The sequence below is a fragment of the Pseudomonas sp. SDO5591_S426 genome, assembly GCF_054070755.1.
Genome location: NZ_JBSVXD010000032.1, coordinates 1 through 42,835 on the forward strand (window position 1 = coordinate 1; position 42,835 = coordinate 42,835).

General features: G+C 58.8%; 43 protein-coding genes. 28 read left to right on the top strand and 15 right to left on the bottom strand.

Going from position 1 to position 42,835, the window contains the following annotated elements:
• The first annotated feature begins 88 nt into the window (after positions 1–88).
• The 6 genes from tilS (at position 89) to ispD (ending at position 6,764) form a co-directional block, all read left to right on the top strand.
• Positions 89–1,417 carry a tRNA lysidine(34) synthetase TilS gene (gene tilS / locus ACW9JC_RS09545; protein ID WP_457454839.1) on the top strand — a complete coding sequence of 443 codons (1,329 nt, stop codon included), beginning with the start codon at positions 89–91 and terminating at the stop codon, positions 1,415–1,417.
• Between the two features lie 274 nt (positions 1,418–1,691).
• The gene (locus ACW9JC_RS09550; RefSeq protein ID WP_416128083.1) at positions 1,692–3,323 is read left to right on the top strand and encodes a CTP synthase; all 1,632 of its coding nucleotides are present in this window, start codon (positions 1,692–1,694) and stop codon (positions 3,321–3,323) included.
• A gap of 5 nt (positions 3,324–3,328) precedes the next feature.
• Positions 3,329–4,174 (top strand): 3-deoxy-8-phosphooctulonate synthase, encoded by an 846-nt coding sequence (gene kdsA, locus ACW9JC_RS09555; protein WP_084322286.1) that lies wholly within the window; start codon positions 3,329–3,331, stop codon positions 4,172–4,174.
• Positions 4,175–4,330: 156 nt separating this feature from the next.
• Complete coding sequence (gene eno, locus ACW9JC_RS09560; RefSeq protein WP_046041152.1) at positions 4,331–5,620, top strand: phosphopyruvate hydratase; 1,290 nt, start codon at positions 4,331–4,333, stop codon at positions 5,618–5,620.
• Positions 5,621–5,781: 161 nt separating this feature from the next.
• On the top strand, positions 5,782–6,060 hold the full coding sequence (gene ftsB, locus ACW9JC_RS09565; RefSeq protein ID WP_338585047.1) for a cell division protein FtsB: 279 nt from the start codon (positions 5,782–5,784) through the stop codon (positions 6,058–6,060).
• Complete coding sequence (ispD, locus tag ACW9JC_RS09570; protein WP_457454841.1) at positions 6,057–6,764, top strand: 2-C-methyl-D-erythritol 4-phosphate cytidylyltransferase; 708 nt, start codon at positions 6,057–6,059, stop codon at positions 6,762–6,764. The genes ftsB and ispD overlap by 4 nt, the downstream gene beginning before the upstream one ends.
• A 96-nt stretch (positions 6,765–6,860) precedes the next feature.
• On the opposite strand, the gene ACW9JC_RS09575 is transcribed toward ispD, so the two are convergent.
• Positions 6,861–7,757, bottom strand: coding sequence for a LysR substrate-binding domain-containing protein (locus tag ACW9JC_RS09575; RefSeq protein ID WP_457454843.1), 897 nt, complete (start codon positions 7,755–7,757; stop codon positions 6,861–6,863).
• A 107-nt stretch (positions 7,758–7,864) separates the two neighbouring features.
• Here ACW9JC_RS09575 and ACW9JC_RS09580 point away from each other — a divergent pair, with 107 nt between their 5' ends.
• The 8 genes from ACW9JC_RS09580 (at position 7,865) to rpoS (ending at position 14,999) form a co-directional block, all read left to right on the top strand.
• Entirely contained in the window at positions 7,865–8,977 is a 1,113-nt protein-coding gene (locus ACW9JC_RS09580) for an S-(hydroxymethyl)glutathione dehydrogenase/class III alcohol dehydrogenase (protein WP_457454844.1), read from the top strand.
• Between the two features lie 8 nt (positions 8,978–8,985).
• Positions 8,986–9,834, top strand: a complete 849-nt coding sequence (gene fghA / locus ACW9JC_RS09585) for an S-formylglutathione hydrolase (protein ID WP_457454846.1) — start codon at positions 8,986–8,988, stop codon at positions 9,832–9,834.
• Positions 9,835–9,875: 41 nt separating this feature from the next.
• Positions 9,876–10,349, top strand: coding sequence for a 2-C-methyl-D-erythritol 2,4-cyclodiphosphate synthase (gene ispF, locus ACW9JC_RS09590; protein ID WP_034149878.1), 474 nt, complete (start codon positions 9,876–9,878; stop codon positions 10,347–10,349).
• Entirely contained in the window at positions 10,346–11,404 is a 1,059-nt protein-coding gene (gene truD / locus ACW9JC_RS09595; protein ID WP_457454847.1) for a tRNA pseudouridine(13) synthase TruD, read from the top strand. The genes ispF and truD overlap by 4 nt, the downstream gene beginning before the upstream one ends.
• Positions 11,392–12,141: a 5'/3'-nucleotidase SurE gene (gene surE, locus ACW9JC_RS09600; protein ID WP_457454849.1), complete on the top strand. Its 750-nt coding sequence runs from the start codon at positions 11,392–11,394 to the stop codon at positions 12,139–12,141. The genes truD and surE overlap by 13 nt, the downstream gene beginning before the upstream one ends.
• A 41-nt stretch (positions 12,142–12,182) precedes the next feature.
• Positions 12,183–12,818 carry a protein-L-isoaspartate(D-aspartate) O-methyltransferase gene (locus ACW9JC_RS09605; protein WP_338586465.1) on the top strand — a complete coding sequence of 212 codons (636 nt, stop codon included), beginning with the start codon at positions 12,183–12,185 and terminating at the stop codon, positions 12,816–12,818.
• 211 nt (positions 12,819–13,029) lie between these two features.
• A complete protein-coding gene (locus ACW9JC_RS09610) occupies positions 13,030–13,887 on the top strand; it encodes a peptidoglycan DD-metalloendopeptidase family protein (protein WP_338585053.1) in 858 nt (285 codons plus the stop codon).
• Positions 13,888–13,991: 104 nt separating this feature from the next.
• Positions 13,992–14,999 (top strand): RNA polymerase sigma factor RpoS, encoded by a 1,008-nt coding sequence (gene rpoS, locus ACW9JC_RS09615; RefSeq protein WP_059407844.1) that lies wholly within the window; start codon positions 13,992–13,994, stop codon positions 14,997–14,999.
• A 486-nt stretch (positions 15,000–15,485) separates the two neighbouring features.
• Here the strand turns inward: rpoS and fdxA are convergent, their stop codons facing one another.
• Together fdxA and mutS are read right to left on the bottom strand one after the other, a co-directional pair.
• Positions 15,486–15,827, bottom strand: a complete 342-nt coding sequence (gene fdxA, locus ACW9JC_RS09620) for a ferredoxin FdxA (protein ID WP_338585054.1) — start codon at positions 15,825–15,827, stop codon at positions 15,486–15,488.
• Between the two features lie 141 nt (positions 15,828–15,968).
• A complete protein-coding gene (gene mutS / locus ACW9JC_RS09625; protein WP_457454874.1) occupies positions 15,969–18,536 on the bottom strand; it encodes a DNA mismatch repair protein MutS in 2,568 nt (855 codons plus the stop codon).
• Positions 18,537–18,747: 211 nt separating this feature from the next.
• On the opposite strand from mutS, the gene ACW9JC_RS09630 reads away from it, so the two are divergent.
• The 8 genes from ACW9JC_RS09630 to recX all read left to right on the top strand — a co-directional run bounded on the left by ACW9JC_RS09630 (position 18,748) and on the right by recX (position 24,639).
• Positions 18,748–19,482: a LexA family transcriptional regulator gene (locus ACW9JC_RS09630; protein WP_448109870.1), complete on the top strand. Its 735-nt coding sequence runs from the start codon at positions 18,748–18,750 to the stop codon at positions 19,480–19,482.
• 505 nt (positions 19,483–19,987) lie between these two features.
• Positions 19,988–20,338 (top strand): phage holin family protein, encoded by a 351-nt coding sequence (locus ACW9JC_RS09635; RefSeq protein WP_457454851.1) that lies wholly within the window; start codon positions 19,988–19,990, stop codon positions 20,336–20,338.
• 240 nt (positions 20,339–20,578) lie between these two features.
• Positions 20,579–21,142, top strand: coding sequence for a tail fiber assembly protein (locus tag ACW9JC_RS09640; protein WP_457454852.1), 564 nt, complete (start codon positions 20,579–20,581; stop codon positions 21,140–21,142).
• Positions 21,143–21,376: 234 nt separating this feature from the next.
• Positions 21,377–21,940 (top strand): glycoside hydrolase family 19 protein, encoded by a 564-nt coding sequence (locus tag ACW9JC_RS09645; protein ID WP_457454854.1) that lies wholly within the window; start codon positions 21,377–21,379, stop codon positions 21,938–21,940.
• Positions 21,922–22,440, top strand: coding sequence for a lysis system i-spanin subunit Rz (locus ACW9JC_RS09650; protein WP_457454856.1), 519 nt, complete (start codon positions 21,922–21,924; stop codon positions 22,438–22,440). The genes ACW9JC_RS09645 and ACW9JC_RS09650 overlap by 19 nt, the downstream gene beginning before the upstream one ends.
• Before the next feature lie 80 nt (positions 22,441–22,520).
• Positions 22,521–23,021: a CinA family protein gene (locus ACW9JC_RS09655; RefSeq protein ID WP_338585072.1), complete on the top strand. Its 501-nt coding sequence runs from the start codon at positions 22,521–22,523 to the stop codon at positions 23,019–23,021.
• Between the two features lie 83 nt (positions 23,022–23,104).
• A complete protein-coding gene (gene recA / locus ACW9JC_RS09660; RefSeq protein WP_060541059.1) occupies positions 23,105–24,163 on the top strand; it encodes a recombinase RecA in 1,059 nt (352 codons plus the stop codon).
• A gap of 8 nt (positions 24,164–24,171) precedes the next feature.
• Positions 24,172–24,639: a recombination regulator RecX gene (gene recX, locus ACW9JC_RS09665; RefSeq protein ID WP_416128058.1), complete on the top strand. Its 468-nt coding sequence runs from the start codon at positions 24,172–24,174 to the stop codon at positions 24,637–24,639.
• Between the two features lie 44 nt (positions 24,640–24,683).
• Here the strand turns inward: recX and ACW9JC_RS09670 are convergent, their stop codons facing one another.
• Complete coding sequence (locus ACW9JC_RS09670) at positions 24,684–25,802, bottom strand: LOG family protein (RefSeq protein WP_338585074.1); 1,119 nt, start codon at positions 25,800–25,802, stop codon at positions 24,684–24,686.
• 485 nt (positions 25,803–26,287) lie between these two features.
• Between ACW9JC_RS09670 and ACW9JC_RS09675 the strand changes: the two genes are divergently transcribed.
• A complete protein-coding gene (locus tag ACW9JC_RS09675; RefSeq protein WP_338585075.1) occupies positions 26,288–26,482 on the top strand; it encodes a hypothetical protein in 195 nt (64 codons plus the stop codon).
• Here ACW9JC_RS09675 and ACW9JC_RS09680 read toward each other — a convergent pair whose 3' ends face one another.
• On the bottom strand, positions 26,483–26,905 hold the full coding sequence (locus ACW9JC_RS09680) for a PA3611 family quorum-sensing-regulated virulence factor (RefSeq protein ID WP_338585076.1): 423 nt from the start codon (positions 26,903–26,905) through the stop codon (positions 26,483–26,485). It abuts the gene before it with no gap.
• A 189-nt stretch (positions 26,906–27,094) separates the two neighbouring features.
• On the opposite strand from ACW9JC_RS09680, the gene ACW9JC_RS09685 reads away from it, so the two are divergent.
• The 3 genes from ACW9JC_RS09685 (at position 27,095) to ACW9JC_RS09695 (ending at position 29,147) form a co-directional block, all read left to right on the top strand.
• A complete protein-coding gene (locus tag ACW9JC_RS09685) occupies positions 27,095–27,838 on the top strand; it encodes a tRNA-uridine aminocarboxypropyltransferase (RefSeq protein ID WP_457454859.1) in 744 nt (247 codons plus the stop codon).
• Positions 27,839–28,057: 219 nt separating this feature from the next.
• Positions 28,058–28,708, top strand: a complete 651-nt coding sequence (gene erdR, locus ACW9JC_RS09690; protein ID WP_175389034.1) for a response regulator transcription factor ErdR — start codon at positions 28,058–28,060, stop codon at positions 28,706–28,708.
• A gap of 76 nt (positions 28,709–28,784) precedes the next feature.
• Entirely contained in the window at positions 28,785–29,147 is a 363-nt protein-coding gene (locus tag ACW9JC_RS09695) for a diacylglycerol kinase (protein WP_338585078.1), read from the top strand.
• Here the strand turns inward: ACW9JC_RS09695 and ACW9JC_RS09700 are convergent.
• Positions 29,144–30,070 carry a LysR family transcriptional regulator gene (locus tag ACW9JC_RS09700; protein WP_033047456.1) on the bottom strand — a complete coding sequence of 309 codons (927 nt, stop codon included), beginning with the start codon at positions 30,068–30,070 and terminating at the stop codon, positions 29,144–29,146. The genes ACW9JC_RS09695 and ACW9JC_RS09700 overlap by 4 nt on opposite strands.
• Before the next feature lie 133 nt (positions 30,071–30,203).
• On the opposite strand from ACW9JC_RS09700, the gene fpr reads away from it, so the two are divergent.
• A complete protein-coding gene (gene fpr / locus ACW9JC_RS09705) occupies positions 30,204–30,983 on the top strand; it encodes a ferredoxin-NADP reductase (protein WP_008054100.1) in 780 nt (259 codons plus the stop codon).
• A 158-nt stretch (positions 30,984–31,141) separates the two neighbouring features.
• On the opposite strand, the gene tsaA is transcribed toward fpr, so the two are convergent.
• The 6 genes from tsaA to rimO form a co-directional block, all read right to left on the bottom strand.
• Positions 31,142–31,843, bottom strand: coding sequence for a tRNA (N6-threonylcarbamoyladenosine(37)-N6)-methyltransferase TrmO (tsaA, locus tag ACW9JC_RS09710; RefSeq protein WP_457454863.1), 702 nt, complete (start codon positions 31,841–31,843; stop codon positions 31,142–31,144).
• A 121-nt stretch (positions 31,844–31,964) separates the two neighbouring features.
• Positions 31,965–32,735, bottom strand: coding sequence for an SDR family oxidoreductase (locus ACW9JC_RS09715; RefSeq protein WP_457454865.1), 771 nt, complete (start codon positions 32,733–32,735; stop codon positions 31,965–31,967).
• A gap of 137 nt (positions 32,736–32,872) precedes the next feature.
• A complete protein-coding gene (locus tag ACW9JC_RS09720) occupies positions 32,873–33,343 on the bottom strand; it encodes a YehS family protein (RefSeq protein WP_338585081.1) in 471 nt (156 codons plus the stop codon).
• Between the two features lie 75 nt (positions 33,344–33,418).
• Entirely contained in the window at positions 33,419–34,129 is a 711-nt protein-coding gene (locus ACW9JC_RS09725; protein WP_457454866.1) for an rRNA pseudouridine synthase, read from the bottom strand.
• 189 nt (positions 34,130–34,318) lie between these two features.
• Positions 34,319–34,792: a GNAT family N-acetyltransferase gene (locus tag ACW9JC_RS09730; RefSeq protein WP_457454868.1), complete on the bottom strand. Its 474-nt coding sequence runs from the start codon at positions 34,790–34,792 to the stop codon at positions 34,319–34,321.
• 215 nt (positions 34,793–35,007) lie between these two features.
• On the bottom strand, positions 35,008–36,345 hold the full coding sequence (gene rimO, locus ACW9JC_RS09735) for a 30S ribosomal protein S12 methylthiotransferase RimO (protein ID WP_338585084.1): 1,338 nt from the start codon (positions 36,343–36,345) through the stop codon (positions 35,008–35,010).
• 291 nt (positions 36,346–36,636) lie between these two features.
• On the opposite strand from rimO, the gene ACW9JC_RS09740 reads away from it, so the two are divergent.
• A complete protein-coding gene (locus ACW9JC_RS09740; RefSeq protein ID WP_448106592.1) occupies positions 36,637–38,538 on the top strand; it encodes a potassium transporter Kup in 1,902 nt (633 codons plus the stop codon).
• A gap of 63 nt (positions 38,539–38,601) precedes the next feature.
• Here ACW9JC_RS09740 and ACW9JC_RS09745 read toward each other — a convergent pair whose 3' ends face one another.
• The 3 genes from ACW9JC_RS09745 to ACW9JC_RS09755 all read right to left on the bottom strand — a co-directional run.
• Positions 38,602–39,900, bottom strand: a complete 1,299-nt coding sequence (locus ACW9JC_RS09745) for an AcvB/VirJ family lysyl-phosphatidylglycerol hydrolase (RefSeq protein WP_457454870.1) — start codon at positions 39,898–39,900, stop codon at positions 38,602–38,604.
• Positions 39,900–42,542: a bifunctional lysylphosphatidylglycerol flippase/synthetase MprF gene (mprF, locus tag ACW9JC_RS09750; RefSeq protein ID WP_457454871.1), complete on the bottom strand. Its 2,643-nt coding sequence runs from the start codon at positions 42,540–42,542 to the stop codon at positions 39,900–39,902. The genes ACW9JC_RS09745 and mprF overlap by 1 nt, the downstream gene beginning before the upstream one ends.
• Before the next feature lie 83 nt (positions 42,543–42,625).
• Positions 42,626–42,835, bottom strand: a 210-nt coding sequence (locus tag ACW9JC_RS09755) for a hypothetical protein (protein ID WP_457454872.1), incomplete at its 5' end; no start/stop codon positions are given.

Genomic DNA, 42,835 nt, shown 5'->3' on the forward strand with positions numbered 1-42,835 from the left:
CTTTTGATCTTGTTTTTTTAGAATCAAAGTCAAAAGATCGCAGCCTTCGGCAGCTCCTACAGGGATCTATGAGAAGCGATCAATCTCTATGAATTCTTCGAAGAGTGATCTGCCTTCCCGGCTTCTGCTCAGTCTGAAGCCTTGGCGCAACGCCTCCGCTTGGCACATCGCTTTCTCCGGCGGACTCGACTCAACCGTCCTGCTGCACCTTCTTGCTCACCTCGCAAAATCCCAATCCCTGCCGGCGCTGAGCGCCATTCATGTCCATCACGGTCTTCAGGCTGTGGCTGACGCGTGGCCAGAGCATTGTCGATTGCAGTGTGAGGCGCTGGGCATTCCGCTGCGGGTGGTTCGCGTGCAGGTCCAGCCCGGCGCCAGCCTTGAGCGTGCGGCCCGGGAGGCGCGCTATGCCGCCTTCAATCAGGTCACTCAAACCAATGAAGTGCTGCTGACCGCGCAACACCGCGACGATCAGGCGGAAACGTTGCTGTTTCGTCTGTTGCGCGGGGCCGGAGTGAGAGGGCTGTCGGGAATGCCGCGCCAGCGTCGGTTGGGCGGAGGGTATCTACTGCGGCCATTGCTCGATGTCACACGGGTCGAACTGGAAGCCTATGCCAGCGAAAATCATTTGAGCTGGATCGAGGACCCTTCCAATCAGGATCGACAGTACTCGCGCAACTACCTGCGTCATCAGGTGTTCCCGGTGCTGTGCGAGCGCTGGCCACAGGCGATGGCGACGATGGCGCGCAGCGCCGGGCATCTGAGCGAAGCGCAGGGATTGCTCGGTGATCTTGCGCAAATCGACTTGAACCAGGCGAGCACGCCAAGTGATTTCGATTGGCTGGGCTTGCCGTCCCTGGAAATGGCAACGCTGGAAAAGCTTTCCGCCGCACGCCAACGTAATGCGCTCAGCCACTGGCTTGAGGGGAGAACTCGACTACCGGACACTGACCACTGGTCGGGTTGGGAAGATTTGCGCGATGCCACCGGCGATGCGCGACCGATCTGGCGCTTGGCGGATGGCGAATTGCATCGGGCGGGTGGGCGTATCTGGTGGTTGTCCGGTGGCTGGTTGAAGCCCTTGCCCATCGCAGGAACATGGCCCGACCCCGCGCTACCTCTGGCGTTGCCCGATAACGGCGTTGTCACGCTGACCGGGCAAATCCCCGATGGTCCCTTGCAGATCCGCTATCGTGAAGGAGGCGAGGCGATGGAATTGCCGGGTCGTGGTCATCGTGACTTGAAGCGTTTGCTCAACGAACGTGGTGTGCCGCAATTCGTGCGCGGCAGATTGCCGCTGCTGTTCAAAGGCGAGCAATTACTGGCGGTGCCGAACCTTCAGGGGCTGGATGGCGGTGCGGCGGGTGACTGGAATCTGCATTGGCAGCCACTGAACGAAGATCAAGGTTTGAGCTGAAAGGGGCTTTCCGGTAGACTACGCTCCCTTCTTGATACAACTTCTGTGGATTCGCCTGAATTGCAGGAGTTGCCGATTACCAAGCAGTCTTTGCTGGGCGATTCCAAAAAATGTGTAGCGAGCAACGTACCGGTGTTTCATCTTCCGGTCTGTCCCAACGCGGCGGTTTTTTTGAAAGGTGCACTGTGATTAATGCAGGTGATCGGGGGCTTCGGCCTTCCTTCGCTTTCCCCGGCGGCTCGGACCGCTTTAACGCAGACTTCTAGGGTTTTTCATGACGCGCTACATATTCGTCACGGGCGGTGTTGTTTCTTCATTGGGGAAAGGCATTGCATCGGCATCATTGGCGGCCATCCTGGAGGCGCGGGGACTTAAGGTCACCATGCTGAAGCTGGACCCGTACATCAACGTCGACCCGGGCACCATGAGCCCGTTCCAGCACGGTGAAGTGTTCGTCACCCACGACGGCGCCGAGACCGACCTGGACCTGGGCCACTACGAGCGGTTCATCCGCACGACTATGACCCAGAACAACAACTTCACTACCGGCCGTGTCTACGAGCACGTGCTGCGCAAAGAGCGCCGTGGTGACTACCTGGGTGCAACCATCCAGGTGATTCCGCACATCACCGATGAAATCAAGCGCCGCATCATCAAGGGTGCAGGCGATGCCGACGTGGCAATGGTCGAAATCGGTGGCACCGTAGGTGACATCGAGTCGCAACCGTTCCTCGAAGCCATCCGCCAGTTGCGTTTCGAAGTCGGCGCCAAGCGCGCGATGCTGATGCACCTGACATTGGTGCCGTACATCGCCACTGCCGGCGAAACCAAAACCAAGCCAACCCAGCATTCGGTCAAGGAACTGCGTTCAATCGGCCTGCAGCCAGATGTGCTGGTATGCCGCTCCGATCACCCGATCGATGTGTCGTCGCGTCGCAAGATCGCGCAATTCACCAACGTTGAAGAACGTGCGGTGATCGCGCTGGAAGACGCCGACACCATCTACAAGATCCCGGGCATCCTGCACTCCCAGGGCCTGGACGATTTCGTCGTCGAGCGTTTCGGCCTGCAATGCGGCGGTGCCGATCTGTCCGAGTGGGAAGCCGTGGTCGACGCCAAGCTCAACCCTGAGCACGAAGTCACCATCGCCATGGTCGGCAAGTACATGGAACTGCTGGACGCCTACAAGTCGCTGATCGAAGCGATGAGTCACGCCGGCATCAGCAACCGCACCAAGGTCAACCTGCGCTACATCGATTCCGAAGACATCGAAAACCAGGGCACTGCGCTGCTGGAAGGCGTCGACGCGATTCTGGTTCCTGGCGGCTTCGGTCTGCGTGGCGTGGAAGGCAAGATCACCGCCGTCCAATACGCTCGCGAAAACAAGGTTCCATACCTGGGTATCTGCCTGGGCATGCAAGTGGCCGTGATCGAGTTCGCTCGTAACGTCATGGGCTGGAAAGACGCCAACTCCACCGAGTTCGATCGTGCAAGCGGTCACCCGGTCGTGGGTCTGATCACCGAGTGGGAAGATGCCACCGGTGCCGTCGAAACCCGTACCGAAACCTCCGACCTGGGCGGCACCATGCGCCTCGGCGCGCAGGATTGCCTGCTGGAGCCGGGTTCGCTGGTTCACGGTTGCTACGGCAAGGACGTGATCGTCGAACGTCACCGTCACCGCTACGAAGTAAACAACAACCTGCTGCCGCAAATCATCGAAGCCGGCCTGAAAATCTCCGGTCGTTCCGGCGATGGCGCGCTGGTTGAAGTGGTTGAAGCACCGGATCATCCATGGTTCGTCGCTTGCCAGTTCCACCCGGAGTTCACTTCGACGCCACGCGACGGTCACCCGTTGTTCAGCGGTTTCGTTAAAGCTGCTTTGGCTCAACACCAGAAGAAGGCGTAAACCTGATGGCGCAGAAGATCATCCGCGTAGGCGATATCGAGATTGCCAACGACAAGCCAATGGTGCTTTTTGGTGGCATGAACGTGCTGGAAAGCCGCGACATGGCGATGCAGGTCTGCGAAGAGTACGTAAAGGTTACCGAGAAACTGGGTATCCCTTACGTGTTCAAGGCCAGCTTCGACAAGGCCAACCGTTCCTCCGTGACCTCTTACCGTGGCCCCGGCCTGGAAGAGGGCATGCGGATTTTCCAGGACATCAAGCAAGCTTTCGGCGTGCCGATCATCACCGACGTCCACGAGCCTGAGCAGGCCGCGGTCGTCGCTGAAGTCTGCGACATCATCCAGTTGCCGGCCTTCCTGTCGCGCCAGACCGACCTCGTGGTCGCGATGGCCAAGACCGGTGCAGTGATCAACATCAAGAAAGCCCAGTTCCTCGCGCCTCAGGAAATGAAACACATCCTGAACAAGTGCGTGGAAGCGGGTAACGATCAGTTGATCCTTTGCGAACGCGGTTCGAGCTTCGGCTACAACAACCTGGTCGTCGACATGCTCGGCTTCGGCATCATGAAGCAGTTCGAATACCCGGTGTTCTTCGACGTAACCCACGCGCTGCAAATGCCTGGCGGTCGTTCCGACTCCGCCGGCGGCCGTCGCGCCCAGGTCCTGGATTTGGCAAAAGCCGGCATGAGCCAGTCTCTGGCCGGGCTGTTCCTCGAAGCCCACCCGGACCCGGACAACGCCAAATGCGACGGCCCTTGCGCCTTGCGTCTGGACAAACTGGAGCCATTCCTGGCCCAGCTCAAAGCTTTGGACGAACTGGTGAAGAGTTTTCCGACGGTAGAAACCGCGTAATCCTCATTTCTCCGGTAAAGTACCGCACGATTTAACGCTCAGGCCCTCGGGCCTGAGCCTTGTCGTCTGCAAGACTGCCCGCTGCACCTCGCTTGCCGACGATTGAAGATTTCCTACAGCTGCGTCGTTTTCGTCAACTTTGGAGTGTTTACAACAATGGCTAAAATCGTCGACATCAAAGGTCGTGAAGTTCTCGACTCCCGTGGCAACCCCACCGTGGAAGCGGATGTGCTTCTCGATAACGGCATCATCGGCAGCGCTTGCGCGCCGTCCGGTGCTTCCACTGGCTCGCGTGAAGCGCTCGAGCTGCGTGATGGCGACAAGAGCCGTTACCTGGGCAAGGGCGTACTCAAAGCCGTAGGCAACATCAACGGTCCGATCCGCGACCTGTTGAAAGGTATGGACCCAAGCGACCAGAAAGCCCTCGATCTGGCGATGATCAAGCTCGACGGTACTGAAAACAAAGGCTCCCTGGGCGCCAACGCGATCCTCGCCGTTTCCCTGGCCGCGGCCAAGGCAGCAGCACAGGACCAGGACCTGCCGCTGTACGCTCACATCGCCAACCTGAACGGCACTCCGGGTGTTTACTCGATGCCGGTTCCGATGATGAACATCATCAACGGTGGCGAGCACGCCGACAACAACGTCGACATCCAGGAATTCATGGTTCAGCCGGTTGGCGCCAAGTCTTTCTCGGAAGGCCTGCGCATGGGCACCGAAATTTTCCACCACCTCAAAGCTGTGCTGAAGGCCCGTGGCCTGAGCACCGCCGTCGGTGACGAAGGTGGTTTCGCACCTAACCTGGCGTCCAACGAAGACGCACTGAAAGTGATCTCCGAAGCCGTGGCCAACGCTGGCTACAAACTCGGCACCGACGTGACCCTGGCTCTGGACTGCGCGGCCAGCGAATTCTACGAAGACGGCAAGTACAACCTGTCCGGCGAAGGCCAGGTGTTCACCGCTGAAGGTTTCGCCGATTACCTGAAAGGCCTGACCGAGCGTTACCCGATCATCTCCATCGAAGATGGCCTGGATGAGTCCGACTGGGCTGGCTGGAAGATCCTCACCGACAAGATCGGCGAGAAGACTCAGCTGGTAGGCGACGACCTGTTCGTGACCAACACCAAGATCCTGAAAGAAGGCATCGATAAAAAGATCGCCAACTCGATCCTGATCAAGTTCAACCAGATCGGCACCCTCACCGAAACCCTGGAAGCCATCCAGATGGCCAAGGCTGCCGGTTACACCGCCGTGATCTCGCACCGCTCGGGCGAAACCGAAGATTCGACCATTGCCGACCTGGCCGTGGGCACTTCGGCCGGCCAGATCAAGACCGGTTCCCTGTGCCGTTCCGATCGCGTCTCCAAGTACAACCAACTGCTGCGTATCGAAGAGCAGTTGAACGGTAAAGCCAAGTACAACGGCCGCAGCGAATTCCGCGGTTGATGTAAAAAGTCAGCGGATTGTGTCGGAAAAATCGCTACAGCGACGTTTTTGCCACTAATCTGATGCCTTATCAGCACAAGCCTGGTTCTTCCAGGCTTCGTGCTATCAGTAGCTTCATGTTTTGGTATGGCTGTCTTTTTTCACTGGATACCTGATATTCGATGCGCAGTCCCAATTGGTTGTTCCTCGTCCTGCTCCTGCTGCTGGCTGGCCTGCAATACCGCCTGTGGGTGGGTAATGGCAGTCTGGCGCAAGTGGCCGAGCTGAAGCAGCAGATCGCGGATCAGGAAGCTGAGAACCAGGTGTTGCTTGAGCGCAATCGGGTGATGGACGCTGAAGTCAGCGAGTTGAAAAAGGGCATGGAGACCGTTGAAGAGCGGGCTCGCCATGAGTTGGGCATGGTCAAGGACGGTGAAACCCTTTACCAGTTGGCGCAATGAACCAGACGTTACCGGCCTTCTGGGCCGTGATTCCTGCCGCGGGCGTCGGTGCCCGTATGGCCGCGGACCGTCCCAAGCAATACTTGCAACTGGGTGGTCGCACTATTCTCGAACACAGCCTCGGCTGTTTCCTTGATCATCCTTCCCTGAAGGGGTTGGTGGTCAGTCTTGCTGTTGATGATCCTTATTGGCCGAACCTGGCCTGTGCCGGCGATGCGCGCATTACGCGGGTTGAGGGCGGCTCGGAACGTTCCGGGTCGGTGCTCAATGCCTTGCTGCATTTGCATGCTCAGGGTGCCGGTGATGAGGATTGGGTGTTGGTTCACGATGCAGCGCGACCGAATCTCAGTCGCGACGATCTGGACAAACTGCTGGCCGAACTGGCTGACGATCCTGTCGGCGGACTGCTGGCGGTTCCCGCACGGGATACCCTCAAGCGCGTCGATAAACACGGTCGAGTTGTCGAGACCGTGGATCGCAGTGTGATCTGGCAGGCGTACACGCCGCAGATGTTTCGCCTTGGCGCGTTGCATCGGGCGTTGGCCGACAGTCTGGTGGCGGATGCCGTGGTTACCGACGAGGCGTCGGCCATGGAGTGGGCTGGTTTATCGCCGCGCCTGATCGAGGGGCGAGCGGATAATCTCAAGGTTACCCGGCCTGAAGATCTGGAGTGGTTGAGACAGCGTTGGGCTCACCGTCGCTAAAAGATCGCAGCCAGCGGCAGCTCCTACAGGGGGATCCGCAAATGAATGTCATACCCCAATCCCGTAGGAGCTGCCGAAGGCTGCGATCTTTTGATCTTAAATCCTGTACTCCGGCCGTTCGGCCAGTCCCTCCTTCAAAAAATCCACCAGCTTGCGCACCTTCGGCGACAGATGCCGTTGCTGCGGATACAGCGCCCAAACCGCTGTGTTCGGCGGTTGGTGCGCCTCCAGCAGCGAAATCAAGGCTCCGCTTTTCAGATGTTCGAGCACGTAATAGTCCGGCAACTGACATAGCCCCACGCCCTGTAACGCCGCGTCCAGCACCGCTTGCCCGCTGTTGCAGCGCCAGTTTCCCTGCACACGTTGCGAAAACTCCCGCCCGTTTTGTTCCAGTTGCCACAGGTCCGAGCTGCCGATCAGGCAGTTGTGACGGCTCAATTCCGACAAGCTGTGTGGGCGACCATACCGTTCAACGTAGGAAGGTGACGCACAGAGAAACATGCGTCGCGGAGCGAGGCGAGTAGCGACTAACCGTGAGTCTTGCAGACGCCCGAGGCGGATCGCCAGGTCGAGGCCTTCGTGCACCAGGTCGAGTTGGCGGTTGCTCAGTTCAATGTCGATCCGCAGTTGCGGATAAAGACCCATGAAACGCGTCACCAACGGCACGATGAAGCGTTCGCCGTAAGCCACCGCGCAAGTCATGCGCAACATGCCTTTGGGTTCGCTGGTCAAATCGCCCACCGCTCGCAACGCTTCTTCGCGCCCATCCTGCAAGCGTTGGCAATGTTGCAGAAACGTTTGCCCAGCCTCGGTCAGCGTGACCCGACGAGTGCTGCGATAGAGCAAACGGGTTTGCAATCGCTCTTCAAGGCGTACGATTTGTCGACTGACATGGGAAGAAGAAACCCCAAGACGCTCCGCGGCAGCGGTGAACTGGCTGCATTCGGCGACGGCGACGAATTCGTCGATCCCTTCCCAGCGATTTTCAGACATCAATGATTATCCCTGTGCAGCAATAATATTTTGCATTTGCCCAGATTATTCATCGTAAGGCCATGTATTACACTCCCTGTCTCGTTTTTATTCATTGGAGCATCACCATGATCAAGTCACGCGCCGCCGTTGCATTCGAGGCCAAGAAACCTCTGGAGATCGTTGAAGTTGATGTCGCCATGCCCAAGGCAGGTGAAGTGTTGCTGCGCGTGGTGGCTTCCGGTGTTTGCCATACCGATGCCTACACCCTTTCCGGCGCTGACCCGGAAGGCATCTTCCCGTCGATCCTCGGCCACGAAGGTGGAGCAATCGTTGAAGCGATCGGCGAGGGCGTGACTTCCGTCGCCGTCGGCGATCATGTCATTCCGCTGTACACCCCGGAATGCCGTCAGTGCAAATTCTGCCTGTCGGGCAAGACCAACCTCTGCCAGGCCATTCGTGCGACCCAGGGTAAAGGCCTGATGCCTGACGGTACTTCGCGCTTTTCCTACAAGGGACAGCCGATTTTCCACTACATGGGGACGTCCACATTCTCCGAGTACACCGTGCTGCCGGAAATCTCCGTCGCCAAGATTGCTAAAGAAGCGCCGCTGGAAAAGGTCTGCCTGCTGGGTTGCGGTGTCACCACCGGCATCGGCGCAGTGCTCAATACTGCCAAGGTGAAACCAGGTGATACCGTGGCCATTTTCGGCCTTGGCGGCATCGGTCTGTCGGCAGTCATCGGCGCGGTCAAAGCCAAGGCTGCACGCATCATCGCCATCGACATCAACCCGGCGAAATTCGAGATCGCCAAACAGCTGGGTGCAACCGACTGTGTGAACCCGAAAGATTTCGATCGTCCGATCCAGGAAGTCATCGTCGACATGACCGATGGCGGCGTCGATTTCTCGTTCGAGTGCATCGGCAACGTGCAATTGATGCGCGCCGCCCTTGAGTGCTGCCACAAGGGTTGGGGCGAGTCGGTCATCATCGGTGTCGCCGGTGCCGGCCAGGAAATCTCTACTCGTCCATTCCAGTTGGTCACCGGTCGCGTCTGGCGCGGTTCGGCATTCGGTGGCGTGCGTGGCCGTACCGAGTTGCCAAGCTATGTGGAAATGGCCGAAACCGGCGAAATCCCGTTGGACTCTTTCATCACCCACACCATGGGCCTGGAAGACATCAACAAGGCATTCGACCTGATGCATGAAGGAAAAAGCATCCGCTCCGTCATCCATTTCTGAGGTCTGCCATGAGCCTGGAAAATATCTCCTGCCAGAAAAGCTTCGGCGGCTGGCACAAACGCTATCGACATCGCTCCGACGTGCTTGGTTGCGACATGGTGTTTGCCGTGTACCTGCCACCGCAAGCGGAGCAGGGCGGCAAGCTGCCGGTGTTGTATTGGCTGTCCGGCCTGACCTGCACCGACGAGAACTTCATGCAGAAGGCCGGCGCCATGCGCATGGCCGCCGAGCTGGGGCTGATCATCGTCGCACCGGACACCAGTCCGCGCGGCGCCGATGTGCCGGGTGATCCGGACGGTGCCTGGGACTTCGGTCTCGGTGCCGGCTTCTATTTGAATGCCACGCAGGAACCCTGGTCGCGGCACTATCGGATGCATGACTACGTCGTGCAGGAATTGCCGGCATTGGTCGAAGCCCATTTCCCGGCGTCGGACAAGCGCGGCATCAGCGGTCACTCCATGGGTGGCCACGGTGCGCTGGTCTGTGCGTTGCGCAATCCGGGGCGTTATCTGTCGGTGTCGGCGTTCTCGCCGATCAACAATCCGATGGACTGCCCTTGGGGGCAGAAGGCGTTCTCTCGGTATCTGGGCGAAGACCGTTCGAAGTGGCGCGAGTGGGATGCCTGTGCATTGATTGCCGAGGCGGACGAAAAACTGCCGCTGCTGGTCGATCAAGGCGATCGCGACGATTTCCTCGCCACCCAGCTCAAGCCTGAAGCCTTGCAACAGGCGACCAAACTGGCCGGTCATCCGCTGACGTTGCGCCTGCAACCCGGCTACGACCACAGCTATTTCTTCATTGCCAGTTTCATCGAAGATCACTTGCAACATCACGCGCATGCTCTACGCACTCAATAGCAGGTAGAATCACGCCCTGACAAAAATCGGGGCGTTTTTTTATGCGTATTGGCCACGGCTATGATGTGCACCGTTTCGCTGAAGGCGATTTCATTACTCTGGGCGGCGTGCGGATCGCACACAGCTTCGGGCTGCTCGCTCATTCCGACGGTGACGTCCTGCTGCACGCCTTGAGCGATGCCTTGCTCGGCGCTGCTGCGCTGGGTGACATCGGCAAGCATTTCCCGGATACCGACCCGCAATTCAAAGGCGCCGACAGCCGTGCGCTGTTGCGTCATGTCGTCGCACTGATCCACGCGAAGGGCTGGAAGGTCGGCAACGTCGATAACACCATCGTTGCCCAGGCGCCGAAAATGGCGCCGCATATCGAATCGATGCGTGCGCTGATTGCCGCGGATCTTCAAGTTGAGTTGGATCAAGTGAACGTAAAAGCTACCACCACCGAAAAGCTTGGCTTTGTCGGTCGCGAAGAAGGCATTGCCGTGCATTCCGTTGCCTTGTTGCTGCGCGCATGAACGAACTGCAACTACTCGGCCCGCGTGCCTATGGCGAAGCCCTCGGCACAGCGGTACTGAAGGCGATCGCGGAAGATTTCCAGGTCGATGAAGTCCTTGATATTCCCCTGAGCGGCGACGGCGAACACCTGTGGATCTGGGTGGAGAAGCGCGGCCTGAATACTGAGGAGGCGGCACGGCGGATCGCTAAAGCTGCCGGCGTGCCGCTGCGCACCGTCAGCTATGCCGGGCTCAAGGATCGTCAGGCGCTGACGCGCCAGTGGTTCAGCGTGCAACTGCCGGGCAAGGCCGACCCGGATTTGTCCGCGGCAGAAAACGACACGCTGAAAATCCTCAAGACCAGCCGACACAAACGCAAGCTGCAACGCGGTGCGCACTCGGCCAACGGTTTCACTTTGCGCCTGACTCAGTTCGCCGGTGACAAGGCTGCCATCGAAGAGCGCCTGCAACTGATCGTCAAACACGGCATCCCCAATTATTTCGGCGCGCAGCGCTTCGGGCATGACGGCGGTAACGTGGTCGACGCCCGTGCCTGGGCTGCGCGCAAGGCCTTGCCGGAGCAGCGTAACGTGCGTTCGCGTCTGCTCTCGACCGCCCGCAGTTTTCTGTTCAATCAGGTGTTGGCCGCGCGTGTCGCCGACGGCACCTGGCAGCGCGCCCAGGTCGGTGACCTGCTGGCGTTCACTGATAGCCGCAGCTTCTTTCCGGCCGGTGAGGCCGAGTGCAGCGACCCGCGTCTGGCGATTCTCGATCTGCATCCGACCGGCCCGCAGTGGGGCGAAGGTGACTCGCCGGCCACGGGCGCTGTCCATGAACTGGAGCAGGCGATTGCCGCGCGCGAAGCAGACCTTCGCGATTGGTTGATCAACGCCGGTATGAGCCACGAACGTCGCATCCTGCGGCTGCCCATTGGTGGGTTGACGTGGCATTATCCCGAGCCTGACATTCTGCAACTGGAATTCGTCCTTCCGGCCGGATGCTTCGCCACCGTATTGGTGCGCGAGCTCGTTGATCTGGTGCCGGTGGGGCAGACGGACAGCCCATGCGTATTCTGATTTCTAACGACGATGGGGTAACCGCACCCGGTCTCGCCGCGCTTTATGCTGCGCTGGCGGATTACACCGAATGCGTGGTTATCGCCCCGGACCAGGACAAAAGCGGCGCCAGCAGCTCGCTGACGCTCGACCGCCCGTTGCACCCGCAGACGCTGGGCAACGGCTTTATCAGCGTCAACGGTACTCCCACCGATTGCGTGCACCTGGGCCTTAACGGCTTGCTGGAGCGCGAAGCGGACATGGTGGTTTCCGGGATCAACCTGGGCGCCAACCTGGGGGACGATGTGCTGTATTCCGGCACGGTGGCGGCAGCTTTGGAAGGGCGTTTTCTCGAGTGTCCTGCGTTCGCCTTTTCGTTGGTCTCACGACAAGTCGAGAACCTTCCTACAGCGGCGTACTTTGCGCGAAAACTGGTCGAGGCCCATGCTGATCTCGACTTGCCACCGCGCACGGTACTGAACGTGAACATTCCCAACTTGCCGCTGGAACACATCCGCGGCATTCAGTTGACCCGCCTCGGGCATCGCGCCCGCGCCGCAGCGCCGATCAAAGTGGTCGACCCGCGGGGCAAGGCAGGTTACTGGATCGCCGCAGCAGGGGACGCCGAAGACGGTGGGCCAGGCACCGATTTCCATGCTGTCATGCAGGGGTATGTTTCGATCACCCCGTTGCAACTGGATCGCACCTTCAACGATGCCTTCAGAAGTCTTGATGGCTGGCTGGAGGGGCTGCGCTGATGACTCGTGGACAAGACGATATGCTGCATCGCGGCATCGGCATGACCTCGCAGCGGACCCGCGAGCGGTTGATTCAGCGTCTGTACGAGGAAGGAGTCTCCAACGCCAAGGTGCTGGAAGTCATCCGTCGTACACCGCGTCACCTGTTCGTCGACGAGGCACTGGCGCACCGGGCCTACGAGGATACCGCGCTGCCGATCGGCCATAACCAGACCATCTCCCAGCCTTATATGGTGGCTCGCATGAGCGAGTTGCTGCTGGAAGCCGGGCCGCTGGACAAGGTCATGGAGATCGGCACGGGTTCGGGTTATCAGACGGCGGTGTTGTCGCAACTGGTCGAGCGGGTTTTTTCCGTGGAGCGCATCAAGGTGCTGCAAGACCGGGCCAAGGAACGCCTGATCGAGTTGAACCTGCGTAACGTGGTTTTCCGCTGGGGCGATGGCTGGGAAGGGTGGCCGGCGTTGGCACCGTACAACGGCATCATCGTGACGGCGGTGGCCACCGATGTGCCCCAGGCCTTGCTCGATCAATTGGCGCCAGGGGGGCGTCTGGTGATCCCGGTCGGCTCCGGTGAGGTGCAACAATTGCTGCTGATCATTCGAGAAGAACAGGGTTTTTCCAGACGGGTTCTGGGGAACGTTCGCTTCGTTCCATTGCTCAACGGGCCACTGGCCTGAGCATTTATTTCAGCGCGCTGAATTCTCTTCGATGGCCTTTGTCTTACAGCGGCGTCGATTGGTTAAACGGGTTGTTTTGTCAGACAGCAAACGTGTGCGCGATGCCATTTCGCTTCATTAAGGGTAAAGCTTGCACGGCCCGTTATACTTGCGACATTTCGTGCCGGAACACGGCAAATCACATTTTCAGCCACCACAAAGGGAGCGGCGGGTGAGTCTCACAGTCATAGCGCAGCGTATGGGTAAAACGAGCTTTCAGCGCCTGGTGACTGGCCTTGTCATGAGCACCTTGCTGGTCGGTTGTTCCAGCAACAAATCCAGCGACGTGCGCGTCGTCGACCGCAACAATGCCGCCGCCCAGCGTCCGGCAGTGACGACCGGGCAATACGTCGTTCGACCGAAAGACACCTTGTTCTCGATCGCTTTCCGCTACGGCTGGGACTACAAGGCCCTGGCTGCACGCAACAACATCCCGGCGCCTTACACGATCCATCCGGGTCAGACGATTCGCTTCGATGGCCGCACCGGTTCAACGCCGACAACGGTGGTCAGTTCCTCGAATTCAACACCTTCCTCTTCGAGTAAAACCACGGTCATTCGTCGTCCCGTCGACGGTGGCACTCCCACCACGGCGGTGGTTGTACCGTCCGTCGCCAACAAGCCGGCACCCGCTCCATTGCCTCCTCCGGGCCCGGCCCCGACCGGCTGGGGATGGCCATCTAATGGCATTTTGATTGGAAAATTCTCTTCAAACGGTAGTTTGAATAAAGGAATTGATATCGCCGGAGATTTGGGACAGCCTGTTTTAGCTGCGTCTGATGGGACGGTGGTATACGCCGGGAGTGGCTTAAGGGGCTACGGCGAATTAGTCATCATCAAACACAGCGAAACCTACGTCAGTGCCTACGGACATAACCGCAGGCTGTTGGTTCGGGAGGGGCAGCAGGTCAAGGTCGGACAGACAATTGCCGAAATGGGGTCAACGGGTACAGACCGGGTGAAACTGCATTTTGAGATTCGCCGCCAAGGTAAACCTGTAGATCCACTGCAATTCCTGCCGCGTCGTTGATCGCTTCCAGCCTGTTCCGTCACGTAGAGGGGACAGGCTCCAGCGTTGCCAAGGATAAAGGCGCCGCTTGAGCTTGAGGTCGAACTCACCAAAGGACTATAACAATGGCTCTCAGTAAAGAAGTGCCGGAGTTTGACATCGACGATGAGGTTCTCCTGATGGAGACCGGCATCGGTACGGATTCGATGTCGAATGATGAAGGGGCGGCTCCACCTTCCGTTCGTGCCAAATCCAAACACTCCGCGTCGTTGAAGCAACACAAGTACATTGACTACACGCGGGCACTTGATGCCACGCAGCTGTACCTCAATGAAATCGGCTTTTCCCCTCTGTTGTCCCCCGAAGAAGAAGTTCATTTTGCGCGACTTTCGCAAAGTGGCGATCCGGCCGGGCGCAAACGCATGATTGAAAGTAACCTTCGGCTGGTGGTGAAAATCGCCCGGCGTTACGTCAATCGTGGCTTGTCGCTGCTCGATCTGATCGAAGAGGGCAACCTCGGCTTGATCCGGGCGGTGGAGAAGTTCGACCCTGAACGCGGCTTCCGCTTTTCGACCTACGCAACCTGGTGGATTCGTCAGACCATCGAGCGCGCGATCATGAATCAGACCCGGACCATCCGGTTGCCGATCCATGTGGTCAAAGAGCTCAACGTGTACCTGCGGGCTGCACGGGAGCTGACGCAAAAACTCGACCATGAACCCTCACCCGAAGAAATCGCCAACCTGCTGGAAAAACCGGTGGGAGAGGTCAAGCGCATGCTGGGCCTGAACGAGCGGGTTTCTTCGGTCGACGTCTCGCTGGGTCCGGATTCGGATAAAACCCTGCTGGACACCCTTACCGACGATCGCCCAACCGATCCATGCGAACTGTTGCAGGATGACGACCTGTCCCAGAGCATCGATCAATGGCTCTCGGAGCTGACCGACAAGCAGCGCGAAGTGGTTGTACGCCGCTTCGGCCTGCGCGGTCACGAGAGCAGTACCCTTGAAGACGTAGGCCTGGAAATTGGCCTGACCCGGGAACGGGTCAGACAGATTCAGGTTGAAGGCCTGAAGCGTCTTCGGGAGATCCTGGAGAAAAACGGCCTGTCGAGCGAGTCGCTGTTTCAGTAACCGACGCGTGTAACAGGTAACAAAAAGCCCCGACTGGTTCGGGGCTTTTTGTTGCCCGAACGAAGTCGGTCGCACGACTGTGCAATCAGCGCAGGTTTGTAGTCTTGCGTTGTAAGCCTTTGCTTACTGTTTCGTAAGTGTTCGTTATTTTTACACTGTGGTAGTCGGCAGGGCTTTCTTTTGAATTGAGACATGCCATTGAAAAATAACGGTATTTATAAAGATTAACGGCGTGTGACAGCGTGCCACGGTACTTGAGAGCGGTTGCTCTGATCCGGGATCGCTTTAGTATCTGGGTTGTGTCGACGGACAGACACGCCCTTCAAGGATGAGGGGAACGGAAATCGCAGGACGCGATTCATCAGGACGATGAAAAGGAACACAGGGAATAAGGAAAAAATGTGGGCGGGTCAAACCGCCCCTTTTTTTCGCCCGCAGAAAAGCAAAAAGGCCCTTGTGGGGCCTTTTTCGGGAACGCGGGGGTAATCAGCGTTCGAGGTGTTCCAGCTTGCTGCTACCTATAGATTTGTTGATGACGCGATCGAACTCTTCGGCATCAGGCAACGAATCTTTCTTCTCGGTGATGTTCGGCCAGATTTCAGCCAGCTCAACGTTCAGCTGAATGAAGTTTTCCATGCCGGCAGGGATTTCATCTTCGGAGAAGATGGCCACAGCAGGGCATTCAGGTTCGCACAGTGCGCAGTCGATGCACTCATCCGGGTGAATCACCAGGAAATTTGGGCCTTCGTAAAAGCAGTCCACCGGACAGACTTCTACGCAGTCGGTGTACTTGCACTTGATGCAGTTGTCGGTGACGACGAAGGTCATTTCTAATTTTCTCCTCAGGCGCGGCTTGCTGCGCCCCTTCACGTGGGGGTCGCATGGTTTGGGAGCGATAGTCTGCAGGCCAGGCTAAAGCCTGCAGCATCCCAAACCGCGCGAGATTCTAACAGCTTGCAAGGCTATGCGTTAGATCCGTGTCTTTAGTGTATAGAGCATTTCGAGTGCACGACGCGGCGTCATGTCGTCCAGGTCGAGCTTGGCCAGTTCATCCAGCACCGGATGCGGCAGACTGGCGAACATGTCGCTCTGCTGCGGCGCGGCCGGTTTGCCTTTGGTTGGCTTGGGCATTTCATGGGGCAGGGCGGTGTCTTCGAGACGGCTCAAATGCTCACGTGCGCGCACGATCACTTCGCTTGGCACACCGGCCAACTGCGCCACCGCCAAGCCGTAGCTCTGGCTGGCAGGCCCCGGCAGCACGTGGTGCAGGAACACGATGCGTTCGTTGTGCTCGGTGGCATTGAGGTGCACGTTGGCCACCAGCGGCTGGGCTTCCGGCAGGACCGTCAGCTCAAAGTAGTGGGTGGCGAACAGCGTGTAGGCGCGCAGGTGCGCCAGCCGTTCCGCCGCCGCCCAAGCCAGGGACAAGCCGTCGAAAGTACTGGTGCCGCGGCCGACCTCGTCCATCAGCACCAGGCTGCGTTCGGTGGCGTTGTGCAGGATGTTCGCGGTTTCGCTCATTTCGACCATGAAGGTCGAACGCCCGCCGGCCAGGTCATCGCTGGAACCGATTCGGGTGAAGATGCGGTCGACCAGCGACAACTCACAACTGGCTGCCGGCACGAAGCTGCCGATGTGCGCCAGCAGCACGATCAAAGCGGTCTGGCGCATGTAGGTGGATTTACCGCCCATGTTCGGACCGGTGATCACCAGCATGCGCGTGTTGTCGTCGAGGCTCAGGTCGTTGGCCACGAACGGCGTGGTCAAAACCTGTTCGACCACTGGGTGACGACCCTGGGTAATGCGCATGCACGGCTCGCTGACGAAGCGCGGGCAGTTCAGGTCGAGGTTCAGTGCACGCTCGGCCAGGTTGCTCAAAACGTCCAGCTCAGCGAGAGCGCCGGCGGTGTCCTGCAACGGCGGCAATTGCGAGATCAGGTCTTCAAGCAAGGCTTCATAGAGCATTTTCTCACGAGCCAGCGCACGGCTCTTGGCCGACAGCGCCTTGTCTTCGAAGGCCTTTAGTTCCGGCGTGATGAAACGTTCGGCGCCTTTGAGCGTTTGGCGACGGATGTAATCGGCCGGCGCCGATTCAGCTTGCTTGCTCGGCAGTTCGATGAAGTAACCGTGGATGCGGTTATAGCCGACCTTCAGGTGCGACAGGCCGGTACGGGCCTTTTCGCGGGCTTCGAGGTCGATCAGGAATTGCCCGGCGTTCTCGCTCAACGATTGCAGTTCATCGAGTTCGCTGTCGTAGCCGGTCTTCAACACGCCACCGTCGCGGATCACCGCCGGCGGGTTGTCGATGATGGCTTTTTCCAGCAGCGCCGCCAGTTCCGGGTAGGTGCTGGTGGTCGTCGCCAGTTGTTGCAGGTGCGGGGCTTCCAGTTCAGTCATCGCCACTTGCAGCGCTGGCAGTGCGCCGAGGGCATCACGCAGACGTGCGAGGTCACGCGGGCGGGCATTGCGCAGGCCGATTCGCGCGAGAATCCGCTCGATGTCACCAATTTCCTTGAGCTGCGGTTGCAGCTTCTCGAAACGGTACGCGTCGAGCAGGCAAGTGATCGACGTCTGGCGTGCCAGCAAAACGGTCAGATCGCGCAGCGGACGGTTCAGCCAACGGGTCAGCAGACGGCTGCCCATGGCGGTCTGGCAACGGTCGACCACCGATTGCAACGTGTTGTCACGACCGCCGGAGAGGTTGGTGTCCAGCTCCAGGTTGCGACGGCTGGCGCCGTCGAGCACCACGGTGTCGTCCAGGCGTTCATGGCGCAGGCTGCGCAAGTGCGGCAGGGCGGTGCGCTGGGTTTCTTTGGCGTAGGCCAACAGGCAACCGGCGGCGCCGATGGCGAGCGTCAGGTTTTCGCAGCCGAAGCCTTTGAGGTCTTGGGTAGAAAATTGCTGGCAAAGACTTTTCAACGCCGAATCACGCTCGAAATCCCACGGCGCACGGCGACGAACCCCACGACGCTTTTCCGCTGGCAAATCCTTCGGCCAGTCATCCGGGATCAACAGCTCTACAGGATTGACCCGCTCCAGCTCAGCCAGCAGGTTTTCCCAGCCCTTGATTTCCAGCACGCTGAAGTTGCCACTGGTGATATCCAGCACGGCCAGGCCGAACAGGCGTTCATCACCCAGCACGGCAGCGATCAGGTTGTCGCGACGTTCATCCAGCAGCGCCTCGTCACTCACCGTCCCCGGCGTAATGATCCGTACCACCTGACGATCCACCGGCCCTTTGCTGGTGGCCGGGTCGCCGACCTGTTCGCAGATCACCACCGACTCGCCGAGCTTCACCAGTTTCGCCAGGTAACCTTCGGCGGCGTGGTAAGGAATCCCGCACATCGGAATCGCCTGCCCGGCCGACTGCCCGCGAGCGGTCAGTGTGATGTCCAGCAACTTGGCGGCCTTCTTCGCGTCTTCGTAGAAGATCTCGTAGAAGTCACCCATTCGGTAGAACATCAACTGGTCGGGGTGCTGATTCTTCAGGCGCCAGTATTGCTGCATCATTGGGGTGTGGGAGGACAGGTCGGACAGGGCTTTATTCATCGGGGATCGGAAAACTCGTCGAAAGGTGTGGGGCAAAAGTGGGTCATCGGCCCGGCTTTTCCGCAATGGGCGCAAGATTAACATGGGCGGTCTGTCGGACGCAGGCACGAACGCCACGCGGTTGGTTTCTGCCGGGTTATGCGCCTTTAATGCAATTCTGCATTTGCCTCCCGCGAAAAGAACAAGCAATATGCGCGTTATGCAAAAACGCAATGTTTCTACCGTCTTAAGAGCGCTGCTCGATCAGCACGGGATCTCCCCCACGGAGCTTCACCGTCGCACCGGCGTGCCTCAATCCACACTCTCGCGGATTCTCAGCGGGAAGATCGTCGATCCTTCGGATAAACACATTTCGAAGATCGCCGAGTACTTCGCCGTGAGCACCGACCAATTGCGCGGCCGCGCGGAAGTCACGCCAGCTGGCATTGGCGCGCGCGAAGAACTGCATTCGGAACTCAAGGACATAAGTCTGTGGGACGACGATACCCCCGTCGATGACGACGAGGTGTCGGTGCCCTTTCTTCGTGAGGTTGAATTGGCTGCGGGATCAGGAAGATTCGTCATCGAAGAGAGCGAGCGCTCTAGCCTGCGCTTTGGCAAGCGCAGCTTGCGCCATAACGGTGTGCAGTTCGACCAGGCCAAATGCGTGACCGTGCGTGGCAACAGCATGTTGCCGGTGCTGCGCGACGGTGCCACGGTCGGGGTCAATGCCGGCAAATGCGGGATTGGCGACATCATTGATGGCGACCTTTATGCAATCAACCATAACGGCCAGTTGCGGGTAAAACAGCTTTATCGCCTGCCGACCGGGATTCGTCTGCGCAGCTTCAACCGCGATGAACATCCGGATGAGGACTACAGCTTCCAGGAAATGCAGGAGGAGCAAATTGTCATCCTCGGTCACGTCTTCTGGTGGGGCATGTACGCCCGTTAACCTCACCGCTGTCAGATAAAACCCGCCATCGAGCGGGTTTTTTTTCGCCTGCCAAAAGCCGCCAGCGCCTTTGTCTATGGACCTTCCATGCATTTGTGCATTTGATGCGCATAAATAAATGCATTTATGCATTGACTGTATATGCATCCATGCATATTCTTTGTCTCAAGCCGCTCAACAAAGCGGCTCGAAATGAAGCTCTTTAGTTCCACCAAAAAAGGCAGCGATGAACCGGCCTCAACGGTTCAGAGGGTTGGCAACTGACCCGGGTGTGCAGCGTAAAGCACCAGAAGCAGTTATCCGGCGGGCAGGGACCGCGGTCGGAAAAACAATTTGAATGGACCCGTACCGCGCCAGTAGCGCCGAAAGGTCGACGCGAAGGACCGCATTACTGAAAAGCCCGACGCGAGTCGGGCTTTTTGGAATGCCTACCTGATGTCAGGCGCACAAGAGACAGCGATTGAACCCAACATCTATCACTCATCAATCACCCGGGAGGCGTGAAATGACAAACGAGCAACAAGCGTTGCTGGACATGCCGATCTGGCTCGTCATCGTCCTCGCCCTGGTGGGCGGGGTGTCCGGCGAAATGTGGCGCGCCGACAAGGACGGCGCCCGCGGCTGGTCACTACTGCGGCGGCTGGCCTTGCGCTCCGGCGCCTGCATGGTCTGCGGGGTCTCGGCCATCCTGCTGCTGTACGCCGCCGGCGTGTCGATCTGGGCCGCGGGCGCCTTTGGTTGCCTGACGGCGATGGCCGGGGCGGATGTAGCCATCGGGCTATATGAGCGCTGGGCGGCCAAACGGATCGGGGTGTGTGAAGTGCCGCCCCGTGATTCTCGCTCCGACCAGCAGTGAATCTTTCGACGCATGAACAAGACCGAAAAGACAGCACTCGCTGCAAGATCGCGGCAACTTGCCTGATACCGACGACATAACGCTCTGCCACTTATTATGTCCACATCATCAAATTTTTACCCCATCTAATATTGCGTGTTTATACACGCTCGCCCGAGTTGCCAATAAAGGCAAATTGACTCGACTGAACTTGGTTACAGTCTGGGTTTTAATGTTGTTTAAAAAAAGAGAGAGGTGTTTATGGTTTATTACTATGTGAATCAATTTACCAAGGTGCTTGAAGGGCCTGTAGACCTGACGCCCGGTCCTGGTGGTGAATTGCCTTATACCGCGATTTCCCTGCCGCAAGCTTTGCCACCTGCGGATGCTGGATATGTGTGGGTGTGGCATAACGATGCTGCCGTTCAATTGATTGACTTGCGCAACAAGCCGTTTTACCGAAAAGACAGTGGGATAGAGGAATATGTACTTGTGCCGGGACCGCTACCTGATTATCTCACTGATAAACCTTATCCTGGGATGTATTACTTTTGGTTGAACGACGATTGGGTGCTGGATGTGGAGGCACAGTACGCAGGAAAAGTCAGGGAGGCAGCAATCGAACAGGATATTCGACTGAGTAAAGCGGTTATTCGTGTAGCTCCATTGCAGTTTGCCTACGATTTTTATGAGGCAAGCGCTACGCAAGTTGCGGCTTTGTTGGAGTGGAAGCGTTATACGATCAATCTGGGCGCTATTGATAAACAGCCTACTTATCCCCTTGCCATTGTTTGGCCTGATACGCCACAAGTTGTAACCGAATAACTGGAACTAATGCTTCGGTTTGATTGGTTGCAATAGGTTGTTCACCTGCCGCTGTTAGTCGGCGGTAGGTGAAGAATTACTCCCATGGTGTGCTCAATTATAAAATTTATGTACATGTCTAAATAGTGATGGTGTGCAATGAATCTGTTTAAATTTTCAGAGAGAAAAGCGCAAATGGAGATATCAAATGGGTACTTCGCAGATGCGTCATTTTCTTAAAAGTATGGAGTCTTCATGACGATCACCCAACAACAGCTACTAAGCATTATGCCCGGCGCCCGATTTCACGCCGGTGTTTTCATCTTGTCTCTTAACGACGCTATGGTTCGTCACGATATCAACACCCCAAAACGCATGGCCGCTTTCCTGGCACAAGCCGGTCATGAGTCAGGGCAGTTGCAATACGTGCGTGAGCTGGGCGGCGATCAATACTTGAGCAAATACGATACCGGTGCGCTGGCTGCTTTCTTGGGCAATACCCCAGAACTCGACGGAGATGGTCAGCGTTATCGCGGCCGAGGGCTGATCCAGATCACCGGTCGCCACAACTATTATCAGTGCAGCCTTGGCCTGTTCGGCGACGAACGTCTGCTTGCCCAGCCTGAACTTCTGGAGCAACCGCAATGGGCCGCCGAATCCGCCGCGTGGTTCTGGGAGCAGAACGGTCTCAATGAACTGGCCGACCGCGACCAGTTCAACAGCATCACCCGCCGCATCAATGGCGGCTTGAACGGCTTGCAGGATCGCTTGCAGCTGTGGGCGCGGGCGAGGGCGGTGTTATGTCAACCCTCGATCTGATGTCCTGGCGCTTTATAGGCATTGTTGTGCTGGCCGGTTGTTCTGCGGCACTGGCCTGGCACTTTCAGGATTGGCGCTATGGCCGGCAACTGGCGGAACAGGCTCGTTTGCACAGCGAAACGCTGAACCAAATGACTCAGGCCAACGCCACCCAGCAGCGTTTGGAGCAGGAAAAACGCCTGGTCCTGGAGCAGCAATTGTCAGCCAGCGAACAAAATCATTACCGAGTGTTGAGTGATGCCCAACGTAATCAGGATCGCCTGCGCGATCGTCTTGCCACTGCTGATGTGCGCTTGTCAGTCCTCCTCGATGCCAGTGACGCAGCTGCAATCTATACAGTGCCAGCCGCCGCCGGCCCCGGCAGCGTGGATCATGGCGCCGTACGCGCCCGACTTGACCCGACGCATGCTCAACGAATTATCGCTATCACCGATGCCGGCGACCGCGGACTGATCGCCTTGCAGGCTTGTCAGGCCTACGTCAGTGCGCTCATCCGCTAACATCTTGATCGACCCTGTAACTTGCAAGCGCGATGCGCTCGTGTACGGTAGGTCTCATTCCGCCCGATCAGGAGATGACCGTGAAAGTAATCACCCAACTGGCCGCTGACCTTGGCAGGCAATTGCAGCTTCTCAATGCCCACGTATCCACGGCCGAATCTTGTACCGGTGGCGGGATCGCCGAGGCAATCACCCGCATTCCAGGCAGCTCGGCGTGGTTCGAGGCCGGTTATGTCACCTACTCCAACTTGCAGAAAAACCTGCAACTGAATGTTCCGGTGGAGTTGTTCACCACGGTGGGGGCGGTCAGTCGCGAGGTGGTCGAAGCGATGGCCAAAGGCGCGCAGGATAAAAGCCGTGCGTTTTTTTCCGTGGCAGTCAGTGGCGTGGCCGGGCCGGACGGTGGTTCGCCGAGCAAACCGGTGGGCACGGTTTGGCTGGCCTGGGGCGTTGGTGAGCGAGTGTTCAGCGAGCTGCAGCACTTCCCCGGTGACCGCGACGAGGTCCGCCGACAAACGGTTAAGGCCGCGCTAGAGGGGCTGCTGCGCTACACCGCGGAAGAAATCTCAAATCGGGGGTAGGCGATCCGGAATCGCTGTGGAATAATACTGGCTACTTATACAGGTGTTGGCCGTCAGGCCTTATTGATTACGTGAGGACTTTAATGGACGACAACAAGAAGAAAGCCTTGGCTGCGGCCCTGGGTCAGATCGAACGTCAATTCGGCAAGGGTGCCGTAATGCGTATGGGCGATCAGGATCGTCAGGCGATCCCGGCCATCTCCACTGGCTCTCTGGGTCTGGACATCGCTCTCGGCATCGGCGGTCTGCCAAAAGGCCGTATTGTTGAAATCTACGGTCCTGAATCTTCCGGTAAAACCACGCTGACCTTGTCCGTGATTGCCCAGGCTCAAAAAGCCGGCGCGACCTGCGCATTCGTCGATGCCGAACACGCCCTCGACCCTGAGTACGCCGGCAAGCTGGGCGTCAACGTCGATGACCTGCTGGTTTCCCAGCCGGACACCGGCGAACAGGCCCTGGAAATCACCGACATGCTGGTGCGTTCCAACGCGGTTGACGTGATCATCGTCGACTCCGTGGCCGCTCTGGTGCCAAAGGCTGAAATCGAAGGCGAAATGGGTGACATGCACGTGGGCCTGCAAGCCCGTCTGATGTCCCAGGCGCTGCGTAAAATCACCGGTAACATCAAGAACGCCAACTGCCTGGTGATCTTCATCAACCAGATCCGTATGAAAATCGGCGTGATGTTCGGCAGCCCGGAAACCACCACCGGTGGTAACGCGCTGAAGTTCTACGCTTCGGTTCGTCTGGACATCCGTCGTACTGGCGCGGTGAAAGAAGGTGATGAAGTCGTTGGTAGCGAAACCCGCGTCAAGGTTGTGAAGAACAAGGTGGCTTCGCCGTTCCGTCAGGCCGAGTTCCAGATTCTTTACGGCAAGGGCATCTACCTCAATGGCGAGATGATCGACCTGGGTGTTCTGCACGGCTTCGTTGAAAAATCCGGTGCGTGGTATGCCTATGAAGGCACCAAGATCGGTCAGGGCAAGGCTAACTCGGCCAAGTTCCTGGCAGACAATCCGGAAATCGCGGCGAAGCTCGAGAAGCAACTGCGCGACAAGCTGCTGTCGCCTTCGTCGGTAGCAGACGCCAAAGCTTCTGCAGTCAAAGAGACCGAAGACGATCTGGCTGACGCTGATATCTGATTGATCCGATGACCGCCGTACTCGATACACTCGTCGCGGTGCGGCGAACCGCAATGGACCTGCTCGCACGACGCGAGCACGGTCGAGTCGAGCTGACGCGTAAACTGCGTCAGCGCGGCGCTCTTCCTGAAATGATCGAAACAGCACTCGACCGGTTGACGGAAGAGGGCTTGTTGTCCGAATCCCGTTACCTCGAAAGCTTCGTTTCCTATCGCGCCCGTTCCGGTTATGGCCCTTTGCGCATTCGTGAAGAGTTGAGCCAGCGCGGCCTGCAACGCAGCGACATCGAACTCGCCTTGCGCGAGAGCGGTATCGACTGGCAGGAGCAACTGATGGATACCTGGCGGCGCAAGTTTTCCGGGCATTTACCGATAGATGCGCGGGAACGTGCCAAACAGGGCAGGTTCCTGGCGTATCGGGGATTTTCCATGGAGATGATCAGCCGCTTGTTCAGCGGCCGAGGGATGGACGATTGACTGAAACGGCTCGCTATTTTGATAGCGGGCCGTTTTTTTGTGCCTCACGTAACCTTTGAAGGTTCCCGTGTGCGCTGTTGTGCCTGAGGCTGGGACTGCGCCCAGTTTTCCGGCAGGTTGATGTAATCCACCAGCTCTCGTAACCGACCATGATCACGGGCGTTGAAGGTGAAGGCCAATCGCGCCAGATGGCTGAACTGCGCTTCATCGTGCTCTTCGCCACTGTAGGCGTGTTGATGGAATTGATCGCTCAGGCACAGGTCCGCGAATGCTTCCTGCATATGTTCGAGTGCCCGCTCACTGAGCTTGTGATTCATGCGGATCACGAACTGATGCTTGAGCCAGCGGCTGGAGTGGAAGTTGCTGTAGAACTGGTTGATGTGTTCGACAGCTTCCTCGGCGCTGTAGACCAGTCTCACCAGTTTCATGTCGGTGGGCAGGATGTAGCGGTTTTCCTCCAGTTGCTGATGGATAAAGTCCAGCGCGCCTTGCCAGAACTTGCCACCCGGCGCGTCCAGTAGCACCACCGGCACCAGTGGACTTTTGCCGGTCTGAATCAGCGTCAGTACCTCCAGTGCTTCATCCAGAGTGCCGAATCCGCCAGGGCACAGCACCAGCGCATCGGCTTCCTTGACGAAGAACAGCTTGCGGGTGAAGAAGAAGTGGAAGGGCAGCAGGTTGCTCGTTCCGTTGACGGTCGGATTGGCATGCTGCTCGAAGGGCAGGGTGATGTTGAAACCGAGGCTGTGATCCCGACCGGCACCTTCGTGGGCGGCAGCCATGATGCCGCCGCCTGCGCCAGTGATGACCATCAGGTCCGAGCGTGCCAGCGCGGCACCGAGTTCCCGGGCCATTGCATACAGCGGGTGTTCGACGGGTGTGCGTGCCGAGCCGAACACCGTGACTTTGCGGCGCCCCTTGAACTGTTCGAGCACGCGGAAGGCGTGCTCCAGTTCGCGCAGGGCTTGCAGGGTAATCTTGGCATTCCAGCGGTTGTGGTCTTCCTGGGCCATGCGCAGCACGGTCAGGATCATGTCGCGGTAGATAGGGATGTTCGGGCTGTTGGGTGAAACAAGGTTGAGTTGCTCTTCGACCTTGCTGATGAGGTCGTGGCCGCTTTCTTCAAAATGACGGCTCAGGAGGTCATTCGGTTGGTAAGGCATTCAACTTCTCCTTCTGCACAGAACCCTCGGTGCCGACAACGCATTAGTCGACGCCACGACACTTCATGTGTCGCTGTCTGCCCAAGCCCGTGCCTGGGCGATCCACTTGACCCGAATGGTCATCGGGTCATCCAAACAGGCTCTGTTTTTCCCTTGGATGAAAGAAACGTTCGCATAACACAACGCGTAACGGGCGGCCCCTTTCCTGCCCTGAAAAAGTGAACGTGGATACCTGAAATTTAGACCCTTGCGTGGATTTTCGCTGCCTTGATCATTGCGCCACAAAGTCTTTCCTGGCAACCGCTTATTGACTATTTGCAAGGTGGTTTCACCGCTCGTCCGAACGTGCACCAAGTGTCCTGCACTCTGATTTACTAAGTTACAGGCGTCATGCGACAACTTCGCGTCTACGGCAAGGCGCACGGTATAAGCGGTTTAAGGATTTTATCGCTCAACACGAGTGAGTGCATGGAGGCGGGAAGCCAATGGCCAGAGTCATTCTGGAGATCGATACGCAGCTGTATCGATTGCTCAAGTCATCAGCCGAGACCAATCATTTGAGTCTTGAAGAGGAGTGCTGCCGACGTTTGATGGGCGCGGAGCGTCGGTCACGTTACTTGCAGGCACTGCTGGCAGAATTGCGCGCCGAGGATGAACAGCGGCGCGCGAAATCCCACTGATTACTTTTTCTTCGCCGGCGTTTTCGGGCAATCCGATTCCTGATAGCTGGCAGAACCCACCGCACGGTTGGTCTTCACCTCGGTGAAGTCGTAACGCATGATCGCGCCCTTGGCCATCAGCTTGCGGAACGATGGGTTGTTGCAGACCGAGGCACCCAGCTGGAAGTACACGGCTTTCGGGTCGGCGCGCATCTTGTTGGCGTGGCTGCTTTGCACGCTCAAGTGGTTGATCAGCGTTTTGCCTTCGACGGTGTAGCCCTGATCGAGAATGTCTTCATTGATTGCCCGTGGAGTGCCAACGCTGCTTTGTTTTGCGACGTTTTGCAGCTCTTTGTTCAGATTCTGCTCACTCAAGGATGCGGCCTGAGCGTTGAAAGACAACGCCAGCAGAATGGCAGTGGAGGGAACGATAAGGCGCAGCATGAAACTCTCCTGGGGCAGTGATGGGTGGTTTGACCCATCACGTGACTGTGCGTTCAGTGGCCGCGAATTATAGGGGAGGAGGCCTGGACGGTACAGGTTTGCGCCAACCGGTCTGGTAAACTGCCGGGACTTTTTGCCCTGCCGAGTGTTTTTCGTGTCGATTTCCCTGCTTTGTCGGCGTTACCTGCGATGAGCCATGCCCCCAACGCCGTAGCCCGCCTGCGCGATCAGCGCGAAGACGAAGGTATCAAGCCGATCCAGGCCCGCGGCTGGCGCGCGCCCCGTTGCCGAAACTGCCGTGTGATCGAGAGCCATTGCCTGTGCGCCTGGCGCCCGCAGGTCGAAACCCGTTCCGGGGTGTGCCTGATCATGACCGGCAAGGAAGTGTTCAAACCGAGCAACACCGGGTGGCTGATTGCCGATGTAGTGCGCGATAACCACGCGTTCATCTGGTCGCGGACCGAGGTCGATCAGCAATTGCTGGCGCTGTTGTCCGACCCGCAATGGCAACCGTACCTGGTATTTCCGGGGGAATATGTCGAGCCCGAGCGCGTGACCCACAGTGTGGCGGTGGATAGCGCCAAGCGGCCGCTGTTCATTCTGTTGGACGCGACCTGGACCGAAGCGCGGAAGATTTTCCGCAAAAGTCCTTACTTTGACGGGTTGCCGATCCTCAGCCTGTTGCCAGAGAAACTCTCACGCTACCAATTGCGTCGATCTACCCGCAGCGAGCACTTGTGCACCGCGGAAGTCGCGGCGCTGTGTCTCGATCTGGCGGGCGATGTGCAAGCGGCATCGGCACTGGACGCTTATTTCGATGTGTTCAGTCAGCATTACCTCGACGCCAAGCGACAACTTGAAATGAACGTCGAAACGCCAGCGCACGCCGAGCTGCTGCCGTTTGTGCAGAACCTCGCCTCGGTCATGGGCTGATTGTCGCCCATACTGCAAAAGACTGTACTGGCCATGTAGCTTGACCACCCCGGTTTCGCTGGGCATGCTTGGCGCCGATCAGGGCGCGGCCGAAGTTTGAAACGCCGTATTCTTATGCGAATAACTACGTGAATTGCCACGTATTGGCGTTGAACGTGCCCCCAGGTGCAGCTCCGTGGCTGTACCTCGAGTTGTTAGAAGAACAGGATCATTTGAAAAATGGCCACATACGAAATCCTGATTGCCGATGACCATCCACTTTTCCGTTCTGCCTTGCATCAAGCGTTGACCTTGGGCCTTGGCCCGGATGTCCGACTGGTGGAAGTGGCGAGCATTGCCGAACTGGAAACCCGCCTCACCGAAAAATCCGATTGGGATCTGGTACTGCTGGATCTAAACATGCCGGGGGCGTACGGTTTTTCCGGTCTGGTGTTGCTACGCGGGCAGTACCCGCAGATTCCGGTGGTGATGGTTTCGGCCCAGGAAGAAGCCTCGGTGATGGTCAAGTCCCGTGAATTCGGCGCTAGCGGCTTTATTCCCAAGTCCAGCGACCTCAGCGTGATCCAGAAAGCCGTGCGTGCGGTGCTGGATGGCGATGTGTACTGGCCACCGCAAGCATTCGAAGCGGTCAGTGTTTCCGATGAAGCCAAGGCTGCCAGCGAAGGCCTTGCGAGCCTGACGCCGCAGCAGTTCCGGGTGTTGACCATGGTCTGCGAAGGCTTGCTCAACAAGCAAATTGCTTACGAACTGAGCGTTTCCGAAGCGACCATCAAGGCCCACGTGACCGCGATTTTCCGTAAACTGAATGTGCGGACCCGGACTCAGGCGGCGTTGCTGCTGCAACAACTTGAGTCAATTTCGAGCCACTAAGGGTTGGCATATTCACGCTTTTTTGACTTTGGTTAATCTAGCTTCCTCACTCCTTTATTGGTCAGTTGCCCACTCTATGTCTCCTTTCAAAGGCCAGACCGGCCTGAAACGTATTCTCAACGCCTCCGGCTATTCCTTTGATGGCCTGCGCGCGGCCTTTACCGGCGAAGCGGCTTTCCGGCAGCTGGTATTGCTTAACGTCATCCTGATTCCGCTGTCGTTCTTCCTGAACGTCAGCCGTGTCGAGCAAGCGCTGCTGATCGCCGTGTGCCTGCTGGCCTTGATCGTCGAATTGCTCAATTCGGCGGTGGAAGCGGCCATCGACCGAATTTCCCTTGAGCGGCATCCGCTGTCGAAGAACGCCAAGGACATGGGCAGCGCCGCGCAATTCGTGGCGTTGACCATGATTGGCCTGGTGTGGGCATTGATTCTGCTTTAAGCGATTGTCGGCAACACGATCTCGTCGCTGCGCTGCACCCCGGCGGTGAACGCGCGGCACAGATCGAGGAACTCACGCATCGCTGAGGTCTGGTATTTCTGTTTGTGCCAGATGAAGTAGAACTGCCGCGCCAGGTCCAGGTCCGGTGTTTCCACCGGCACCAGGCTGCCTCGACGGAATGCGTCCCGCAGCGCCAGGCGCGAAATGCAGCCAATCCCCAGACCCGATTCCACCGCGCGCTTGATCGCTTCGGTGTGCTCAAGCTCCAGGCGGATGTTCAGCGAGCTGCGGTGATGACGCATGGCCTGATCAAATGTCAGTCGCGTGCCCGAACCTTGTTCACGCAAAATCCAGGCTTCGTGGCTCAGCTCATCCATGGTTGCGGTGCCGCGTTTGGCCAACGGATGCTGTGGCGCGCAAAACACCACCAGCTCATCCTCAACCCAGCTCTGCACTTCGATGTCCGGGTGGCTGCAATCGCCTTCAATGAGACCCAGATCAATTTCGTAGTGGGCCACTTGTTGCACGATGTTGGCAGTGTTCTGCACATGCAGCTTCACCTGGCTTTCCGGGTGGCGCTGCATGAAGCTGCCGATCAACAGGGTGGCCAGATAATTGCCAATGGTCAGGGTCGCGCCCACGGCCAATGAACCAAAACCGGATTTTCCGTTGAGCAGGTCTTCGATTTCCTTGGCCTGGTCGAGCAGGGCCACCGCTTGCGGCAACAGTTGTTTGCCGAGGGCGTTGAGGCTCAGCCGTTTACCGGCGCGGTCGAATAACTGGCAGCTGCACTGGCGCTCCAGTTCGGTGATGGAAGTGCTGGCCGCCGATTGCGAGAGGTTGAGCAGGCCCGCAGCACGGGATACGCTTTCCTGCTGGGCGACGGCGACGAATACTTGAAGTTGACGGAGAGTAAATCGCATATCGATATAACCGATAACCCTTATCTTAATAATCCATTTAACAGATATTGTTACTGCTATTAGAATGCGATGCAATTGCGCACCGCATCTTTAGCAGCGCATGCGCAGACCAATCTCCAGGAGTCCCACGTACATGAGCAACATGAACCACGAGCGTGTCCTCAGTGTTCATCACTGGAACGACACTCTGTTCAGCTTCAAGTGCACCCGTGATCCGGGCCTGCGCTTCGAGAACGGTCAGTTCGTGATGATCGGCCTGCAACAGCCCAACGGCCGCCCGCTTATGCGCGCTTACTCGATTGCCAGCCCTAACTGGGAAGAGCATCTCGAGTTCTTCAGCATCAAGGTGCCTGACGGTCCGCTGACTTCGCAGTTGCAGCATCTGAAGGAAGGCGACGAGATCATCATCAGCAAGAAGCCTACCGGCACGCTGGTGCTCGATGACCTGAAGCCTGGCAAACACTTGTACCTGCTCAGCACCGGTACCGGTCTGGCGCCGTTCATGAGCGTCATCCAGGACCCGGAAACCTACGAGCGTTTCGAAAAAGTGATCCTGTGCCACGGCGTACGTTACGTCAACGAAGTCGCTTACCGCGAGTTCATCACCGAGCACCTGCCGCAGAACGAGTTCTTCGGTGACGCGCTGCGTGACAAGTTGATCTACTACCCGACCGTGACCCGCGAGCCGTTCGAGAACGAAGGTCGCCTGACCGACCTGATGCGCAGCGGCAAACTGTTCAGCGACATCGGCCTGCCACCGATCAACCCGCAGGACGACCGCGCCATGCTGTGCGGCAGCCCGAGCATGCTCGACGAGACCAGCGAAGTGTTGAACAGCTTCGGCCTGAAAGTCTCGCCGCGGATGCGCGAGCCGGGTGACTACCTGATCGAGCGTGCGTTCGTCGAGAAGTAATAAGCGGCGACACTGAAAAGCCCGCGTTGCCTTAAGGCAGCGCGGGCTTTTTTGCTTCCCTGTAGGAGCTGCCGAAGGCTGCGATTTTTTGATCTGGCTCTAGATCTTTAAATCGCGACTGAAGATTAAAGTCAAAAGATCGCAGCCTGCGGCAGCTCCTACGTGTTGGCTACGGGGATGATTTCGAGAACGCGGATCAGCTCTGGCGTCGGATAGTGCCAGCGCACATCGACATCCCAGAACTGCGCGCCGTACTCCCGTTCCGGTGCCGGCGTTTGATAGGCCGGGCGCGGATCTTGCGCCAGGCATTGCTCGATCAATTCGACCAAGGGCTCATCCAGGCGCTGAGCGTGCCCGTGAGCCTGTTGCAGTGCGGCATCCGTCCACTGCACGGCAATCAACTGTGGCGCGGCGCTGGCGATGCTGTTGGAGGCGTTGTCGATGATGTCGGCATAAGGCACGTAGGGTTTGATGTCGAGGATCGGCGTGCCGTCCAACAAGTCGATGCCGGATATCCACAGGCGATTGGCTTCGACCTTGTCCAGTTTGACCACTGATTGGCCAATACCATTCGGGCGATGGGTTGCGCGGGTGGCAAACACGCCCATGGATTTGTTGCCGCCCAGGCGAGGCGGGCGGACTTTGAGGCGTGGTTTTTCTTCCAGCGCCTGATGAAACAGGAACAGCAGCCAGACATGGCTGACCTGCTCCAGCCCTTGCACCGCATCGCCCTGATCGAATGGCGCCACCAGTTCCAGAACACCGCGCGCGGCCGGAGCCAGTTGCGGTTGGCGCGGGATGGCGAACTTCTCCTTGAAACAGGAGCGCACGAAGCCGATGGGGGAAACGCTGTAGGTCATGGTTTGAAGTCGAGGCGGAATCAGGTAGGGCATGATGCCGCAAAGATCAAAAGATCGCAGCCTTCGGCAGCTCCTACAGAGGAATTCGTTCGGTGTAGGAGCTGCCGCAGGCTGCGATCTTTTAAAGGCTGAATCCACCATCCAGCGGAATGATATTTCCAGTCATGTACGCTCCTGCCGTACTCGCCAGGCTGATCGCCAGCGCCGCCATTTCTTCCTCGCGCCCCCAGCGCTTCATCGGGATCAACGCCGTATCCTCGGCCAATGCCTGTTCATCATTGCCGATGTGCTGGGTCATCTTGCTGGGAAAGCGCCCCGGTGCGATGACGTTGACGTTGATGTGCTGGGTCACCAGTTCCCGCGCCAGAATTCGCGACAGTTGATGCAATGCCGCTTTGCTCGGCCCGTAGGCATACGCCTGCTCGCCGAACGATGAAATCCCTGCGACCGAACCGATGTTGATGATCCGCGCCGGATTCGCTTCGGAACCCGCTTTGCGCAGCAACGGCAGGAATTGCTGGATGCAGTTGAACACCGACGTCACGTTGAGCTGCATGACCTTTTCCCAACCCTTGATCGGGTAGCTCTCCAATGGCGCGCCCCACGTGGTGCCGGCGTTGTTCACGAGAATGTCGAGATGGCTGATTTGCTCACCGAGTCGTGTGGCCAATTGCAGCACGCCTTCTTCGGTAGCGAGGTTGGCGGCCACGCCGTGGCAGCGTCCGAACGCACTCAGTTCATCAGCCGTTTGCTGGCAGGCTTCGGCATCGCGGGCGCAGACGTACACGGTGGCGCCGGCCTCGACGTAGGCCTTGGCGATCATTTTGCCGATGCCACGGGTGCCGCCGGTCACCAGAGCGGTGCGGCCTTGCAGGGAAAAGTAGGGGTGCATGACGAGTCCTGAGAACTGAGGGTCTATACACCCTAGTCGTCAGCCGCCAGAAGCGGAGCCACTATTTTTGAGCGGAATGAGAGGCCATATGGCCTGGCCTTGAGCTGCGCGTTTGCAGCCCAAGGAAGGCGCGGGGCTTACTGCGGGCGAACGCGCAGGGTCAGGCCCTTGAGGAAGTTGCGCAGCAGCTGGTCACCGCACGGGCGGTAGTTGGTGTGGCCGAACTTGCGGAACAGTGCGCTCAGCTCAGGCTTGGACACCGGGAACTCGGCAGCCTTGAGGATCGCGTGCATGTCGTCCTCCTTGAGTTCGAAGGCCACGCGCAGTTTTTTCAGAATGATGTTGTTGGTCACCGGCACTTCGATCGGCTGCGGCGGACGGCTTTCGTCCTTGCCGCGCTTGAAGATCACCAGGCCATCGAGGAAATGCGCCATGACTTCATCCGGGCAGCGCACGAAGCCTTCCTCGTCTTCCTCTTTCTTGTCGAGGTAGGTCAGCAGGTCTTCGAGTTTCACATCCATGCCACCGAGCTTGATGATCTCGATGACTTTCTTGTCGCTGATGTCGAGCATGTAGCGCACGCTGCGCAGTACGTCGTTATGAATCATGTGGGCAGTCCTGATATTCAGCTGTGGGCGTCGCGGCCAGGCGCGACGCCGAAATGTGTGGCGGCGTGAAAAGCCTTAGAACTTCTCTTTGCCGGACATGTAGCGCCATTGCCCCACGGGCACTTTGCCGATGGACACGCCGCCGATGCGGATGCGGCGGATGCCCACGACCTTCAGGCCGACGGCCTGGCAGAACAGGGCGAGGATGCCTGGTTGCGGGTTCTTCATGGCGAAACGCAGGCGGTTTTCGTTCTGCCAGCTGGCCTTGACCGGCGGCAGTTCCTTGCCCTTGTAGGTCAGGCCGTGCTGCAGGCGGTTGAGGCCGTGCTCGACCATGTTGCCTTCGACCTCGACCACGTACTCCTGCTCGATCTTGTTGGAGTCGGCAGTGAGCTTGCGCAGGATCTTCCAGTCCTGGGTGAACACCAGCAAACCGCTGGCGTTCGCCTGCAAGTCAGTGCTGGCGGTCAGGCGCTGGAAGTGGCCCTTGAGCGGACGTTTGCCGTAGCGGTGTTCTTCGCTCAGGGTTTCGGCGGTGATGGTCGCCATGGCGGTGTCCGCGTCCATGCCGGCGGGCACGTTGAACAGGATGGTCACCGGTTCCGGTGCAGTGGCCTTGGCCTCTGGATCCAGCTCGACTTTTTGCGCGCCGACCTTGAACTGCGGCTCGTCGATGACTTCGCCGTCCACGGTGACCCAGCCGCCCTCGATGAACAGCTCAGCCTCCCGACGGGAACAGCCGACGAGTTCGATGAGGCGTTTGGAGAGACGAATCGGGTCAGTCATGACAGGGCCGTAACAAAAAAGGGGTGGGCATTGTACCTGCCTGGCGCCGGTTAAGCCCGGTTCCATTTCAATGCGCTCGCATTTCCTGTGGGAGCTGGCTCGCCAGCGATTGCATCACCTTGGCGCATCAGGATAGACCGCAGCGCCTGCATCGCTGGCAAGCCAGCTCCCACAGGGTTCAGTGTTAGGTCAGCCGTGCTGTGAAAGTGTCTGGTTCTGGCGCATCCGCATATGCAACAACGGATACGGCTGCCCCATGCCGTCTACTTCCGAACGGCCGATCACCTCAAAACCCTGCTTGAAATAAAACCCCAGGGCCTGCGGGTTCTGTTCGTTGACGTCCAGCTCATCGGCGTTGAGATTTTCCATCGCGTAGCGCAGCAATTTCTTGCCCAGTCCCTGGCCGCGATGCTCCGGGTCGATGAAGAGCATTTCGATCTTGCCCGCCGCGACCCCGGCGAACCCGGTAATGCGCTGGCTGGAGTCCTTGGTGCAGATCAGCATCACCGCGTCGAGGTAGCGGGTCAGCACCAGGTTCTTCAGCAGGTCGATGTAGCTGTCCGGCAGGAAATCGTGGGTGGCGCGGACCGAGGCCTCCCAGACCTGGGTCAATTCTTCGTAATCGCTTTGTTTCGGTGTATGGATGACCGAGTGTTGGCGCATGCCCGCCTGCTCCTTATTTTTGCAACCGGCTGTAAAAGATGAGAATCCGTTCCTCACCAAACGATAGCCGTAAAAAAGCCCCGCATCTCGTAAAAAAGAGCGGGGCTTTGGTATTCAACGCAATTCCTGTAGGGGCTGTCGAGTGAAACGAGGCTGCGATCTTTTTCAAGATCAAAAGATCGCAGCCTTCGGCAGCTCCTACAGTCGCTTGCGCGTCAGATCTGTTCAGCCCACAGGTCGTACTCGTCGGCGTCGGTCACTTTGCACCAGACCTTGTCACCCGGTTTCAGGTTGCTGCCGTTGTCGATGAATACGTTGCCGTCGATTTCCGGGGCATCGAAGAAGCAGCGGCCGACCGCGCCTTGCTCGTCGACTTCATCGACCAGCACTTCGATTTCACGGCCGATGCGCATTTGCAGGCGCGCCGAGCTGATGGCCTGCTGGTGCGCCATGAAGCGGTCCCAACGGTCCTGCTTGACGTCATCCGGAACAACTTCCAGATCCAGGTCGTTGGCCGGAGCGCCATCCACCGGCGAGTACTGGAAGCAGCCGACGCGGTCGAGCTGGGCTTCGGTCAACCAGTTCAGCAGATATTGGAAGTCTTCTTCGGTTTCGCCGGGGAAGCCGACGATGAAGGTCGAACGGATGATCAGGTCCGGGCAGATCTCGCGCCAGTTCTTGATGCGCGCCAGGGTCTTGTCTTCGAACGCCGGGCGTTTCATCGACTTCAGCACTTTCGGGCTGGCGTGCTGGAACGGGATGTCCAGGTACGGCAGGATCTTGCCGGCGGCCATCAACGGGATCAGTTCGTCGACGTGCGGGTACGGGTAAACGTAGTGCAGGCGAACCCAGACGCCGAGGGTGCTCAGGGCTTCGCAGAGTTCGGTCATGCGGGTTTTCACTGGCGCGCCGTTCCAGAAACCGGTGCGGTATTTCACGTCCACGCCGTAGGCGCTGGTGTCTTGCGAGATCACCAACAGCTCTTTGACGCCGGATTTGACCAGGCGTTGTGCCTCGTCGAGCACATCGCCCACCGGACGGCTGACCAGTTTGCCGCGCATCGACGGGATGATGCAGAAGCTGCAGCTGTGGTTGCAGCCTTCGGAAATCTTCAGGTAGGCGTAGTGACGCGGGGTCAGCTTGATGCCTTGCGGCGGCACCAGATCGATCAGCGGGTTGTGGTCTTTACGCGGCGGCACGACTTCGTGCACGGCGTTGACCACTTGCTCGTACTGCTGCGGACCGGTCACGGCCAGCACGCTCGGGTGTACGTTGCGGATGTTGCCTTCTTCGACGCCCATGCAGCCGGTCACGATGACCTTGCCGTTTTCCTTGATGGCTTCGCCAATCACTTCCAGGGATTCAGCCTTGGCCGAGTCGATGAAACCGCAGGTGTTGACCACCACGACATCGGCGTCCTGATAAGTGGACACGACGTCATAGCCTTCCATGCGCAACTGGGTAAGGATGCGCTCGGAGTCGACCAGAGCTTTCGGGCAACCCAGGGATACGAAGCCAACCTTTGGATTGGCCGGCGCGGGAGTGGTGGACATGTCTAACCTCGGTATTTTGTGACGCCGCTTGCCGGGGTGGGCAAAACCGACGGACGGGCGCTTGAACTGCGCCTCTGATCAAAAAGTGCGCAATTCTAGCGATGAGACGTTCACTTGACCAGCTTTATGCAGGGAAATGCGACGAGTGCTGCGCTATGCTTCGCGCCGTTGGGCTTTACCGATTTTTTACAGTCAACAAAACGTCTGTAACGTGAAGTAAAACAGCGCATGCTGCATGACAAAGCATAGTGCTTCGTTCGAAGAAGCCGGTTTGGGAATCAGGAGTTTTGGATGGGTCAGGCAAGTAGTCAGGCTGCGGGCGCCGAGCATTCGGCAGCGAAGCCGATCGGCATGCTGGTCGCGGCGGTCGGGGTGGTTTACGGCGATATCGGCACCAGTCCGCTGTACACCCTCAAAGAAGTGTTCTCCGGTGGCTATGGCGTGCCGGTCAACCATGACGGCGTACTGGGAATTCTGGCGCTGATCTTCTGGTCGTTGATCTGGGTCGTGTCGATCAAGTACATGATGTTCGTCCTGCGCGCCGACAACCAGGGCGAAGGCGGGATCATGGCCTTGACCGCGCTGGCGCGGCGGGCGGCGGCAGGGCATGCGAAGCTGCGCGGCTTTCTGGTGGTTTGCGGGTTGATCGGTGCGGCGCTGTTCTATGGCGACAGCATGATCACCCCGGCGATTTCCGTGTTGTCGGCAATTGAAGGCCTGGGGCTGGCGTTCGACGGCATCGACCATTGGGTGGTGCCACTGTCGTTGATCGTGCTGGTGGCGTTGTTTCTCATCCAGCGTCATGGCACCGCGCGCATCGGCATTCTGTTCGGGCCGATCATGGTGACCTGGTTTGTGGTGCTCGGGGCTTTGGGTGTCTACGGCATCATTCAGCACCCGGAAGTGCTGCAAGCGATGAACCCGGTGTGGGGCGTGCGTTTCTTCATCGTTCATCCCGGCATGGGCGTGGCAATCCTGGGCGCGGTGGTACTGGCCTTGACCGGTGCCGAAGCGCTGTACGCCGACATGGGCCACTTCGGCCGCAAGCCGATTGCCCGCGCGTGGTTCATTCTGGTGCTGCCAGCGCTGGTGCTGAATTACTTCGGTCAGGGTGCTTTGCTGCTCGGTGATCCGGAAGCCGCGCGCAACCCGTTCTATCTGCTTGCGCCGAGCTGGGCGTTGATCCCGCTGGTAGGCCTGTCGACCCTGGCCACGGTGATTGCCTCCCAAGCCGTTATCTCCGGAGCTTTCTCCCTGACCCGCCAAGCGATCCAGCTCGGCTACATTCCGCGCATGCACATCCAGCACACCTCCAGCGCCGAACAGGGCCAGATCTACATCGGTGCGGTGAACTGGTCGCTGATGGTCGGCGTAGTGCTGCTGGTGCTTGGCTTCGAATCTTCCGGTGCCCTGGCCTCGGCCTACGGCGTGGCGGTGACCGGCACCATGCTGATGACCAGCATTCTGGTGTCGGCGGTTATCCTGCTGCTGTGGAAGTGGCCGCCGGTCCTGGCGGTGCCGATCTTGCTGGGTTTCCTTGTGGTCGACGGTGTGTACTTCGCCGCCAACGTGCCGAAAATCATCCAGGGCGGGGCTTTCCCGGTGATTGCTGGTCTCGCCTTGTTTGTCCTCATGACCACCTGGAAGCGCGGCAAGCAGTTGCTGGTTGACCGTATCGACGAGGGTGGGCTGCCGCTGGAGATTTTCATCAGCAGCATCGCCGTGCAACCGCCGCATCGGGTCCAGGGCACCGCCGTGTTTCTCACCGCCCGCCCGGACGCCGTGCCTCACGCGCTGTTGCACAACCTGTTGCATAACCAGGTGCTGCACGAGCAAGTGGTGCTGCTGACGGTGGTGTACGAAGACATCCCGCGGGTACCGCCGAGCCGGCGTTTTGAGGTCGATTCCTACGGCGAGGGTTTCTTCCGGGTGATCCTGCATTTCGGCTTCACCGACGAGCCGGACGTGCCGAAGGCGTTGAAACTGTGTCATCTCGATGAACTGGACTTCAGCCCGATGCGCACCACGTACTTCCTCAGCCGCGAAACGGTCATCGCCTCCAAGCTCGAAGGCATGGCCCGCTGGCGCGAAGCGTTGTTCGCCTTCATGTTGCAGAACGCCAACGGCAATTTGCGGTTCTTCAATCTGCCGCTGAACCGGGTGATTGAGCTGGGGACGCAGGTGGAGATGTAAGCCTCCAACAAAAAGCCCCCGCAACCTAACGGCTGCGGGGGCTTTTTGCAGGTGTGGCTCAGATCACTCCTGAGCTTCGGTTTCCTGTGCCTGACGCTTCTCGATCACACCCACCAAACGCTGTGCCAGCGCCGGGTAGTTCTCGTCGAAGTGGTGGCCGCCGGGCAGTTTGATGACTTCGCCCACGGCGCTCTTGTCGGTGCAGCCGCTTTCGTCGACTTCTTCTTCACCGTAGATGCACACCACCTTGGCGGCTGGCAGCTTGGCCATTTCCGGGCCGGTGGCGGCTTCTTTGCCGGCGTTGCCGAGCCAGCCTTCGACTTCGATTTCGAAGCTGCCGGTGCGGGCGAAGGCCAGCAGGATGATTGCGTCGACGCGATTCTGTTCCGATTCGGCCAAGCGGTTGTAGATCGCCGGCAGTACGTCGGCACCGAACGAGTAACCGGTCAGGATGAAGCGCTTGGTGCCCCATTTCTGCCGGTAGTGCTGCATCAGTTCTGCCAGGTCCAGGGCGCTTTGCTCGGGACTCTTGTGCTGCCAGTAGTAGCGCAAGGTGTCGATGCCGACCACTGGATAGCCGATTTTCGCCATCTCGCCCGCAACATCGCGGTCGAGATCGCGCCAGCCGCCATCACCGGACAGGAACAGAGTCACGGTGTCCTTGGCCTGACCGGCCGGCACTTCGACCACTGGAATCTGCAGGCCACCTGCAGCTTTGTCGCCGCCGACAAGGATTTTGCGCAGTTCGTTGTTCAGCACTTGCGGCAGGTTGATGTCGTAGTCACTGATGCTGGTTTCGGCGTTGGGTTGGTCGCGCACGAAACCGGCGCTGGTGTCGTCCGGGTTGTCGTTCCACGCCACCAGCCAATGGCCGTGGGCGGCGCTTTTCGGCAGCAGGTGAGTGCAACCACCGGGTTTCTCCAGGGCCAGGTCCACCGAAACGGCCTGGGCCTTGTCGTTCTTCTGTTCCGACAACCAGCGCCAGGCCAGCACGGCGCCAGGGCCGATGCCGCTGACCAGCGTGGCCGGGCCTTTCAGTTCGCGCAGACCTGCTTGCAGGGCGCGGCTTTGCAGCAGGCAGTCCTTGGGCAGGATCACCTGGACGATTTGCGCCGAAGCGCTGCGGCTCAGGGTGGTCAGTTGCTTGTCATTGAGCTTCTGGTCGTCGTTGACCGCCACCAGCACCTGAGCCTTCGGCGTGGTGCCGGGGATGACGCGGGTCATGGAGGCGCCATCGGCCGGGGTGAGCTGTTCGAGGGTCGGTTCCGGTGCCGGGCGTTTGAGGTACCAGAAACCGCCGCCGAGAATCACGGCCAGCACAATCAGTGCGGCCAGGATGTACTTCAGGGAGCGTTGAATCATCAGCGTTTCACCAATCCAGTCAAGCCGCCCGCGATCAGGGCAGCAGTGTCGGCCAAAGCAACCAGCGGATCGAGTCCGGCGGGCACGGCCATATAACGGGGTTCCCAGTCAGGCTGGAACTTGTCTTTGAAGCGGCGCAAGCCTTGGAAGTTGTAGAGCTGCTCACCACGGCGGAATACCATCGAGCCCAGGCGCTGGGTCAGCGGTGCGCCGCGACGGGGTTGCAACCCCGACAACGGCACCATGCCCAGGCTGAAGCGCGCGTATCCGTGACTCTTATAATGTTGAATCAGGCCGACCATCATGAATTCCATGGTCAGCTTGGGGGCGTCCGGGTGCGCGCGCATCAGGTCGAGGCTGGCCAGGTCATGGCCGTAGGTCTCGAGCAGGTTGGCGAACGCCACCGGGCGCCCTTCGAAACGGATCACCGCAATGCGGAAATGCTTGAGGTAATCATCACTGAAGCGGCCGAGGGAGAAGCCTTTCTCACGCACGTTCTTGCCGGTCAGCCAGGCATCGGAAATCACCTTGAGCTCATCCATCGGCGCTTGGCCCGGCTCATGGATCTCCAACGACAAACCATCGCGGGTGCCACGATTCCAGGTGTAGCGCAGGTCTTTCATCTCTTTGCCCTTGGCTTCGAGATCAAAACGCTTGAGGTCGACCCGGGCTTCTTCACCGAGCTTGATCGCGGTCAGGCCGATGTCCATGTAGTACGGCAGGTTCTCCGCGCGCACTTGATAGAACACAGGGCGGGCGTGATGGATGTCGCACAGGTCGCGGAACTGCCAGATCATTTCCGCCCGTTGCTGGCCCGGGCCGATCGGGTCATACAGCGCCACCAGGCTGCGGCCACGGCGGGCGTACATCAGGAACGCTTCGTCGTTGGGGTGGAACAGCAACGCCTTGTCGCCGGTCAGGGCCAGGCCACCGTCCGGTTGTGCCGACGCCATGAGGATCTTGCTGGCGCGTTCCAGTTCATCGGGTGTTGGCAGGTGGATCACCGGGCGTGCGGTGCGCAGCAGCCAGGTCAGGGACACTACCACCAGCAACACGGCGGCGCCGAGCAGCGAGCGCAAGCCACGCGGGGCGTCGGCGTCGAGGGTGAACTGCCACCAGAGTTGATGGCTGTACGGCACATCTTGATAGGCGAACAGCAGCAGCCACATTGAGGCGCCGAGTACGCACAGGCTCGCCACCAGGTACAGCGGCGAGAACGGCAATTCAGTCAGGCGGCTGGGGCGATAGAACGAGCGTCGGAAGACTCCGAGCAGGCTTGCCGTCAGCACCATCAGGCTGGCTTCCTCCCAGTCGAAACCCTTGAGCAAGGAGAGCAGGGCGCCGACCAGCAACAGAATGGTGGTCAGCATCCACGCCGCCGACAGTCGCCGACGCAGGCCCTGAGCCAGCAACAGGCACAGCACGCCGACCAGGCTGGCGCCAAAGTGCGAGGCATCGACCAGACGGTGCGGGATCAGGAAGCCGATGTGTTCCAGACGGGTGTCGATTTCGGGGGTGGCTCCGGAGAACAGCAGCACCACGCCCGACAGGAACACCAGCACCGCGAGGATCGGCGCGGCCAGACCGGAGGCTGCGCGCAGGGTCTGGCGCGTCTGAAACAGGCGCTGGCCTTCGTTGATCAGCAGCAGCAGGCAAGCCACCAGCATCGGCAGCACAACATAAATCAGGCGATAGAGCAGCAGCGCGGCCGCCAGAGGCGCAGCGCCGAGCTCGTCGGAGAAGGCTGCGAGCAAGATCGCTTCGAACACCCCGACACCGCCCGGCACATGACTGAGCACGCCGGCGGCTAGCGCCAACAGGTAAACCAGCAGAAATGCGCCGAACGGCGGCGCTTCCGGCAGCAACAGATAGAGCACGGTGGCGGCGGCTGCCACGTCCAGTGCGGTAATCACCAGTTGCAGAAAAGTCAGGCGGCGCCCGGGCAGGCGCAAAGTGCGACGGCCGACTCTGACCAGCAGGTTGTCGGCGTAAGGTTGCTCCGGCAGGCGCCGACGGTAAATGCCGATGGCTACGACGGAAAACAGTACCAACACGGCGCCCGCAACGCTGCCCAGCAAGGTTTCGGAAAGACCCAGGGCGGCGGAGGCGGCTGGCAGGTTGCTGAGCGTGGCGAGAGCGGCGAGCGGCGGCAAGGCGCAGCCGAGCGAAAGGCTGGCGAACAGCGTCATGTGGGCGACTTCAGTGGCCCCCAGTCCATGGCGTGCATATAGACGGTAGCGAACCGAGCCGCCCGACAGCATCGAAAGGCCGATGGCATTGCCGATGGCGAAAGCGGTGAACCCGCCTAGCGCCAGAGTTCGCGGTGCCAGGGTCACACCGGCGTAGCGACTGGCCGACCATTCGTAACCCAGCAGGATGATGAAACCCACGACGGTCGCGCCGAACGCACCGAGCAAGGCCGGTTTGGGGACTTCGAGGATCGAGTCGTGCAGAGCGTCCAGATCGAGTTCGCTCAGCAGGTGACGACAGGCAATCAGCGCGATCGCAAACAACAGCAGCGTTATCGCCAGGCCGATGGGCTGACGGTATTTGCTGACGCGATCAAGCAAGCGCAACCGCTCGGCCTTGATCGGTTGTGTTGCTGTGACGGTGTCTTGTGAATCAGACGAGTTGGCGCGCATCAATCACCTCTTGGATTGTGCGCGACAGGATGGAGGTATCCAGCCAAGTTACCAATCCCTGTAGAAAAAAATAATCACAAATATTAACGCCAATCACCGGCGGTCGGTGATTGCACATCATCAGTCGAAGAGGGCTGAGTCTGCGATTGAGCATAGACTGAACTCGGCGCATTGGTGACCCCCAACGGCTCACCACACGGTGACAGATCATTGTTGCGAAAGGACTTTTTCAACAGATACAAAAAAGGCCACTCTTTCGAGTAGCCTTTTTTGATGTTTGGTTGCGGGAGCCG

Coding starts and splice junctions, on each gene's coding strand:
- tilS (WP_457454839.1), top strand. CDS start 89: ATGAATTCTTCGAAGAGTGATCTGCCTTCCCGGCTTCTGCTCAGTCTG.
- ACW9JC_RS09550 (WP_416128083.1), top strand. CDS start 1,692: ATGACGCGCTACATATTCGTCACGGGCGGTGTTGTTTCTTCATTGGGG.
- kdsA (WP_084322286.1), top strand. CDS start 3,329: ATGGCGCAGAAGATCATCCGCGTAGGCGATATCGAGATTGCCAACGAC.
- eno (WP_046041152.1), top strand. CDS start 4,331: ATGGCTAAAATCGTCGACATCAAAGGTCGTGAAGTTCTCGACTCCCGT.
- ftsB (WP_338585047.1), top strand. CDS start 5,782: ATGCGCAGTCCCAATTGGTTGTTCCTCGTCCTGCTCCTGCTGCTGGCT.
- ispD (WP_457454841.1), top strand. CDS start 6,057: ATGAACCAGACGTTACCGGCCTTCTGGGCCGTGATTCCTGCCGCGGGC.
- ACW9JC_RS09575 (WP_457454843.1), bottom strand. CDS start 7,757: ATGTCTGAAAATCGCTGGGAAGGGATCGACGAATTCGTCGCCGTCGCC.
- ACW9JC_RS09580 (WP_457454844.1), top strand. CDS start 7,865: ATGATCAAGTCACGCGCCGCCGTTGCATTCGAGGCCAAGAAACCTCTG.
- fghA (WP_457454846.1), top strand. CDS start 8,986: ATGAGCCTGGAAAATATCTCCTGCCAGAAAAGCTTCGGCGGCTGGCAC.
- ispF (WP_034149878.1), top strand. CDS start 9,876: ATGCGTATTGGCCACGGCTATGATGTGCACCGTTTCGCTGAAGGCGAT.
- truD (WP_457454847.1), top strand. CDS start 10,346: ATGAACGAACTGCAACTACTCGGCCCGCGTGCCTATGGCGAAGCCCTC.
- surE (WP_457454849.1), top strand. CDS start 11,392: ATGCGTATTCTGATTTCTAACGACGATGGGGTAACCGCACCCGGTCTC.
- ACW9JC_RS09605 (WP_338586465.1), top strand. CDS start 12,183: ATGACCTCGCAGCGGACCCGCGAGCGGTTGATTCAGCGTCTGTACGAG.
- rpoS (WP_059407844.1), top strand. CDS start 13,992: ATGGCTCTCAGTAAAGAAGTGCCGGAGTTTGACATCGACGATGAGGTT.
- fdxA (WP_338585054.1), bottom strand. CDS start 15,827: ATGACCTTCGTCGTCACCGACAACTGCATCAAGTGCAAGTACACCGAC.
- ACW9JC_RS09630 (WP_448109870.1), top strand. CDS start 18,748: ATGCAAAAACGCAATGTTTCTACCGTCTTAAGAGCGCTGCTCGATCAG.
- ACW9JC_RS09635 (WP_457454851.1), top strand. CDS start 19,988: ATGACAAACGAGCAACAAGCGTTGCTGGACATGCCGATCTGGCTCGTC.
- ACW9JC_RS09640 (WP_457454852.1), top strand. CDS start 20,579: ATGGTTTATTACTATGTGAATCAATTTACCAAGGTGCTTGAAGGGCCT.
- ACW9JC_RS09645 (WP_457454854.1), top strand. CDS start 21,377: ATGACGATCACCCAACAACAGCTACTAAGCATTATGCCCGGCGCCCGA.
- ACW9JC_RS09650 (WP_457454856.1), top strand. CDS start 21,922: ATGTCAACCCTCGATCTGATGTCCTGGCGCTTTATAGGCATTGTTGTG.
- recA (WP_060541059.1), top strand. CDS start 23,105: ATGGACGACAACAAGAAGAAAGCCTTGGCTGCGGCCCTGGGTCAGATC.
- recX (WP_416128058.1), top strand. CDS start 24,172: ATGACCGCCGTACTCGATACACTCGTCGCGGTGCGGCGAACCGCAATG.
- ACW9JC_RS09670 (WP_338585074.1), bottom strand. CDS start 25,802: ATGCCTTACCAACCGAATGACCTCCTGAGCCGTCATTTTGAAGAAAGC.
- ACW9JC_RS09675 (WP_338585075.1), top strand. CDS start 26,288: ATGGCCAGAGTCATTCTGGAGATCGATACGCAGCTGTATCGATTGCTC.
- ACW9JC_RS09680 (WP_338585076.1), bottom strand. CDS start 26,905: ATGCTGCGCCTTATCGTTCCCTCCACTGCCATTCTGCTGGCGTTGTCT.
- ACW9JC_RS09685 (WP_457454859.1), top strand. CDS start 27,095: ATGAGCCATGCCCCCAACGCCGTAGCCCGCCTGCGCGATCAGCGCGAA.
- erdR (WP_175389034.1), top strand. CDS start 28,058: ATGGCCACATACGAAATCCTGATTGCCGATGACCATCCACTTTTCCGT.
- ACW9JC_RS09695 (WP_338585078.1), top strand. CDS start 28,785: ATGTCTCCTTTCAAAGGCCAGACCGGCCTGAAACGTATTCTCAACGCC.
- ACW9JC_RS09700 (WP_033047456.1), bottom strand. CDS start 30,070: ATGCGATTTACTCTCCGTCAACTTCAAGTATTCGTCGCCGTCGCCCAG.
- fpr (WP_008054100.1), top strand. CDS start 30,204: ATGAGCAACATGAACCACGAGCGTGTCCTCAGTGTTCATCACTGGAAC.
- tsaA (WP_457454863.1), bottom strand. CDS start 31,843: ATGACCTACAGCGTTTCCCCCATCGGCTTCGTGCGCTCCTGTTTCAAG.
- ACW9JC_RS09715 (WP_457454865.1), bottom strand. CDS start 32,735: ATGCACCCCTACTTTTCCCTGCAAGGCCGCACCGCTCTGGTGACCGGC.
- ACW9JC_RS09720 (WP_338585081.1), bottom strand. CDS start 33,343: ATGATTCATAACGACGTACTGCGCAGCGTGCGCTACATGCTCGACATC.
- ACW9JC_RS09725 (WP_457454866.1), bottom strand. CDS start 34,129: ATGACTGACCCGATTCGTCTCTCCAAACGCCTCATCGAACTCGTCGGC.
- ACW9JC_RS09730 (WP_457454868.1), bottom strand. CDS start 34,792: ATGCGCCAACACTCGGTCATCCATACACCGAAACAAAGCGATTACGAA.
- rimO (WP_338585084.1), bottom strand. CDS start 36,345: ATGTCCACCACTCCCGCGCCGGCCAATCCAAAGGTTGGCTTCGTATCC.
- ACW9JC_RS09740 (WP_448106592.1), top strand. CDS start 36,637: ATGGGTCAGGCAAGTAGTCAGGCTGCGGGCGCCGAGCATTCGGCAGCG.
- ACW9JC_RS09745 (WP_457454870.1), bottom strand. CDS start 39,900: ATGATTCAACGCTCCCTGAAGTACATCCTGGCCGCACTGATTGTGCTG.
- mprF (WP_457454871.1), bottom strand. CDS start 42,542: ATGCGCGCCAACTCGTCTGATTCACAAGACACCGTCACAGCAACACAA.